General features: G+C 47.7%; 56 protein-coding genes (1 of these 56 only partly in view). 29 read left to right on the plus strand and 27 right to left on the minus strand.

Annotation, left to right across the window (positions count from 1 at the left end; genetic code table 11):
* From F4X88_11310 to F4X88_11325, 4 genes are all read left to right on the plus strand, one after another.
* Positions 1 to 37: the 3' end of a glycosyltransferase family 4 protein gene (locus F4X88_11310; protein ID MYA56877.1), read on the plus strand. Its footprint begins 1,253 nt before the window's first position; only the last 37 of its 1,290 coding nucleotides appear in the window; its start codon lies off the left edge, out of view; it ends in the stop codon at positions 35 to 37.
* 64 nt (positions 38 to 101) lie between these two features.
* Positions 102 to 578, plus strand: a complete 477-nt coding sequence (locus tag F4X88_11315) for a hypothetical protein (GenBank protein MYA56878.1) — start codon at positions 102 to 104, stop codon at positions 576 to 578.
* 163 nt (positions 579 to 741) lie between these two features.
* Positions 742 to 1,356 (plus strand): RNA polymerase sigma factor, encoded by a 615-nt coding sequence (locus F4X88_11320; protein MYA56879.1) that lies wholly within the window; start codon positions 742 to 744, stop codon positions 1,354 to 1,356.
* Positions 1,357 to 1,390: 34 nt separating this feature from the next.
* Complete coding sequence (locus F4X88_11325) at positions 1,391 to 2,800, plus strand: DUF4097 domain-containing protein (protein MYA56880.1); 1,410 nt, start codon at positions 1,391 to 1,393, stop codon at positions 2,798 to 2,800.
* 164 nt (positions 2,801 to 2,964) lie between these two features.
* Here the strand turns inward: F4X88_11325 and F4X88_11330 are convergent, their stop codons facing one another.
* From F4X88_11330 to F4X88_11345, 4 genes are all read right to left on the minus strand, one after another.
* Positions 2,965 to 4,098, minus strand: coding sequence for a DUF2806 domain-containing protein (locus F4X88_11330; protein MYA56881.1), 1,134 nt, complete (start codon positions 4,096 to 4,098; stop codon positions 2,965 to 2,967).
* Between the two features lie 67 nt (positions 4,099 to 4,165).
* Positions 4,166 to 6,019: a site-specific DNA-methyltransferase gene (locus tag F4X88_11335; protein ID MYA56882.1), complete on the minus strand. Its 1,854-nt coding sequence runs from the start codon at positions 6,017 to 6,019 to the stop codon at positions 4,166 to 4,168.
* Positions 6,020 to 6,031: 12 nt separating this feature from the next.
* Positions 6,032 to 6,736 carry a hypothetical protein gene (locus F4X88_11340; protein MYA56883.1) on the minus strand — a complete coding sequence of 235 codons (705 nt, stop codon included), beginning with the start codon at positions 6,734 to 6,736 and terminating at the stop codon, positions 6,032 to 6,034.
* The gene (locus F4X88_11345) at positions 6,723 to 7,448 is read right to left on the minus strand and encodes a hypothetical protein (GenBank protein ID MYA56884.1); all 726 of its coding nucleotides are present in this window, start codon (positions 7,446 to 7,448) and stop codon (positions 6,723 to 6,725) included. Before F4X88_11345 ends, F4X88_11340 begins: the two co-directional genes overlap by 14 nt.
* A 487-nt stretch (positions 7,449 to 7,935) precedes the next feature.
* Here F4X88_11345 and F4X88_11350 point away from each other — a divergent pair, with 487 nt between their 5' ends.
* Positions 7,936 to 8,763, plus strand: a complete 828-nt coding sequence (locus F4X88_11350; GenBank protein MYA56885.1) for an IS982 family transposase — start codon at positions 7,936 to 7,938, stop codon at positions 8,761 to 8,763.
* Here F4X88_11350 and F4X88_11355 read toward each other — a convergent pair.
* The 6 genes from F4X88_11355 to F4X88_11380 form a co-directional block, all read right to left on the minus strand.
* A complete protein-coding gene (locus F4X88_11355) occupies positions 8,601 to 9,962 on the minus strand; it encodes a tetratricopeptide repeat protein (GenBank protein MYA56886.1) in 1,362 nt (453 codons plus the stop codon). The genes F4X88_11350 and F4X88_11355 overlap by 163 nt on opposite strands.
* Entirely contained in the window at positions 9,959 to 10,300 is a 342-nt protein-coding gene (locus F4X88_11360; GenBank protein ID MYA56887.1) for a transcriptional regulator, read from the minus strand. Before F4X88_11360 ends, F4X88_11355 begins: the two co-directional genes overlap by 4 nt.
* A gap of 5 nt (positions 10,301 to 10,305) precedes the next feature.
* The gene (locus tag F4X88_11365; GenBank protein MYA56888.1) at positions 10,306 to 10,641 is read right to left on the minus strand and encodes a type II toxin-antitoxin system RelE/ParE family toxin; all 336 of its coding nucleotides are present in this window, start codon (positions 10,639 to 10,641) and stop codon (positions 10,306 to 10,308) included.
* A gap of 86 nt (positions 10,642 to 10,727) precedes the next feature.
* Positions 10,728 to 13,385, minus strand: a complete 2,658-nt coding sequence (locus F4X88_11370) for a restriction endonuclease subunit R (protein MYA56889.1) — start codon at positions 13,383 to 13,385, stop codon at positions 10,728 to 10,730.
* A gap of 58 nt (positions 13,386 to 13,443) precedes the next feature.
* Positions 13,444 to 14,388, minus strand: coding sequence for a hypothetical protein (locus tag F4X88_11375; GenBank protein MYA56890.1), 945 nt, complete (start codon positions 14,386 to 14,388; stop codon positions 13,444 to 13,446).
* Between the two features lie 95 nt (positions 14,389 to 14,483).
* Positions 14,484 to 15,074: a Uma2 family endonuclease gene (locus F4X88_11380; protein ID MYA56891.1), complete on the minus strand. Its 591-nt coding sequence runs from the start codon at positions 15,072 to 15,074 to the stop codon at positions 14,484 to 14,486.
* 134 nt (positions 15,075 to 15,208) lie between these two features.
* Here F4X88_11380 and F4X88_11385 point away from each other — a divergent pair, with 134 nt between their 5' ends.
* The 5 genes from F4X88_11385 to F4X88_11405 all read left to right on the plus strand — a co-directional run bounded on the left by F4X88_11385 (position 15,209) and on the right by F4X88_11405 (position 21,157).
* The gene (locus F4X88_11385; GenBank protein MYA56892.1) at positions 15,209 to 15,931 is read left to right on the plus strand and encodes a hypothetical protein; all 723 of its coding nucleotides are present in this window, start codon (positions 15,209 to 15,211) and stop codon (positions 15,929 to 15,931) included.
* Positions 15,932 to 16,044: 113 nt separating this feature from the next.
* The gene (locus tag F4X88_11390) at positions 16,045 to 17,397 is read left to right on the plus strand and encodes a sugar ABC transporter substrate-binding protein (GenBank protein MYA56893.1); all 1,353 of its coding nucleotides are present in this window, start codon (positions 16,045 to 16,047) and stop codon (positions 17,395 to 17,397) included.
* 127 nt (positions 17,398 to 17,524) lie between these two features.
* The gene (locus tag F4X88_11395; protein ID MYA56894.1) at positions 17,525 to 18,448 is read left to right on the plus strand and encodes a sugar ABC transporter permease; all 924 of its coding nucleotides are present in this window, start codon (positions 17,525 to 17,527) and stop codon (positions 18,446 to 18,448) included.
* Between the two features lie 179 nt (positions 18,449 to 18,627).
* Positions 18,628 to 19,665: a carbohydrate ABC transporter permease gene (locus F4X88_11400; GenBank protein ID MYA56895.1), complete on the plus strand. Its 1,038-nt coding sequence runs from the start codon at positions 18,628 to 18,630 to the stop codon at positions 19,663 to 19,665.
* An 85-nt stretch (positions 19,666 to 19,750) separates the two neighbouring features.
* Positions 19,751 to 21,157, plus strand: a complete 1,407-nt coding sequence (locus tag F4X88_11405) for a phytanoyl-CoA dioxygenase (protein ID MYA56896.1) — start codon at positions 19,751 to 19,753, stop codon at positions 21,155 to 21,157.
* Between the two features lie 81 nt (positions 21,158 to 21,238).
* On the opposite strand, the gene F4X88_11410 is transcribed toward F4X88_11405, so the two are convergent.
* The 3 genes from F4X88_11410 to F4X88_11420 form a co-directional block, all read right to left on the minus strand.
* Positions 21,239 to 22,495 carry a c-type cytochrome gene (locus tag F4X88_11410; GenBank protein MYA56897.1) on the minus strand — a complete coding sequence of 419 codons (1,257 nt, stop codon included), beginning with the start codon at positions 22,493 to 22,495 and terminating at the stop codon, positions 21,239 to 21,241.
* Between the two features lie 221 nt (positions 22,496 to 22,716).
* Positions 22,717 to 23,250, minus strand: a complete 534-nt coding sequence (locus F4X88_11415) for a phosphatase PAP2 family protein (protein ID MYA56898.1) — start codon at positions 23,248 to 23,250, stop codon at positions 22,717 to 22,719.
* 41 nt (positions 23,251 to 23,291) lie between these two features.
* Complete coding sequence (locus F4X88_11420) at positions 23,292 to 24,107, minus strand: polysaccharide deacetylase family protein (GenBank protein ID MYA56899.1); 816 nt, start codon at positions 24,105 to 24,107, stop codon at positions 23,292 to 23,294.
* Positions 24,108 to 24,251: 144 nt separating this feature from the next.
* On the opposite strand from F4X88_11420, the gene F4X88_11425 reads away from it, so the two are divergent.
* Genes F4X88_11425 through F4X88_11440 form a run of 4 tightly spaced genes read left to right on the plus strand, consistent with a single transcriptional unit; the run spans position 24,252 to position 28,586 of the window.
* Entirely contained in the window at positions 24,252 to 25,241 is a 990-nt protein-coding gene (locus tag F4X88_11425) for an aldo/keto reductase (protein ID MYA56900.1), read from the plus strand.
* Complete coding sequence (locus F4X88_11430) at positions 25,222 to 26,910, plus strand: CRTAC1 family protein (protein ID MYA56901.1); 1,689 nt, start codon at positions 25,222 to 25,224, stop codon at positions 26,908 to 26,910. Before F4X88_11425 ends, F4X88_11430 begins: the two co-directional genes overlap by 20 nt.
* Positions 26,907 to 27,710, plus strand: a complete 804-nt coding sequence (locus tag F4X88_11435) for a tetratricopeptide repeat protein (GenBank protein MYA56902.1) — start codon at positions 26,907 to 26,909, stop codon at positions 27,708 to 27,710. Before F4X88_11430 ends, F4X88_11435 begins: the two co-directional genes overlap by 4 nt.
* Before the next feature lie 48 nt (positions 27,711 to 27,758).
* Positions 27,759 to 28,586 (plus strand): LamG domain-containing protein, encoded by an 828-nt coding sequence (locus F4X88_11440; GenBank protein MYA56903.1) that lies wholly within the window; start codon positions 27,759 to 27,761, stop codon positions 28,584 to 28,586.
* A 42-nt stretch (positions 28,587 to 28,628) separates the two neighbouring features.
* Here F4X88_11440 and F4X88_11445 read toward each other — a convergent pair whose 3' ends face one another.
* The 4 genes from F4X88_11445 to F4X88_11460 form a co-directional block, all read right to left on the minus strand.
* A complete protein-coding gene (locus tag F4X88_11445) occupies positions 28,629 to 29,411 on the minus strand; it encodes a phytanoyl-CoA dioxygenase family protein (protein ID MYA56904.1) in 783 nt (260 codons plus the stop codon).
* Between the two features lie 99 nt (positions 29,412 to 29,510).
* The gene (locus F4X88_11450; protein MYA56905.1) at positions 29,511 to 30,626 is read right to left on the minus strand and encodes a transcriptional regulator; all 1,116 of its coding nucleotides are present in this window, start codon (positions 30,624 to 30,626) and stop codon (positions 29,511 to 29,513) included.
* A 368-nt stretch (positions 30,627 to 30,994) separates the two neighbouring features.
* The gene (locus F4X88_11455; GenBank protein MYA56906.1) at positions 30,995 to 31,273 is read right to left on the minus strand and encodes a hypothetical protein; all 279 of its coding nucleotides are present in this window, start codon (positions 31,271 to 31,273) and stop codon (positions 30,995 to 30,997) included.
* An 8-nt stretch (positions 31,274 to 31,281) separates the two neighbouring features.
* Positions 31,282 to 31,521, minus strand: coding sequence for a hypothetical protein (locus F4X88_11460; protein ID MYA56907.1), 240 nt, complete (start codon positions 31,519 to 31,521; stop codon positions 31,282 to 31,284).
* 417 nt (positions 31,522 to 31,938) lie between these two features.
* Here F4X88_11460 and F4X88_11465 point away from each other — a divergent pair, with 417 nt between their 5' ends.
* The 12 genes from F4X88_11465 to F4X88_11520 all read left to right on the plus strand — a co-directional run bounded on the left by F4X88_11465 (position 31,939) and on the right by F4X88_11520 (position 44,861).
* Entirely contained in the window at positions 31,939 to 32,205 is a 267-nt protein-coding gene (locus tag F4X88_11465) for a transposase (GenBank protein MYA56908.1), read from the plus strand.
* 415 nt (positions 32,206 to 32,620) lie between these two features.
* The gene (locus tag F4X88_11470; protein ID MYA56909.1) at positions 32,621 to 34,126 is read left to right on the plus strand and encodes a hypothetical protein; all 1,506 of its coding nucleotides are present in this window, start codon (positions 32,621 to 32,623) and stop codon (positions 34,124 to 34,126) included.
* A gap of 142 nt (positions 34,127 to 34,268) precedes the next feature.
* Entirely contained in the window at positions 34,269 to 35,237 is a 969-nt protein-coding gene (locus tag F4X88_11475; protein ID MYA56910.1) for an ROK family protein, read from the plus strand.
* Between the two features lie 30 nt (positions 35,238 to 35,267).
* On the plus strand, positions 35,268 to 35,831 hold the full coding sequence (locus F4X88_11480; protein ID MYA56911.1) for an SIS domain-containing protein: 564 nt from the start codon (positions 35,268 to 35,270) through the stop codon (positions 35,829 to 35,831).
* 152 nt (positions 35,832 to 35,983) lie between these two features.
* Positions 35,984 to 37,507: a hypothetical protein gene (locus F4X88_11485; protein MYA56912.1), complete on the plus strand. Its 1,524-nt coding sequence runs from the start codon at positions 35,984 to 35,986 to the stop codon at positions 37,505 to 37,507.
* A gap of 46 nt (positions 37,508 to 37,553) precedes the next feature.
* Positions 37,554 to 38,039 (plus strand): hypothetical protein, encoded by a 486-nt coding sequence (locus F4X88_11490; protein MYA56913.1) that lies wholly within the window; start codon positions 37,554 to 37,556, stop codon positions 38,037 to 38,039.
* Between the two features lie 9 nt (positions 38,040 to 38,048).
* Positions 38,049 to 38,954: a flotillin-like protein FloA gene (gene floA / locus F4X88_11495; protein ID MYA56914.1), complete on the plus strand. Its 906-nt coding sequence runs from the start codon at positions 38,049 to 38,051 to the stop codon at positions 38,952 to 38,954.
* 2 nt (positions 38,955 to 38,956) lie between these two features.
* Positions 38,957 to 39,988: a flotillin-like protein FloA gene (gene floA / locus F4X88_11500; GenBank protein ID MYA56915.1), complete on the plus strand. Its 1,032-nt coding sequence runs from the start codon at positions 38,957 to 38,959 to the stop codon at positions 39,986 to 39,988.
* A gap of 202 nt (positions 39,989 to 40,190) precedes the next feature.
* Positions 40,191 to 40,661 (plus strand): hypothetical protein, encoded by a 471-nt coding sequence (locus F4X88_11505; protein ID MYA56916.1) that lies wholly within the window; start codon positions 40,191 to 40,193, stop codon positions 40,659 to 40,661.
* Positions 40,662 to 40,735: 74 nt separating this feature from the next.
* A complete protein-coding gene (locus tag F4X88_11510) occupies positions 40,736 to 42,913 on the plus strand; it encodes an N-acetylmuramoyl-L-alanine amidase (protein ID MYA56917.1) in 2,178 nt (725 codons plus the stop codon).
* Positions 42,914 to 42,965: 52 nt separating this feature from the next.
* Positions 42,966 to 44,015: a dipeptide epimerase gene (locus F4X88_11515; GenBank protein MYA56918.1), complete on the plus strand. Its 1,050-nt coding sequence runs from the start codon at positions 42,966 to 42,968 to the stop codon at positions 44,013 to 44,015.
* A 132-nt stretch (positions 44,016 to 44,147) separates the two neighbouring features.
* Entirely contained in the window at positions 44,148 to 44,861 is a 714-nt protein-coding gene (locus tag F4X88_11520; protein ID MYA56919.1) for an SDR family oxidoreductase, read from the plus strand.
* 3 nt (positions 44,862 to 44,864) lie between these two features.
* Here the strand turns inward: F4X88_11520 and F4X88_11525 are convergent, their stop codons facing one another.
* The 8 genes from F4X88_11525 to F4X88_11560 all read right to left on the minus strand — a co-directional run bounded on the left by F4X88_11525 (position 44,865) and on the right by F4X88_11560 (position 52,552).
* Entirely contained in the window at positions 44,865 to 46,262 is a 1,398-nt protein-coding gene (locus F4X88_11525) for a sulfatase-like hydrolase/transferase (GenBank protein MYA56920.1), read from the minus strand.
* A 2-nt stretch (positions 46,263 to 46,264) separates the two neighbouring features.
* Positions 46,265 to 47,107 (minus strand): sugar phosphate isomerase/epimerase, encoded by an 843-nt coding sequence (locus F4X88_11530; GenBank protein MYA56921.1) that lies wholly within the window; start codon positions 47,105 to 47,107, stop codon positions 46,265 to 46,267.
* A 356-nt stretch (positions 47,108 to 47,463) separates the two neighbouring features.
* Positions 47,464 to 48,153 (minus strand): hypothetical protein, encoded by a 690-nt coding sequence (locus tag F4X88_11535; protein ID MYA56922.1) that lies wholly within the window; start codon positions 48,151 to 48,153, stop codon positions 47,464 to 47,466.
* Between the two features lie 4 nt (positions 48,154 to 48,157).
* On the minus strand, positions 48,158 to 48,973 hold the full coding sequence (locus tag F4X88_11540) for a hypothetical protein (protein MYA56923.1): 816 nt from the start codon (positions 48,971 to 48,973) through the stop codon (positions 48,158 to 48,160).
* 3 nt (positions 48,974 to 48,976) lie between these two features.
* Positions 48,977 to 49,627, minus strand: a complete 651-nt coding sequence (locus F4X88_11545) for a hypothetical protein (GenBank protein MYA56924.1) — start codon at positions 49,625 to 49,627, stop codon at positions 48,977 to 48,979.
* An 8-nt stretch (positions 49,628 to 49,635) separates the two neighbouring features.
* On the minus strand, positions 49,636 to 50,811 hold the full coding sequence (locus F4X88_11550; protein MYA56925.1) for a fibronectin type III domain-containing protein: 1,176 nt from the start codon (positions 50,809 to 50,811) through the stop codon (positions 49,636 to 49,638).
* A gap of 125 nt (positions 50,812 to 50,936) precedes the next feature.
* Positions 50,937 to 52,025 carry a 3-dehydroquinate synthase gene (locus tag F4X88_11555; protein ID MYA56926.1) on the minus strand — a complete coding sequence of 363 codons (1,089 nt, stop codon included), beginning with the start codon at positions 52,023 to 52,025 and terminating at the stop codon, positions 50,937 to 50,939.
* On the minus strand, positions 52,022 to 52,552 hold the full coding sequence (locus F4X88_11560) for a shikimate kinase (protein MYA56927.1): 531 nt from the start codon (positions 52,550 to 52,552) through the stop codon (positions 52,022 to 52,024). The genes F4X88_11555 and F4X88_11560 overlap by 4 nt, the downstream gene beginning before the upstream one ends.
* A gap of 240 nt (positions 52,553 to 52,792) precedes the next feature.
* On the opposite strand from F4X88_11560, the gene F4X88_11565 reads away from it, so the two are divergent.
* From F4X88_11565 to F4X88_11575, 3 genes are read left to right on the plus strand one after another with little or no spacing between them, the layout of a single operon-like run.
* On the plus strand, positions 52,793 to 53,389 hold the full coding sequence (locus F4X88_11565) for a GNAT family N-acetyltransferase (protein MYA56928.1): 597 nt from the start codon (positions 52,793 to 52,795) through the stop codon (positions 53,387 to 53,389).
* A gap of 7 nt (positions 53,390 to 53,396) precedes the next feature.
* Positions 53,397 to 53,924, plus strand: coding sequence for a GNAT family N-acetyltransferase (locus F4X88_11570; GenBank protein MYA56929.1), 528 nt, complete (start codon positions 53,397 to 53,399; stop codon positions 53,922 to 53,924).
* Positions 53,925 to 53,941: 17 nt separating this feature from the next.
* Positions 53,942 to 55,636 carry a hypothetical protein gene (locus tag F4X88_11575; GenBank protein MYA56930.1) on the plus strand — a complete coding sequence of 565 codons (1,695 nt, stop codon included), beginning with the start codon at positions 53,942 to 53,944 and terminating at the stop codon, positions 55,634 to 55,636.
* 23 nt (positions 55,637 to 55,659) lie between these two features.
* On the opposite strand, the gene F4X88_11580 is transcribed toward F4X88_11575, so the two are convergent.
* Together F4X88_11580 and F4X88_11585 are read right to left on the minus strand one after the other, a co-directional pair.
* Positions 55,660 to 56,310: a nucleoside monophosphate kinase gene (locus F4X88_11580; protein ID MYA56931.1), complete on the minus strand. Its 651-nt coding sequence runs from the start codon at positions 56,308 to 56,310 to the stop codon at positions 55,660 to 55,662.
* A gap of 79 nt (positions 56,311 to 56,389) precedes the next feature.
* Entirely contained in the window at positions 56,390 to 57,451 is a 1,062-nt protein-coding gene (locus F4X88_11585; GenBank protein ID MYA56932.1) for a TIM barrel protein, read from the minus strand.
* Positions 57,452 to 57,671: the final 220 nt, after the last annotated feature.

Below are 57,671 nucleotides of genomic sequence, written 5' to 3' on the forward strand. Positions count from 1 at the left end.
AGAACAACTTTTGAAGGTATTTGAAAAGTATACTTAATGTTTCAAGTGTTGGCGCGCTTTGGAAGTTGCTCTTGCCACAACAATTAAGAAGGAAGTGGATTATGGCTAAAACATGGCTCATTTTTGTTTTCATGACTGTCTCATCCTGGGGACTTTACGGTGTTTTTCTACATCAAGGACAAGTCTCTATGGCGGATCCCGTGCATGGACGCTACAAAGCGTTCCTCTTTGTGGGCCTCGCGTATCTTTTAGCAGCCGTTATCGGTTCCGCGCTGATGCTCATCCTTAACGGATCTAATTGGCAATTCACAAGTTCGGGTGTCACCTGGTCGTTTGTCGCTGGACTTGTCGGTGCTATTGGCGCATTTGGCGTGCTACTCGCTTTCGGCGCAGGGGGTCGCCCTGCGGTTGTAATGTCGATCGTCTTTGCGGGGGCACCCATCGTAAACGCCATTGTTGCGACACTCTCACATCCACCGGCAGGTGGATGGGGGTCAGTCCGATGGCAGTTTATTGCAGGTATCCTGCTCGCTGCACTCGGTGGCTGTTTGGTGATGCTCTATAGACCCACCTCATAAGATATATAGAAACAGAACCGCTGGACCTCTGACATCCCCACGTCTCGGAAAGGCGGTTAACCCTCTTTCCCTTCCGATCGCTCTGTCCGTTTTACGGAAAAACGCACTTTTGACTATCCTTTTTTACTCAGATGTATCTAATAGGTAAAGAGGGAGAGTTTTCATGTCGATAGGCGAAGCGTGCGGACCCGTGTCACACAATCAAGAATTAACGGATGCGAATGATGCCGAGTTAGTCGTCGCTGCACTTGCGGGGAATACACAGGCGTTTGACGTCTTGATCACCCGCTACCGGCGAGCCATGCTGGCAATCGCGCAACAGATCGTGCGCAATCCTACCGATGCAGAGGATGTCGTGCAAGACGCGTTTTTGAGGGCTTTTGAAGCACTCCCACAACTCTCGGATCTGAACCGTTTTGGGGCATGGCTTCACTCAATCACCCGCAATCGTGCCCTGCGCTACTATAAGAGTGCAGGACGTTACCAACCCCAAGAAGATATGGAACCCTATTTAAACAGGGGTGGAGATACATCGGCTGAAGATCCCGCGCAGATTGTGGAACGTGAATTGACACAGCAAGCAATCAGAGACGCGATTCAGGAACTACCAGATGACTTCCGAGTGGTTATTGAACTCTATTATTGGGCAGAGATGCCCCAAAAACGGATGGCTGAATTCCTCTCCGTGCCACTGACAACCGTGAAGTGGCGACTCCATAAAGCAAAGGAACTCCTCAAAACGATTTTGGAAAGACAGGGTTACCGTGCGGATATGTAATGGCGCGGTGCTCAGGAGGCGATAGTCAAAAATCATGGAACAACACAGACCACAAGAGATCAAGGGGCTTTTTCACATGTTGGAACACACCGCAAAGATCGCAGAGGACGCTGCGTTAACGGGAGCGTTCAGTGGTGGTGAAACGCGGTGCATCTCCCAATTCAATAACATCCTCAAACGTCTCAGGGACATCAACGCGATCCCCGATGGACTTTTTGAGGAACTGGAAGCAGATGCTTCTTTTAGCCACATTGGCATAGCGTGTCATCAACTTGCCGCCTACCTCAACGAAGAATTGGACACGACTGCGGATTTCCAAGGCTGGTTCTCCAGTTTCTTCGGCAAACGTTTCATGGAAAATCTAACAGAGGAGTTGTCGGACAAACCCTTCGGCGACCTCATTCGCAAAGCCGTCCCAGATTTCTTAACCGAGACGACGTTAGAAGACCTTGTCGAAGTCTTCCCCGTTGCTCCCGGTGGAAAACTAACGATCGATGCTGATTTCGGAGCAATTGACGTGCAGAGCACAGACACCGATAATGTTTCTGTCCGCGTTCGACGTGCCGCACAGTTGAAAGAAGATCGGCGTGCGGGGGAAATCCTCAAGAATTTTGATGTCCAGATGACACATGCAGCCGTAGATGTTAAAATTGAGGCAAAATTCAGGGGTCCCGTAAAGCAGTGGAAAAAGGCGAAAAAACGCTTGGATGTCCAATTTGAAATCGTCGTTCCGCGAAATTACAGGCTTGATTTGAAGACCGCGGACGAGGGAATTTCCGTTGTGGATATAGTCGGAGATGTAAGCACCCACACAGCCGGGGCAGGACTCCATTTACAAAATATTACCGGACATATCGATGGAACGACTTCCGGTGGAAACATAGATCTCAAGGCGTTTGAGGGCGACGCGACACTTCGAACGAGTGGCGGGAATATTGCGCTTGACGGCGGCACTGGCGATGTCAAAGCCAAAACGTCGGGTGGCAACATCCAGATGACTGATGTCAGGGGTGCTGTCAATGGGGAAACCTCCGGCGGCACTGTTACGCTCCGCGGATGTAAAGGCGGCGCAGACGTGAAAACTGCTGGTGGGAGTATAGAGGTAGAAAACGACGGACCCGTCCTTGCGAAAACGAGTGGCGGTTCTATCCGCTGTCTGCTCCAAGAGGCAGTTTCCAGTCAGAACTTGCTGCTGGATCTGGAAACAATCGGTGGGAGTATCAATGTTTCGCTCGTCCCGGATATTGCTGCGACGGTCGAGGCACGGGTGCTTGGCGGTTCAGTCACCACAGAATTCCCGGTAGCTGCAGAGACGACAGGGACTGTCAAACCCGATCAGTTGCGGGGAACTATCAACGGTGGCGGTTCACTTTTGAAACTTTTCTCCGTCGGTGGGAACGTCATACTCAGGAAGACAGAGAGTCACACACCAACAGCAGTATAGTGTTTTAAAAATAGGACTTACGCCCGTTTTTCTTTTGTAGCATAGGCTGTTAGCCTGTGCCCTGAGGTGCGGTTAATGCGATATAAACTTTTAGAAATGGTATAACAGAGCGTGCTACGGTCAAAACCGCGTAATTCCTAAAAACTTTGAAAGCAACACGAGCGTTAATGTTTAGGTTTCCAGTGCTTATCCTTGGTTAATTCAACTTCAACTAATTCCAATTGCTTCTCCGCAAAGAACTCTTTTAAGTCCTCGGAAAGTTGTTTGATAGGTTGTTGAAATTCGACGATGTTAATCAATTCTTGTCCTATTGAAGACAGTTGGAGCCCGGGCATGTGGAAATTCCAGTCCGGGGTCAGACTGCTTTGACGAGATCTAAGGAAATAGTAGTTATTAGTATATAAAAAGGGAGCAACTGACGTTTCATTTAAAGAAGGTATAAGTGGTAAAGTTTCTACAAAAACCTCGGCGATGTTTAAGGTAACTCCACCCATATAATTTATATTCACCCCAGGATTCGCTGGTAGCAACGAATATTCCTGTAGCCTTTCTAAATTTGGTATAGAAATTCCGTAATTTTCTAAAAACCTATTCGTTCTTCCTACATCAAAACTTGGAAAAATTGACTGATAAATAAAGCCAGAGCCAGCGGGAGCGTCAAATGAAATGCAACCAGAACAGAAAGTTCTAAATATTGATGCAGTCTCTGAATCTATTTGACCTAATAGTTTGATGGCACGTATTGAAAAGGTACCAGGTCTTTTAATCTCACCTGCCAGTATGCGAGCAAAACGTTCTTGCATTTCTTCCGAACTTTTCTGGCAAGCTTCATTTTCAAAGTCATTGAGCCAGTCATCTTGGATGGTCTTTTCCGAATCCCCCTCGACATTTTCAGTTATTGAACTATCATATTCCGTTTTCTTCAAGTGACCTACGGTCATAGACAAGATTTTTTCAAGGTTAAACTGTTCTCTCAGTATCTTTTCCGCAAATCTATTACCGGCTCTCTGTGGAAATTCCGGATCAACTTTCATTTGTTGGATAATTTGGTTTGTAACTTCTGTCTGAATTCTAATACGTCCCTCCGATTCTGATCGTTTTTCGGCAGATCTTCGTTCAAGATATCCAACGGGCACATCCATTAAAGCAGAACACAATCGATCAATAACTTTAAACATGTTACGACTAATTGGAGCAGGGATAGTTGAATCTGATACAAGATCACGGACAACGTCTATAGCAGAATTAGTTTCATCTGCAATAGTTGGCGGAGGATTCTTTTCGATTTCGTCAGACATTATCAAATCCTTTCGGTTATTTTATACTCACTAATTTTCTAATCTGGTTCAGTCGAGAAACTTAATGCTACTCCACAACAACCGTCTCCTCACCAAGCATATCAATAATCTTCACCGCAACGCGGGCATCAGGACGCGGGAGCGATACGGTGTATTCTCCCTCAACAAAATCTTCCTTTTTCTTTGGAACGTCGCTCTCGACTATTTTGAAATGCTCCCCCGTGTAATCGGTATCAATCAGGACACAATCAATCTGTGCGCGGAAGTCGTCGATTTGTTCGTCAAAAATGGTGCGGTCAATATCCATCCGTGCTAAAATGGTTGGACTCATGTACTCTGCGATGGTAATTTTAACACTATCTCCCTTTCTCTCAAAATTAATCTCTGCTGATGCAGGTTCAAAAGTAGTGACTCCTTCACTACCGATGTCGCGCACAAAGATTTTGTTTACTGCGCGCCGTCTGTTTTCCTCCTTGAGTTCCGCCTGAATCCCGCTATTGATACCGTAACAAAATACAGTGATGTTACGCGACTCATCTGGCCGCTTCTCAAGTTCGTCTTTAATTGTCTGAATGTCTAATGGCGTGAGCGGTTTCGTTAGGTCAATGATTTTGACGAGTGTTCCGTCCAAGGTGCCATTAAAAAACGCCTCTTGCCTATCAGTTTGCACGCCATATTTTTTCATGACAATATCCCTTCGCTCCAAATCGGTACTTGCATCGTAGTTATTGACGCGATAGTGTGCCATGCCGCGCTGCATATTTGGTAGCGTCTGTAGTCTTTTTATTGTTGTCTGGATCGCCCCTTTGTTAATATCTGCAGCAATCCAACGTCTGCCGAGTTTTTCTGCTACGGCAGCAGTGGTGCCACTTCCGACAAAACAGTCAAGGACGATAGAATTTTTATTGCTTGATGCTTCGATGATACGCACAAGGAGTGCTTCGGGCTTTTGAGTTGGGTAATGAAGATATTCGTTCGGATTAACACCTAACCCAGGAATATCATCCCATATATTATCAGCAACTGTTTTCTCAAGAACTTTATCACCAACAGTTTCGCGGTGATACTTGATCCTTATTTTGCCTGCCGTTACCGACACCTTGCCATCCTTAATCAAAAGTTTCCCACCGCGTGTGACAAAAATGCGTCCTTCTTTATAAAGTTTAATAATGCTCTCGTCAGAGTATGTCCCTGGGTCGGAAGTTGCGAAGAAATCTTTATCATCTTTTTTGAATTTTCGCTTGGCTTCTTCCAACGAGAGGGTAATAACTTTTTCGATTTTATTCCAAATTGCGTTGTCCTTGTCTTTTGCATAGAGATAAATATAATCCGAACTAAATGGCATAAACTCGGCATGTGTTTTCATTCCTCGGACAATTTGTCGACGCCATGTCACCAAGTTAAGAAAATTGCTTTTCCCAAAAATCTCGTCCATTGCAAGGCGGAGATAACTATTCATTCGCCAGTCACAATGCACGTAGATTGACCCATTATCAGTCAACAATTCCCGCATCAAAATCAACCGTTCATACATGAATTGGAGATAGTTGTCATTTGCCCAGATATCGGTGTATTGCGTCTGTTCAATCACAGAATGTCCCTCAGCCTTCAAATCTTCTTTCTTACCACGTAGTTTCACTTTCCGCACGTAGTCTGCACCACTTGCAAACGGAGGATCAATATAAATGAGGTCAATCTTGCCACGGAAACCTTGCACAAGCAGCGTGGAGAGAATCTCTTTATTGTCGCCGTGAAAAAGGAGGTTGGGACCGTCTTTAAATTTGTCATAAGTCGGTTCTTGCTCTGGGTTCTCCACGTCATAAGTATCCACCAATTGTGCAGGATAATTGCTTATTGTGTCAATTGGACGTTTGCCGACCCAGTGAAGCATAGGTCTGCCTTTAACTGGTTTTATTTTCATTGTGTGTTCTTCCTATGTTGTAGGCTGGAGTGCCATTTTTTCAACTGTTCGGCCAAGTATTCTTAAGTTTAGAGATTTTTGTTGCACAAAACTATCCCAAGATGTATAGCATCGAATAGATGCTTTTTTAGGTTTTGGAGCGTCTTCCGTGTTTTTCAGTCTCCGGATTAAAAGTTCCATTGTTTTTTGTATTTTCTCCGCAGTAGGATATTTGGAGAAGGGAGGAATTGTATTTGCATCAATAAATCCTTGATGGATATTGTCTGAGCTTCGTTTTAAATTACTCTTCCAAAATCTCCTTTCACGATTAGTTGCAGTCAATCGCCCACATGTAAAATCGTATCCCCAACGTGCAAAATCTTCTTTTAACTTTGCAAATAAATTATCTGAGATAATAAAAAAATCAAGATCCGACTTGTTATCAATAAAAGGGGCACCGAGTTTACAAGGGTCAAAAGATTTGCCTAACTGCGCACTTCCCACCAAACCAATTTCTTTTGCTTTAACCTCTAAACGATCTGCAACCCAACAACGAATAGAATCATATATGGCCGGACAAATAGAAAAAACAGATGGTATTCCTTCAGATAACCAGAGTCTTGCAATCGTCTCTTGGGCTTCTTTACCACCTTCAAGTGCTACTTGAAGCAACAATGCTGGATCGGGATAGTGGACAAACAGCTTTCGGAGTGATGCTTCAATTTCAAAAGGTTTCATTTTGAATCTCCCCATAAGATTTTAGACTTTCACTCATAGTATTGGCTAGTGTTATTAAATGACGACCTCTACGCTGAATTTTCTCTAAATGTTCAGACCCACATTCTCCAGGTTCTGGATATTTTAATCGAGCAACGAGCTTAGCAGCCTCAAAAACATTAATCGATTTTGGATTAATTCTCAGTCTTGTGCAAGCCTGCCTAAAATTGTTCATTCCCCAACCATAATAAGCAATCCATAAATAAAGAATTGGCAATCGATCTTTCGGAATATATCGCGTCAAACGGACAGCAAAAAAAATCTCAATAAATTTTCGCCTCCACGTTTTTTCATAACGACCTGTGACTGCTCTGACAAACTGCATAGCGATTGTTGACCCCCCCTGCCTTACTCCACAGAAAACAGTTTTCCAAAGTGCTCTACAAAGAGCAAACAGATCAACACCAAGATGTTCATAAAAGCGATGATCTTCGCCGACAATGAGCAGCTTACACATTTGTGGTGTTGGGATCGGGAAATCAGTTTGAGCGATTTCTAACTCCAACTTTTCGACTGAGTCACATAGTTGTTCCCATTGGATTTTAATCGGTACTTGCATCAGAATTTCCCATATATATGGTGAATGTACTACCATCGGAAATTTGGGCCACCATCTAAACCAAGATTGTGGTATAATAACAATCCCTCCAATGGCCAAACGCAGAAGATTCACTTCCGATTATCCTACAAGTGTCCAACCAGAAACGCCCTCACTCGGCATTAGGCTATTTAGCCCCTGTCGGATGTGAGTCACAACACTTGTCTTAACTGGACGGATTTTTTGGTCTAAATAAGGGTTGGCACTCCAGACTCATTCTTGTTTCTGTTCAAAGTCTGCAATACTTTGATAGCTGTTCTGAAGTAGAGCGATAATATCAACCCCCATGTTTTTGGCAGCATTCCAGTCAGATTTGGCTTTTTCAAGTTCTCCTATATTTAACCACGCCATACCCCGAAAACTATATAACCCAAGTTGCTAGTAGTGCATCAAGATTGAGTTTATGATAAGTAGGTCGGGTAGAGCGTCAGCGAAACCCGACATCTTCAGGAGACCCCACTCTTAAACTCAAAGTTGAAAGACTACTAGTTAGTAATGAGTTGTAAATCCATGGGACATCCTTTATAGTGTTTTTATCCTAAAAAACCAAAAGGAGCACCCCATGGACCTAACTATTGTAGCAGTTTATACGATTTGTGACGACCTTTTAATCTCACTCGGACATCAAGACGACCCTCGCGCAAAAATGTCGGATGCTGAAGTCATGACGACCGCCCTCATCGCCGCGAGATACTTTGGGGGTAATCAACAAACGGCTTGTGCCGCCTTGAAAACACTCGGATATATCCCGAATATGTTGGGACATTCCCGCTTCAACCGGCGACTTCATCAGGTATCAGAACACTTTCAAACGCTTTTTCAAGTCCTCGCTGAGGGGTTCAAAGCCGAGAACTCAGAGAATATCTACAGTATTGATACGTTTCCTGTAGCAGTGTGCGACAATATCCGTATTTCTCGTTCACACCTGTATCAAGGGCCCGATTGGCATGGCAGGATCGCAAGCAAACGCCGCTACTTCTATGGGTTAAAAGCGCATCTGATGGTCACCGAGACCGGTAAAATCGTTGAAGCGTTTTTCACCCCAGGACGCTGTTCGGATGTGCTTGGCTTACGGTGTTATGCCTTTGATTTACCCCAAGGGTCTGTTGTATACGCAGATAAAGCGTATTGTAACTATGGTATTGAAGATGCTTTAGCAGCCTCCGGGATTTCACTAAAACCTATTCGTAAGAAGAATGCTAAACGTCAGTATCCGCCTCATGAAGTTTATCTGCAACACTTCCACAGAAAGCGCGTGGAGGTGACCAACAGTCTCATTGAGCAACTCTTCCCGAAGTCGATCCATGCGGTGACGGCTGTCGGTTTTGAGTTGAAAGTCTTCTTGTTTATCATCGCTACAAGCATTAGACAACTCTTTGGAGAAGAATAGCAACTTGGGTTAGTATAGTCTGCGATTGCTTTGTCATACTCACCAAGCGCAGCATAAGCCTCGCCGCGAATAGTATATACCTCGTCCTCCATAGTATAGACTTCGTTACGAACTGAATACAATTTTATTGCTTTGTTGCAGTTTTTGATGGCACGTTTGTAATTGCCTTTCCTGGAATAAGTCGCCCCACGGTTCACGTAGGCAACGGGATAATTAGGTTTAAGCCTTATCGCCTTATTCAAATCTACGACCGCTTTGTCACATTCACCAATCATATTGTAAACTCCACCACGAGTAGTGTAAGCCTCAGCATAATCTGGCATCAGTTTTATTGCCTTGCTACATTCTTTGAGGGCGCGTCTATAATCACCCTTACTGCCATAAACTTCCCCAAGATTCAGGTAGGCAATGGCAGAATTTGGATATAGTTCAATCGCTTTGTTATATTCTTTGATGGCGCGCTCATTTTCGTTTTTTCCGTCATAAGCAGCACCTCGGTTGTTATAGGCAAGTGAAAAATTTGGTTCGAGATCAATTGCTTTTGTAAAGTCTTTTATTGCTTTGTCGTGTTCACCTTGCATGTGGAAGGCAGCCCCTCGATTGTTATACGCACCAACATGGCGTGGATTGAGTTCAAGCGCCTGTGAGTAGAATTCTATCGCTTTGTTGATTTGATCCAGCATCAGTATGAAGTTACCCTGTTGGAACACCCACTCAGTAAGTTGATCGCTCTGAGTATTCTCAGATGATAGGCCTTCCCGAGTCTTTATTTTTTCAATAACTTTCCATATACCTTCTACCACATTTTGCCAACCTTCGCTCTTATCATCCCATTTGCTAAGAGACTTACCTTTGTGAGGAAGCACTTCAAAACGACTAATTTGATGACGTAGCCAATCGCAATGTTCAAGGAGAATCGGGATAACCTTTATTTTTTGGTTCAATGCCTCTACTAATTCCCTGTTGCAGTTTTTAGAGGCGAGACTGGCAGCGGAGACGAGGTAGATAAGCAAATCCGAATCAGCAACTTTTTCGAGAATATTTTCCTGAAGTGCTTCGTCGCCTGGGGTAAGTCGACAATCATCCCAAGTTACTAACTCGTTTTGCTGCTCCATTACAGCGAGACGTTCTCGTAATTCGTCTTTTTGTTTTGCATCCTTGTGTGAATAGGTAATGAATCCTTTTAGTGGTTTGTTCACGATTGTTTCTCCATAACACCGTGCTTTGAATGGGCGGAATCTTTTAATGTGGAAAGAATGTCCAGTACTTTATCCAATTGCGGTGGGGGCTCGGTATTAAGGAGATAGGTGAGCGTCTGCGGACTGAGATTTGTCCATGCAACCAGTTCTTCAACTCCGCCTTGCGCTTCTGCAATATCTTTCAGGCAGAGCAATAATAATTCAATATTACCATCCTTATCAAAGTCTTGGAGGGCAGTTTCCAAGTAACCTTTTGCAAATTCCGGTTGTACCAAGTCTTTAAGGAGGTAGTCTTTAAACCTTATTGTGCAATGTCGAAGCTTAATCTCTGTGTTCATTGTGATTACTCCTTCATGTGTCCTAAGAAGTCGTTCCAATAGTTTTGTGCTCTGTCAATATCCCGCTGTTGTGTGCCTTTCGTACCCCCACAAAGCAAGATAATGTCATTTTGAAAAAGTCCGAAATAGACGCGATATCCAGGACCATAACGGATTCTCAATTCATATAAACCTGAACTTAATCGCTTGAAGTCGCCAAAGTTCCCTATTCGCAAACGTGTAATTCTATTGGATATAGCTATCCGTGCATTTTGATCTCTAATCCGCGTGTACCATTGCTGATATGAATCGCGGCCACTTGGTGTTGTGTAGGTGAGTATTTCTCTGGGACGAATTTGCATGTTTATAAGTGTAATGAAATTTTTAGCAATTTTTAACCTTTTTCCATCCACACAGCGTGAGAACCACCACTTATACCGAACTCACACTAAATTATTTCACTATCGTTCTGCAAAGATTCGTTCCCATAAATCCATTCTCGGATAGTCTGCATTTCGTCTAAATTCTCTTGAAGGAAAGCATCCCTCGTATAAATGACCTTATATTCAAAATGAGCCTCTGGCTGCAAATTTTTCAAACGTTCCACTGCCTTCTCTTTTGCTACGACGATAGGGTCGCCGCGTTCACTTTCAGACTTAATCTCAACGATGTAGAATTCCCCTGTGTTCTTGACGATAACAAAATCCGGAAAATAACGGTGATAATTGTTATCAGTGCCTTTGTATTCAAAGTGGAAATCGGTCTTCTTTGTATTCGTCAAACTTCCTGTAAACAGGAAGACTTTGACATCTGCAACCGACTGATTCAGCGTTGCTAAAATCGTTTTAAAGAAATTCTGTTCAGGTCCGCTATCAAAGTCGTAGGGCATATAATGAAAACTTACACCGTGGCTATCGTCTAAGTCCTCTTTACTGAGTAGCAGGTCAGCTTTGCTTTTGCGCAGACGCACCTTGTGAACGTAGCAGTCCTCAGTATCATCTTTCTCAAAAAGTAGATTGCCATCGTCATCGTGGATACGAATCAGCGCGAGGTGTTCTGCAATCTGTTCCTCAATCACTTGGTAATTTTGCTGCTGGTCTTCCACTTGTTTGCACAGCGAATCGAAGTGTTTATACGGAACTTGACCCTCTGGATAGAGACTTTTGAGGCTTTTTAACGTCTCCATAACAGAGAGATGATAGTTTGTCGCAAGCCGTCTCGCCAGTGTGTAGCAGTCCGTTGTCCGATTCGTTATCTCAACTTCGTCCTGCGTTCCTAACGCTGTTAGCGGAGAGGCTCCCCGCTGCGTAAAGTCGGGGGTCAGAATGCTGCGAAAAGCAGCCAGAGTCTCCCCTACATCTGTAGGTTTGTGCAGCTGAATCTCTTTAGGTGCATTTTCCAATGGGACAACCCGGCGCACCAACTGCATAATTTTTAATTTCGGCAAATCAGGCTTACGAATGCGGAGTGCAAATTCTTCCGTTTCCGCGTCTTGTTTACGCAGTTCACCAAGTGTCGTACCAAAGTTTGCCTGTAATTCTTTATCTAAAATCGTACTGTTTTTCGTATCCAAAAAGATTTTGGCAGTGTGCGTGTTGCCTTTCACTTGACGGAGACATCGGGTTGAGGCTTGCAAAATAAAATTACTGCTCGTTGTCTGCTCCTTAATCAGCGCGCAAGCGAATAGACTGGGGCAGTTCCAGCCCTCTGTCCCTTTGCCAATAAGTAGAATAATACGTTTCTGACTGTCAGAATTATTCAGCCGCTTGAATTCATCAATCTCCTGCGGACTTGATTTTTGGGTATTGACGAGTATCTGAGTGGTACTCTCTCTCCTTTGGGTAAGTGCGTTTTGAATGTACTGATGGGAGGTATCCAAATGTTCTTGCGTTTTGAAGTAAAAGGCGATTTTCGCTTTCGCCCCACCGGGCAATGATATATCACCGTAGTGGTCAAAAAAATCATCTATAACGCTACGGATTACGTCTGCATCAGGCATCATTCCAATAGGGTACTGAACAATGCCGTTGTGAAGACTTTTGAGGATGTTGTCCTTAATTCCTTCACCGAGACTATACCACGCCACAACTTCTCTGAGCATCTGCCGTTTGGCGTAAGGCGTGCCAGTGGTATTGATAACAGCAACGAGAGGCGTTTTCTCATGTATGTAGTTAACCGTTTCCCGCACCCGTTTAAGTTCCGCGTCTATTTTGTTTCCGTAAGTGTGATGTGCCTCGTCTGAGAAGACCCCTAAACTTGGCAGACTCGTGATTTTTTGTAGTCGGAGGTTTGCCTCTAATTCTGCCTGCTCCTTCTTCTCTTCAAACTCTAATTCTGTCTGATTACTTCGCTTTTTGAGATTTGCCCGAAGCGCGATTTTCTCAGTGTTCGTGACAATAACGTTGTAAGTACTACCGGCTTGAACCTGAATTTCTTTTGCTCCGGTCTGTGGATAGGTGATTTTGAGATTGGCGAGAAAATCACGATGTAGACTGGCAGGCAAAACCTGATCAAAAGGGATGTCACTGATTTCACGGAGGCTTTCAATAATCGTTGTACCGGGCGCAAAGACGAGGGCATTTTTCATGAAATTGCCCTCTGGATAGCGAAGTGCCATCGCGAATTCAGTTGCAATAATGGCACCAATAAGAACCGTCTTGCCTGTGCCCATCGCAAGCGCGAAGATATAACTTGGATAAGGAAGTGTTACAGCTTCATAAACAGGGTCAATTCCTTTCAGTTTAACAAATTCTGGGGTGTGTTCCACTAAATTAATAACTGCATCAACATTTGTAATGTATATCAGATCGTTTGGAGTGAGTGGGATTCCGAAGGCTTCGCAGAAATCGCGTATATCGCCGGTGTCGTAATAGTGTTTATAGATGTCTACGATATGTGGGGTTTTCAACACTAATCGCAGGAACCAATAGAGTTCTAATGATTGGAATTGCGGTTCGCGAAGGTATTTGAGGTGAACACGATCATCTGCTTCTCCTTCAAACTGATAGCGTAGTATTTCTCCGATGAGTGGGTAATCTTGGCAGGGATATCCATCTTTACGCCAGTTCAATGTATCATCACGTAGTTTTTCAAAAAGGTGTTGCATTAAACATATTCCCTAAATGTTTTGCTGAGGCAGCGAATGCTCACAGTCCAATGAAAATTCATACATCATTATACTTTTCGTCTATTTCCTGGGCAATTACTTTCAAGGTTTCTACTTGCCGTTGTGTAAAGTCTGCGAAGATGTAGGTATCGTCCGCATGGATGTGAGTTTCATCCGGGGCGCAAAAGCATGCCTTGATGTGTTGCAAGGCATAATCAAGATTTTTGTATATGTCCTCTATATTGTCATCCGGTTCATCTCGTTCTCTCAATCCAGCCTTAAAGGTCTCAACGGATTTTAATATCTGATCAACATAATAACCAACAAGTTGAGCATGGGCCGAATCTGCGGACAAAATAGCCTCAAATATTTTTGTAAATGGATATGTTGTATGCTGGAAGGCATCAGCTAATTTTTTATCTGCAAATTTTTTTCTATGTTCCACTTCTTCTTCCTTTAAAGTTTCAATTACGTTATTCAAAACATCTTCAAAAACTCCTTTTTGCGTTGCAATTAAATCAGGAACACTTATATCCACATGCTTGGAATTAAGTGCTTTACCTCCTGATTTTGCTGGATAGAGTGTCATTAGATGAAACTCTTGAGCACTAAGAGTTACGCGGGTAATGAAGTTAAATGCTTTTTTGTTACCTCTATTTGTAGGATGTCCAGCAGCGTCAATGCGAATATGCCGGATTTTTTCTAATGCAGTATCCTTGGTGTACGGAATTTTAAGAGCTTCATGTAGATTTTTTACGGCTTCTTGCTGCACATAGAGAGCCTGCAAAGCACCATAGATACGCAAATAATTTCTGCCTTTGTCAGAACTATCAGTGTCTAATTTTAGAAAACTTTCTAACGCTTCTTCTGTGTCCCCAATAGTATCCATACAACTGCAAAGCATGTACCACAAGGTGGAATCTCGAATTAAGAGATTTTGCTTGCGGGAACTATTGATTAAATCTCGAATTTTACTAATTCGTTCGTTAAGAGGATATTTCATAATTATACACTTCCTACTGTGTTGTCAAAATTGCAAATGTGGCACTTTGTAAGTATCCGTTTGTGCTGTTTAGCATCGCAGGATTTTCCAAAACCTTAATCACGGAACGTGACGCGTTCGTAGATCTCCTGCAAGGGCAATTCGCACTCGATAGAAGGAAATAGTAGCATCTCATCAGGTCCTTCAAAATCGGTAAAGATCCACTGCCTTTCTTGGCGACGGTAGTGTTCAACACGAACCTGGTCTTGCGCCACAAGGACATATTCCTGCAACGAGGTGAGTTGGCGATAGTGCGCGAATTTTTCACCGCGATCATACACTTCGGTGGAGGGTGAAAGCACTTCTATAACGACAATCGGGTTCAAGAGCATGTCAAAAACATCGTCTTCAAAACGAGGTTCTGCACAGACAACCCCCACATCAGGATAAAAGTAGGATTTTGTTGTCGGAATGCTGATACGCATTTCGTTGGCGAAAACAGCACACTCAGTACCCATCAAGCTGGTATGCAACCTTGCAGAAATGTTCATTGTTATCAGATTATGCGCGAAACTTGCTCCAGACATAGGAATAATCTCTCCATTCATGTATTCGCTTCTGACGGTTTCCGCATCAGGTATCGCCTTGCGTTCTAAAATAATGTATTCTTCTGGTGTGAGGTATGTTTGGGCTTCTCGCGTCGCCATGATGTCCCTCCAAGAATTTTTAGTATGTCTATTATAGCGTAGTTAAGGGGGAAAGTCAAGATCTCTTGACAGGTAAATCACAACTGGGATAAAATGAGTTTACTGACTCACATACCACACCGAGAGGAAAATTAATGAAGTGCCTGGATTATGGACTTTCTTTTATTAACTCTGTTGGCAACGGGAATGCCCCCCGCTTTTGGGTCGAATCTCGATGCCGCATCATAGATGACACAGATGGAAGTTTCAGCGATTATTACCAATGTGGTTCCTGTAAGAGCGAACACACCTTTGCGGAGAAAAATCTCTTCATCAATCCAAACTATGACTTCCTCCCTGTTTTTGGTGAAGCGCATATAGCGGTATTCAGAAGGCATGCTTACTGCAACGATAGCTACGTCGAGTATAGACCTGCGCAGGAGTATTGGGGAGGTGCCCTGTTTGACGTTCAAGAGGCATCGCCGGTTCGGGTCCTCGATAGCAACGCAGCCATCTTTGAGGCGACACGAAAATGTCTACCCATCGTAACGCACACAGAAATATGGGACACCCATACACACCAGCGGGCAATTATCGAGTGTCCCGTTAAAACAATGAACATAGATGAAAACGCAGGCATCTACCAAGTTGATACAGGCATTGTTCTCTTTCCAGATCTGTCAAAGCGATACGATCGGCAGATTGAGATGTTCAGCCTTGCCTACGTTGCTTTTAACGCACCGGACTTCGCTGACTTCGTTATCGAACGCCCCACCCCCATCATTGAAAATGGTGTGGAAGTTACCCAAGTTTATCACTATTCCGAAATTCGGAGTTTAGCAGCAAAGAATACCGTGTTCTGCATCGGTGAACTTTAACAGACACTCCCATTCAGATAATTTCTCTTGAAAAAATTTTAGGATCCGTTTATAATGCGGGATTATGGCACCGAACCGTGTATCAATTTCAACAGGTGCCGATAACAACTCGCATGATCTTTCTACGGAGGACAAAAAACATGAAAAGTGTTCGCATAAGTCTTGTTTTCGTGCTAATACTTGCACTTGCGTTCGTGAGTACCGCGAAAGCGGATAACCACCAATCCCAATCCTTAACCATTGTCTGGGCAGAATGGGATCCCGCTAATTACTTGCAGGAGCTCTCGAAAGACTTTACCGCCGAAACCGGCATTGCTGTCGATGTGATCCAGATCCCGTGGCCCAATTTCCAAGATAAGGTCTTCACGGCTTTTGTCGGAAAAAGCGACCTTTACGACATTGTGATTGGCGACAGCCAATGGCTCGGTCGGAACTCTCAGGGCAAGAATTATATCAATCTAACGGATTGGATTAATGAGAACATAGATGTCGATTCTATCTATGGACCCGCGATGACAGCCTTTGCTGAGTATCCAAAAGGGAGCGGAACCTACTGGGCATTACCTGCGGAGGTAGATGCCGCTGGATATGTCTATCGGAAAGACTTATTTGAAGATCCAAACGAAATGAAGGCATTCCAAGAGAAGTATGGCTACGCACTCGCGCCACCGAAAACCTACGACCACCTCCGCGATATCGCCGAATTTTTCACGCGTCCAGATAAAGACCTCTACGGTATTGCCACATGGTATAGCAAGGAATATGACGGCATTACGATGGGGTTCCAACAGGTGATGTGGAGCTTTGGGGGTGCTTATGGCGACGCAGACACCCATAAAGTCGCCGGGCACATTAACACAGAGGACACCGTTAAAGCCCTTGAATTTTACACAGATCTGCTCCAGTTTTCACCGCCTGATGCCCCGAACTACTATTGGTCAGAGACGCTCGGTGCCTATAATGCAGGGAAGGTCGCAATGGCGATGAACTACTTCGCCTTTTTCCCCGGGGTCTTAAACCCAGAATCGAATAAAATTTCTCACGACAAGAGCGGTTTCTTTATCGCCCCGGCGGGTCCGAAAGGACATTATATCAGCATCGGTGGACAGGGCATGTCGATTTCCTCTTATTCCAAAAACAAGGATCTTGCCAAGCAATACATGAAATGGTTTATGCAGAAACCTGTGCAAGAGAAATGGGCAGCCCTCGGTGGGTTCACGCCACACAAAGAGGTGTTACAGTCGGATATCTTTAAGACAGCGACTCCTTTTAACGAAGCTTTCGCCGCGAGTTTCCCGTATCTACGCGATTTCTGGGCAGTGCCGGAATACGCAGAACTCTTAGAAGTCTGCCAGACGAATTGGAGTGAAGCCATCTCCAAAATCAAGTCTGCCAAGGAAGCATTGGACACCATCGCGCGGAAACATGAGGAAATCTTTGAGGACGCAGGCTACTACGACGAGTAGAGATCGGAAGATTGGAAGATTGGAAGATTGGAAGATTGGAAATTATCCGATCCTTCTACCCTTCCACTCTTCCCTCCAAATCCTTCCACCCTTCCATCCTATATCCTTCATAAGTTTCGCAATAAATATGCTTACCAACCACCCACACCAAACATCGCGCGGGATGAGTGATTACCAGTTGAAGATGGCATTTATCATGCCCACCATGATCTTGCTCATCTTGATGAACATTTTTCCGCTGCTGTGGTCGCTGTATCTGAGTTTCCATCGCTACAAAGCCTCCATGCCCGCAGCCCCAAGATTTATCGGTGTCCGTAATTATTCACGCCTCCTCGCCGATCCAGAGATATGGGGTTACTTTCAAACCACCGCCTATTTCGTGATCCTTGCAGTCGCAGCGCAATTCTTCATCGGATTCGGGTTGGCACTGCTCCTGAATCGGGACTTCCGGTATAAAGGCTTCGTCACAACGTTGTTGCTGCTACCGATGATGCTATCGCCTGTGGTCGTTGGACTCTTTTGGCGGTTTATCCTCTCTTCAGATAACGCCGGTTTGCTGAACTTTTTTCTCAGTCCCTTTTTAAACTCGCCTATCGGCTGGACGACCCATCCGAAGGTCGCGATGTTAGCCGTTGTGATTGTGGATACATGGATGTGGTCGCCATTTATGATGCTGATCGCCTTGGCAGGACTCAGCGCAGTGCCGAAATTTCTTTACGAAGCTGCGGATGTCGATAGAGCCTCCGCTTGGTTCAAGTTCCGATGGATTACCCTGCCGTTAGTCTCTCCACTCTTACTGATTTCCCTGCTGTTCAGGACGATGGATGCTTTCAAGATGTTCGACATCGTCTATGTACTCACGCGTGAGGGCGGACCTGGGACCGCCACAGAGACTGTGTCCATGAATCTTTATAAACTCGCCTTCCGCAACTACAACACCGGTAAAGCGTGCGCGATGGCGTATATTCTACTCATCATTATCGTTGCCCTGAGCAATATTTACGTGAAATACCTGAATCGCGTCAAGGGAGAGGAGGCACAGGAGACATAATGCGGCATCGGAAAAACTTTGTCCACTACCTTATATTGGCACTCATCGCTGTGGCTGTGCTTGTCTACATCACCCCGATTTACTGGATTTTGGCGACATCGCTAAAGACCCTGTCTGATATTACCACAAAACTTCCGAAGTTCGTTTTTGACATATCGTTAGAGAACTATCAGAAGTTGATGCCGTCAGAAGGGGTCCCAGGGGTAACGTATCTATTTTTAGGAGAGGTAGTCGTCGGATTATTGTTGTTCGGTTTCTTCTCTCTTTTCAATGTGAGGTTACCCCGTGCCTTGTCCCTCCGAAATCTCGGCTTCATCTGGAACAGTCTTTTCATTTTAACGTGTCTCTATAGTTTTCTGACGCTGCCACCACTGCGGAGTCGGCTCCAAACGGATGCCCGTTTTAACTTTCTGCTACTCATCGTTTGCACAATTATAGCCTATCCCTTGATTGTTCCGTGGAGAAAGACTGGGGGATTGACATCGCAAACTGCCAAAAAACAGCGACTCACCCTCGTCTTACCAAGTGTTTTCGGAACGATAGCGATTTGCGTCGCACTGGCAAACGGTGGGTCGAAGTATTTTTATCAGCTGCTCAATAGCATCATCATCGGTGGCGGTAGCACGATTCTTGCTGTAGGACTCGGAACACTTGCGGCTTACGCCTTCTCCCGATTCGACATCGCAGGCAAGGACGATCTGCTTTTCTTTATCCTCAGCACCCGCATGCTCCCCCCTGTCGTGGTTGTGATTCCGATCTATCTGATGTACAGTGCGCTCGGGTTGCGGGATACACACTTCGGACTGATTCTGCTCTATACCACTTTCAATGTTTCGTTTGCGGTGTGGCTCATGAAGGGATTTATTGACGAAATTCCAAAGGAGTATGAGGACGCAGCACTCGTTGATGGCTACTCACGGTTCCAAACTTTCCTAAAGGTCATTTTACCGCAATCCGTCACAGGCATTGCCGCGACTGCCGTGTTCTGTCTCATTACGGCGTGGAACGAGTTCGCGTTTGCCTTGGTTCTGACAGAGGTCGGCGGTAGAGCTGTGACCGCCCCCCCTTCAATTACGAGTGCGACGGGTTCCACGGGTATGGATTGGGGAAAAATCGCCGCCGGGACCTTTGTTTTTCTCCTACCCGTTGCCGTTTTTACCTTCCTGATGCGGAGTCATCTCCTGCGTGGCGTCACTTTCGGCGCAGTGAAGAAATGATTTCACACTTTTTGATTGACACCCCGAGACATATATGATTTACTAATTCTAAAGCAGCAGACTGTAAACTCCTGAGGAACATAATATGAACAACCAAGCACTCCAACTCACCGATAAAGAGATGCGGGATTTCATTATCAACGGGTACGTCAAGGTAAAAGTCGATGTGCCGCCGAGTTTTCACGAGAACGTTTACCAGCAACTCGATGCAATGTTTGAAGGCACAGGCAATTTGGGCAACAATGTCCTACCCCTCATCCCTGAAATTCAAGAGGTTTTCGATCAGCCCATCGTTCACGGCGCGATGCAAAGCGTGCTCGGTGAAAACTACGCGATGCACTCACACCGATACTGCCATTTCAATCAACAAGGGAGTGAAGGCCAGAATTTTCATAAAGATAGTTACGAAGGGGACGAGCAGATCCGTCGCCACCGATGTCGCTGGACGATGGCGTTCTACTACCCGCAGGATGTCACGGAGGATATGGGACCCACTGCAGTGCTACCGGGTTCGCAGTATTACGAGACGGGTGAAAGTGCGCATGAACAGCCTGACCTCGCCCTCACTGGCGAAGCGGGCACTGTGACAATTGTCCACTACGACTTATGGCACCGCGCGATGCCGAATCGGAGTGACAAGAAACGATATATGTTGAAGTTCCTCTTTATCCGACTCGATGAACCGCAAACCCCTATATGGCAGCATACGACAGACGACTGGCACGCCCTCGGCAACCGGGAAAAATCCGAGCATCCCGAATTATGGGAATCGCTATGGGACTGGTATAACGGAAAACAGAACGGAACGAGCAACGGTGTCTCGCAGACGGAGGTGGATACCCTTATAGGCACTTTGAACAGCACGCATGAGAGAGAACGACTCAACGCAACGTATCGCTTAGGACGGGTGGGTGTGCCTGCTGTGCCTATCTTGAAGCAAGCGTTGTATAGTCGATCCCATACGATTCGTGAATATGCCGGTTATGCTTTAAGCCTCACGGGTGCCCCCGCGGTTCCGACGCTCATTGACGCATTGCAAGCAACAGATGCTTCGGTGCGGGCAAGCGCGGCGTTTGCCTTGGCGGATATGGGAAAAGTCGCACAGGAAGCACTACCCGCATTGACCCATGCTGCACAAGATGACAGTGAATGGGTCAGACGACACGCCACGGAAGGGTTGGGGCTCATCGGGCAACAGGTTTCAGAAGAGATGGATTTGTCCGAGGTGGTAGAGATATTGACGACTCGATTACAGGACAACTATCATTGGGTTCGGGATAACGCCGCCCGTTCCTTGGCGAAATTAGGCACACTCGCTGCCCTCGCAATTCCTACGCTTGTCGCGCAATTGGAAGATGAGAACCGATATGTCCGTTTCCATGCCGCTTTAGCGTTGAAGGAAATTAAGACCCCCGAAGCACAGAACGCGCTCTTTAATCACCTATTCGCTTCGCGGTGGTGCGCCTTGACCACGAACGATACACCTTATTAAGGGACCCATCAGGAAACGCGCGGGCGAGCGTTACCTGTTAACGTTTGTGATACTTTGATGAGATACGCCTGTCCCTGCCTGTTAAGGTGGAGTTCTGTTGAGTAAGTGTTCCGGGGGCAACGCCCCTGTCAACGTTTCCATGAACGCGATTAAATCATTCAGTTCTTGTTCGCTGAGTCCAAGAGGTTCTATCAGCACCGCAGTTGTACCCGGGAACATAGTTGTGAACCCACCATCATTCTTAAATTCAAGGACGTACAGGAGTGTCGGGAATTCACCTGTATGGAAATATGGAGCCGTTTCGGCGACATTTCGGAGTGTCGGTGTCCTGAACGCACCTTGGTCTTCCGGTTTCGGTTCCATAACGTTCAACATTTGCTCAGATTTTGCTGTTGAATCACTATAGATTCCCGCACTGTTAAATATATTATTTAGCAGTTTCGGAATGCCTTGGAAACGTCCTTTATCCTCTTCCAACCCAGACGGCACACCGATGTTATGGAATTCGTTGTCTGTAAACGTGGGTGTATTGTGGCAGTTGACACACCCCCCTTTTCCAACGAATATCTTTAAGCCACGCTTCGCCTCAGGCGAAATCGCCGTTGGGTCGCCTGCGACATACCGATCAAACGGTGCATCCGGCGTAATTAGGAGGCGTTGATAGGCTTCAACCGATTTACCGATATTGGAAAAGAGAGTGTTCACAGCAACCTGATCCGCTTCGGACATGTGATCAAACGCCGGATCTCCCGGTTTACCCTTCCGCGGAAATCGGTTACTGTCTTCGAGTTCAGGGAGCGGACCAAACACTGCTTCATACTCGGCTTTGTAGTGTTGCTGAATAACATGAGCATATTGTAGGCGTGTGCCTGCCATTTCGCCTTCACCTTCAAGTGCAAACAACGCTTGTGCCCACATCGTCTCCGATCTCCCATCCCACAACTGCCATTCATTGTAGGCGGCATTGAGCACCGTCGGTGTATTTCTTGTGCCACGGTCGGTGGCGAATGAAGTCGATTCAATATCCGAAAACGCATAGAAGGGGGAGTGACATGTTGAACAAGCAATTGTGCCATGCTCTGAAAATCGGAAGTCGAAGAAAAACTTCTGTCCGAGTGCTGCAGCCCCTGGATCATCAGCAACGCGATTCGTAGGATTTGGCGGTGGTGCCCCAGGCAGGGGAGATAAACTCACAACGAGTTCCCATTCCTCCGTGCTGAAAAAGTTGGGGGTCTGTGGAGTAGGTTCAATTTGAGTGAGTATGTCACCAGCATTTTCACTACATCCCACGAAAAATAGGATGATACCGCATAACAAAAAAGAAAAAATTGTAAACATATACAAATGATTTACCAAAATTTAAACTCCTTTTTACAACGTGAGTTTGATAAATAGGACTTATGCAGTCCTCAATTAATTCTAAGGTTTACCATAAATCCGTTCAAGGTTACCTGTGCAAGCGTCTGTCTGTGTGGTGAATGGGTGACCTCTGTCGAAGTATCCGGTTGACAAGCATCTTCTGCAGCCCAAAGGGAATCTGCCTATAAAATACTTTCCGCCTACATCATAAAGTACATACCCATCTCTCCGGCAAGTAGTCCAAGGAGCGCGCCGGCGAGCACATCTGTCGGATAGTGGACACCGAGATATACGCGCGACACACCGACCATAGTGCCCCAGCACAGCGTCGGAATCTGTAAAGGTGGGAGCGTGCTCGACAACAGCGTCAGCATCACAAACGCAGAGGCAGTGTGTCCCGACGGAAAACTAAAACGATCGGGTGGACGCACCCGAAACTGAACGTCGACAATCCGCTCGTATGGTCGGTCGCGCTTCATTGCTTGCTTGAGGAAGTGGTAGAGGAGTCTTTCAAGTGGAAATGCAAGTATCGCGGATAGAAGGAGTGGTTTGCTGGTAGCTGATCCGAATGTCAAGTGCACGTATAACACCAGAAACGGATACAGACACCCGTTAGCACTCCAAGAGATGACGCGAAATGAGCAATTCAAAATTTTTTTATCGCCCCAACTAAAGATATGGTAGAACAGCAATCTATCCCATCGAGTCAAATTATTTGTAAATTCTCTTAGCATAGTTTATCAAGGTAAGCAAGTGTGATTAGAAAGCCAACCTACTATACCTCCTTTTCGCCTTTAAGTAAAGCCTTTAATTGTGTAGCGACCTTGCCTTTCACATAGTCAGTGAGGTCTCGGAGGGCAATGACCTTGTAATCGTTTTCGTAGAGATATGCCATATACGCTTCAAATTGCTCTGGTTCTGTGTGGACCCATGGATGCTCAATATCCGGAACCCCATGAAACGTCAGGATCGTTATATTTCCGGCTGTTGCTTGGGTGAGTGCCCACGTGAAGTCATCAAAGTTCCAATTGGGACCAGAGGCGCCTGTCGTTGGAATTAAGAGAGGATGATGCCGGGTTGGATTGTAAGCCGGCCCGCGGTCGCCTTCTCCGCTATAAGGGAACTCTGGAGCAACACCGCGTCGGGCAAAATGAAAGCCGTGTTCAGCGAGCACGTGGACGGCTGCTTCACCGTGGCTATAACCTGGGTAACAAAACGTTGTGGGTTTCGAAATACCGTAAGCCTCACAACGAGCGTCAATGTGCACCAAATCCGCACTGAGTTCCGCAGCGGGTTGCTGCGTGACGTTTCGGTGATGGCGCGTGTGATTCCCAATCTCGAAACCGTCGTCATGTAGACCTTTGACCTCTTCCCACGTCATATAGGCTTCTTTGTTGGTGAGGAAGTTGAGTCCTTCGGTGATATAGAAAGTTGCACCGAAGCCATACCCTTTAAGGATCGGGGCGGCGACTGTCGCCTGTGATTTGCACCCATCGTCGAAGGTTAGCACAACAAGTTTATCGGGGATTGTCTTCTGCAAAATGTTCTCATGCCTCAAATTTCGTATCCGTATGGAACATAAAAAAATCATACTGTGCTGGACTCTTAATTATAGAGGCACAACACTATTTAAATCAAGGAAAAATTTGGCATTCATTGCCGATCAAAAAATGGTTGACAAAAATCCAAGAATGATTTAGAATGTTCATAGGAAACCAATGGAGGTATAACCATGATTGACCGACGTGCATTTCTAAAATCAATGGCAAGTTTGACAACAGGCGTTCTCTTGTCATCTGCGTGTGCAGAGGGTGATGAAGAAGGTATTGTGAGTGATCGCTTAGGTAACCTCCTGCCGACACGGAGGTTTGGACGCACCGGTGAAGCCGTAACGATGCTCGGTGTAGGTGGCTGGCATATCGGGGAGATGAACGAAGCAGAGGCTCAGAAAACGATCGAGATCTCGCTTGAAGGGGGTGTGCGCTTCTTCGATAGTGCTGAATCCTATCAAGCGGGTGGAAGCGAGCGGCGACTCGGTAAACTACTGGTCCCAAAATATCGCGATGATGTGTTTCTGATGACGAAGACGACAGCACCCAACGCCGCGAAAGCGCAGGAACACCTTGAGGGTTCACTGACACGTTTGAATACCGATCGGCTTGACCTCTGGCAGATGCACTCTGTAAAAAACCCTGTAGACGTCGATGATCGGATTGATAACGGTATCCTCGACGTTATGTTGGAAGCGAAAGCGAGTGGCAAAACCCGCTATATTGGGTTCACTGGACATACAAGTCCAGCCGCGCACGAACGCGTCCTCGAACGGACCGATATTTTTGACACCTGTCAATTGGCAATGAATCTCGTCGACGTCAGTTACGAGAGTTTCATTGAGAGAGTCGTGCCGACGCTCATTGAGCGAAATATTGGCGTGATCGGAATGAAAGCGTTAGCGAACGGGGGTTTCTTCGGGGGTTCGCAGCACGGCAGACACGGTCTGAATCCGAAAGTTGTCCCAAATCGCGTCAGTGTCTCCGAAGCCGTGCGTTTCGTTTGGTCGTTGCCCATAAGCACACTCGTTACGGGTCCAGACACTGCGGAACAGATGCAAGAGAAGATTGACATTGCGAAGACCTTTACAGGCATGGACGATGACGAACGTCAGGCGTTGATAGAAAAAGTGGAAGATATGGCAGGCACAACGGTTGAGTTTTACAAAACCTGATGTCCACCTGTGGATCTCTATTTTCTTTACTGTCCTTGTTTCCCTATGTATCGCTGCGGCGGCAGATGTAAAATTTACGGATGTCACTGATGCCGCCGGCATTGAATTCCGACATTTTACTGGGGCAACCGGTGAACGTTATATGCCCGAGACGATGGGAGCAGGCTGCGCTTTTTTGGACTACGATGCGGATGGGTATTTGGACATTCTGCTCGCAAATGGGACGCGTTTGACACCTGCAGGTCCCGTGGATACCCCGAAACTCTACCGAAACGCCGGGAACGGACAGTTCGTTGACATTACTGAGGCAGCGGGACTCAACGTGCCGATGTATGGTATGGGCATAACCGCTGCCGATTATGATAACGATGCCGACCTCGATATCTACTTTACCAACGTAGGTAAAAATCGACTCTTTCGTAATAATGGTGACAACACTTTCACAGATGTCACCGAATTCGCCAAAGTAGGCGATATGGGTTGGTCAACAAGTGCAGCCTTCTTCGATGCCGACAAAGACGGTTGGGTGGATCTGTTTGTTTGTAACTATGTTGAATGGACCCCTGAAACCGATGTTCCGTGCACGGTAAATCCGTCTGGCGCGAAACAATACAGGACCTACTGCACGCCTACCGTCTATCCGGGTCAATCCTGTCGTTTCTATCGCAACCAAGGCAGTGGCACGTTCACCGATATGACATCAGCGGCAGGATTGTATAATCCCATAGGGAAATCCCTCGGTGTAACCCTTTTGGATTACAATCATGACGGATGGATTGACCTCGCGGTGGCGAACGATACTGCGCCTAATTTTTTGTATCGCAATAACGGGGACGGCACATTTACCGACGAAGCCGTGGTGATGGGAGTCGCTTTCAGTGAGACAGGTAAAGCGCGGGGCAGTATGGGGATTGACGCAGCGGATGTCTATAACACTGGCGGCACTGCAATCGTTATCGGTAATTTTAGCAACGAGAAGACGGGATTTTACTATGCAGAATCGGGCGCGGCTTACTTTACCGATAGAACAGATAGCGTCGGAATTGGGAAGCCAAGTTACCGGTCTTTGACGTTTGGGATCCTGTTTTTCGATTGCGATCTGGATGGCGCGCTCGACCTGTTTTGCGTTAATGGACATATTGAGCCGGAGGTGCTGCATTATCAACAGCATATCCCTTATGCCCAACCCCCTTCACTCTTCCGAAATCAGAAAGACGGAACGTTTCGAGACATCGGTAAGGCTGCTGGGCTTGATCGTATAGGCGTCGGACGCGGTTGTGCGTATGGCGATTACGATAACGATGGGGATGTGGACCTTCTTGTCACCAATAACGGCGTTACCAAAGATTACGGCACTGTATGGCTCCTGCGTAACGACAGTGAACCTTCATCCAATTATCTCCGAGTGAAGGTTATGGGGACCCGTAGCAATCGCGACGGCATCGGGACAAGCGTCCGGTTAACGCTGGGGGATAGCATCCAGCAGCAAATCGTTCGGACCGGCGGTAGTTACTGTTCCCAAAGTGAAATGACCTTGACCTTCGGATTGGAGAAAAACGAAAGGGTTACACATCTTGAAATCCGATGGCCCTCTGGTGAGATAGACCAGTACGTAGAACTTGCGGCAAACCAACTGATAGAGATAGTCGAAAATGGGTCAAAAAAATGAAACGATTGATGTATGGATGCCTCTTTCTGGCAATTTTGGGGTTAACGATCGGATGTCAAGACAACGACCAAATCTCGAGTGAAAAAAAGGCTGCATCCGCGACATCCAAAAAATCATCGGTTTCCCCCTCTGCACAGGACTACAATAACAGAGGGACGGCTTACCAACGTGCCGGGAGACTGCAAGCGGCAGCGGCGGCTTACCGACAGGCTATTGAAATAAAACCGACGCTTATTGAGGCACACCATAACCTCGGCACAGTGTATGTAATGCAGGGGAAACTCGATGCGGCGATTGCCGCGTATAAGCGCGTTCTTCAGTTACGACCGGACATGGCGGAGGCTTATGTCGATTTGGGCAGAACCTACGGACTCGCAGGACGGCTGGATGCGGCGATTGCTGAGTACCAGAAAGCACTCACGCGTGATGCTACGCTCGTCTATGCACATTATGGGATCGGTCTCGCTTACAGACACAAAGGCATGTTCCCTGAAGCCATTTTCGCCCTTGAACAGGCGATAACCCGGCAGCCTGACTTCGTCGAGGCACTGATGCAGCTGGGTTTCGTCTATCGAGAAACAGAACAACTCAGTCGTGCCGTGGAAACCTTCACCACGGTTATTCACATCTATCCGACAAACGCTAAAGCGTATCATGAACTCGGTGTCTGCCATACAAAAGCGGACGCGTATCCAGAAGCCATTCAGGCTTTTGAAAGAGCCTTACAACTGAATCCAGATACTGTTGAAACGCAAAATCTTTTGCGGGTTGCCCAGGCGCGTATGGCGCGTCAAAGGTAGTCACAAACGATTATGTAAGAGAATCTATGAATTCCAAAGGAGGAAAAAATGCGTCAGGTTATACTTTTTACGATCTTGATAGCACTGTTTGCTGTGCCAACTCTTCTTGTGAATGCCGCGGATATTGAAGATGGACTTTGGATGTATCTACCGCTGAACGAAGGCACAGGTGAAACGGTCGCCGACCACGGCCCCCACGCCTTCGATACAGAATTGAGTAAGAGTGCCCCAAAATCGGTCGATGCCAAGCACAACGATATCGGAAAAGCGTTGGAATTTGATGGCAAGGCAACCTACGTCAAGATCGACATGGCAGGTCAGAACGAGGACATCGATTCACATTTTGAGGATAAGGAGGGCATTACGATCTGCGCGTGGGTGAAACCGCTAAAGGTTGGGACGGATGGCCACGGTCAAACCCGTCAACCTATCGTGATGAAAGGTGCTGGTGGGCAGTGGGAGTTCGCCCTCTATGTCTATGACGACTTCGGCGCAGGCATGTCTGTCTGGACCTGCCCGGGTTCCGGGGTTTCAGAGCCACACACCGCAGGCACCGCACCACAAGGCAAGTGGATCCACCAATGTGGCACATTTCTCTTGAAGGAGGGTGTCCGCGTTTACGTAGACGGGGCCAAAGCCGCAGTCGCGGAAGCAGGTGATAACGGCAATGGTCCCTGTGAAGCCGGTAATCGTCCTGTGTTCATTGCCCATCGTGAAGACGGACAGTGGTTAAATGCAGTCATTGCCGAAGTCTTTATGTGGAATCGGGTGATTAGTGTTGAGGAGATGAATCTTGCTATGAAAACAATCGGGGGATTGGCGGTTCAACCGGGCGGTAAACTGTCAACCACCTGGGGCAACATAAAACGTCGTTGACGGTTTTGAAAGGGGCGGTTTGAAAACCGCCCCTTCTTTTTTTTAAGCCATTATTTGCTCGGAAGTTGGATTCGCTTTGAACCCGCCCGCCATAATGTTGTTGTAAGGTTCTTCTGGATCGCGTCCGACGGGTCGCATCTCCGGCTTGTGGTATCCGAATCGGACGGCTTTCCGCCACTGCTCTGTCCGATTGACCTCAGACCAGTGGATTAGGCAATAACTGAAGAAAATGACATCCCCAGCCTTTGCCGGAATCGGGATCGAGTCAATGAAATCTGGGTGGAATTTATCAGTCGGCAGATGCGGTGCTGTGCCTTCACCTGTGATGTGTTCCCGGGGGCCTTCCTTATGGCTGCCGGGGACAACCCGCAAGGCACCACTCTCAAAGGGTGCATCATCGAGATGGACGAGGCAATCCACGAAGTCGAGTCCATCGTGTGGATAGAAGGGATAGTCCTGGTGCATCGGGAAGGGTGTTCCTTTTTCCGGTGGCTTCGCGTGTAGCACGGTATGGTGCCATTGAATGGTATCGCCGATGAGGGATTGCACCGCGCCCGTCAAGCGTTCGTGGAAGATCACCCGTCCCCATGCGGAGGAGTAGAAATGGGGATTGTGCATAAAGACAGCTTTCGTCGTCTGCTGGTCCTCGTCCTTGAGGTAGCGTGTGCGCCACGGTCCGGGCCACCCGATTGTCTCTTGCCCCCAATTGTTGATAATCCGCACCATTTCAGATGCCAATTCCTTCGTCTCCGCGGGTGCGAAGAGTTGGTCTACCTTGAGATACCCGTTCTCATGGTAAAATTCGACCTGTTCTTGCGTTAGCATTTTTAGACTCCTTATCGCTATTGAACGTTTCGCGTGCGTGTCAGAAACTGTGAGTTGCCCTCAATTTTACTCTAAAACCGTATATTTTGTCAATTTGCTTTATACTTCTGCTTGCCATGGGGGTTTCGCGGCAAAAATTGTCAGCCGCAATTCTTCGTCAAACATTTCATATACAGGTGTCCTGCCACTCAGTGCTTCGCTTTCGTTCAAAATGATACCGACCCCTTCCCCTCGGCGTTCCAAAAAGAGCCGACGCACCACCTGCCTGCTCATATCATCGTCCAATGTAATTTCTGAAAGTAAGCGAGCAAGGAGTTCGTTACGCGTGGCTTGGCTGTAGCGTAAATTGTCCACTGTCACGGTATTCGCCAGTGCCCCTGGAGAGTAAAGTTCCAGTCGGTCAGAAAACATAAACAGGCGAATCTTTGAACCCGTTTTGGAATAATCCCTGTGGACAACCGCGTTCACTACTGCTTCAAACACGGCACGCATGCTGTATTCTGGGAAGTCTATCCTGCCGATGTCCTTCCGTGCGGCGACCGCGTTGTATCTGTAGACAAATCCCATAGCATCTATTATCTGTTGGTCCAAGGGGCACCTAAAGTCCTTTGCATCGATCTGGTCGTTCGCGTCTCTTTCCTTCCCACGATAGAAAACAGCCTGAATGAAACTGTTATAGAGGTAATCATCGGGTTTGTCATGACACATCAGGACTCCCGCGACAGAGACACGGTTCTGCTGGTCTTCTTTGACCAACAAACGTCTTTTCAGCAGCAAATCTTCTACCGCATCCGCTGTCGCGCTTTGCGTGATAAATCGCTCGTAGAGGTCGCTTTTGAGTGTGTCTTTACTCGTATTCGGGACGAATTGTTCATCGAAAGCAATGATACGTGCCTGCGATCGGCTTTGAAATAATCGAGCTAACTGCTCGGTAGGCATCTCTGTTTTACTACTTCCCTGACGAATGAAGTAACCGTTAGAGGTCTTATGAATAAACAGACTTCGCGGCACCTCTATTTTTAACAGATTTTTATCATCAATCCGCAGTTTCACTGTAAAAATGAAAAGCACCGGGTCAATACTGTCTTGGCATATTTCGATGCCTGTTTTTTCCGCCGTATCCAGTTCTTGCTGGTCATAAACAACGGGTACCTCTTCAATGGAGCGTGGCAACTCTGGTAACTGGGGTTTTCTGTTTTGGGGCTCTGTGTTCATGGTTTTCCCTCTTTGCGAAACGCTGCGAAATGCTGCGAATTATAGCGAAATGTATCGTCTTTGGGGATTTCAATTCCAAAACAAAACTTGTCTTAACTTTACGGAATTTTGTCCCTAATAAGCGTTGGCACTTCACCTGAATTATCTCTTGAAGTTTCCCCTTTCTTCTCTCCAGAGATTCAACAAAAGACTTTACCTGTTCTATCATTTTCTCCATTATCTTGATAGGGTGAGTAAATCCCAAAGCATTTCTAAAATCAGGACAATCCGACCAAACCAGTCTTTTTCGCCCTTGGCCTTTTTCTTATCTGTTTTCATTGATGGTGATCCTCATCTTTGAGATCAGTCCACATACCTCAATGTTCAGGTCAATTCAAAATTAGATATACACCCGTCCCTATAAGTCCCAGTCCGCCAAGCGTATCTAAAAGAAACGATGAAAAGCCGTTTTTCCTTGAAGAAAACACGGCGTGAATACCAACACACACAGATACGATTCCGAAAAGCCGGTCATGCCATACATTGAAAAGGGATTTACCGGTGAAAACCTCATAAAGCTCAGAACAGAAAAAGCCCATAAAGAAGGGGAAATAAACCTTTCTTGCAATCACTTTCCAGATGGTTTGTCGGAAATTAAAGGGTTTCATCTCAACGCCTACGTTCTGTCGGGTTCTGCAATATCTCCGGTAGATGTCTCTGAATTGACGATATTCGCATATCTTCGGCAGAACCGTTCGATTTGGGTTATCATCTCGCGGAGGGTTGTGTAGTTGAAAAGATGAAGAATCCTGCTGCAGAGCTGATAGATTTTGCACATGAACCCCATGAGAAAAATGAGTGCGACCAACACAAAAACGGAGACGGCAATATCTACGATGAGCTTTAGGTGTGTCATCACAGGATCCCCTTTAATATAGATCGTTAAAAGCAGTCCATTCGTTAATAAAAGCCTGAGACACTACAATACCCGAAACGGGTAAATCCGCAACCAATGATAACACGTTTTCAAGAAATGTTCCAGTCTATTGCGGGTTACTTTATAACTTGACATCCACCACTTTTTTTGGTCAGGACTTACGCAAATTAAGTAAATATCGGACATATAGACGCAAAAAGCGGTAATTTTCGTCCTTTAAACCCCCTAAATCCCCCTTATCAGGGGGACTTTAAGAGGAGATGCGTAAGTCCTATTGGTATAATTATTTTCGCAACAAACGGATCGTGCGAATTGCTCAGCTGCCCGAATTGAGAATTGGTAACACAGTTAGGGGCTCCACACTAACGCTGATATAGCGAACCATAGGAGTGCCCCGTGCGAAAATCTGAAACCCGGTTCTCGGATGCGTTCAGAGAGGCGATCATCTCTGCGGGTGGGGTGGCGGTGATCCCGCCCCGGGACAGTCGCACCGAGCCGCGGCCTTATGACGAGGCTCTCTATAAACGCAGGAACATCATTGAACGCTTTTTTCATCGGTTGAAACAGTATCGGCGTGTCGCAACGCGCTACGATAAGTTCAAGCACAGGTATCTCGGATTCGTCTATTTCGCAGCAATATTGATAACCACTAAGAAAATGTAAACACTACGTAGAAAGCCGGTTTTTTGAACGCAGGTCTGGTAACGTATTCTTTTTGCGGCAGATTGTTTAAACGGAGGGATAAGGAAAAGGGCTTTAAACCCTTACGGGTACTGGGTTTTCTGCCGACAGCTGTTCACCACCAAATGTTACACAGGTGTAACATTTTAACGGGATAATTTATCAATATGTTATATTTATCCCAACAAAACAATCTTTTTACAGTAATCCCAAAAATCCTGAAATTCCCAAAGTGGCTCTAAACCCATACCCTAACTGGGTTTTCAGAGGATCGAATCGAGCACCAATTTTCACATCCCCATGATTGCCAAGAGCCAACCGAAAACAAATTCTTGCATTAATCCGCAACCTATGATAGGATAGTCACATCCCGTATGAAAAGAAAAGGAAGAAAGCAATGAGTCTTTTGGGTATAGATGTTGGAACAACAGGGTGCAAGGTCATCGCCTTTCGCGAAGATGGCACGACGCTCGCACAGGCGTATGGCGAGTATCCGTTGATCCACCCGCAACCCGGCTGGTCGGAACTGGACGCGAACGTCGTCTGGGAAAATATATCCGCTGGTATCCAACAGGTTGCAGCACAAACGAAATCCGATCCAATTGAGGCAATCAGTGTCGCTTCACAGGGTGAAGCGGTAACACCCGTGTCCGCCGATGGACAGATTCTGGCGAACGCCATCACCACTTTCGATGCTCGGACAACCGGCATCTGCGATAGATTGAAACAACACATAACGCCTTTAGAGGTGATGCAAATCACTGGAATGCCGATGAGTGATATTCATACCTTGGCGAAACTCATCTGGATGCAGGAGCAGCAACCCGACCTCTATCGACAGGTATGGAAATTCCTCGGCTTCGAGGATTTCGTCTATTTCAAACTCGGTGTTTCGCCTGTGGTGGACTACTCTCTCGCTGCACGCACGATGGCATTCGATATTATCAACAAGGGTTGGTCAGAAAAAATGCTCGGTTTGGCAGATGTAGACGCGGCACTCTTTCCAGACGCTGCGCCATCAGGCACGCCAATAGGTGAGGTGAGTTCCAAAGTCGCCGATGAACTCGGTTTGCCGCAAGGCGTGGTATGCGTTACGGGTGGACATGACCAACCGTGCGGTGCTTTAGGGGCAGGGATCATTCGGAGCGGTGAGGTGATGGACGCAACCGGCACGGTCGAATGTATCGCACCCGCTTTCACAGAACCCGTCATCAACCAAGACATGATAGATGGGAATTTCGCCTGTTATCCGCACGTTGTCGATGGATTGTATGTCACACTGGGGTTTGTATCCAGTGGTGGCGTTGTGCTTCGGTGGTTTAGAGACACACTCGCGCAAGCAGAGGTCGCACAAGCAGACGCAGAGGGACGCGATGTCTACGATTTACTGATGGAGGCACTCCCTGACGCGCCTGGGACAGCCATGGTGCTGCCCCACTTTACCGGTTCAGGCACGCCGCATCTCGATCTTGAATCGAAGGGAGCAATTGTTGGGTTGACGCTTTCGACGACGAAAGGCGAGCTTATCAAAGGGATTCTGGAGGGTATCAGTTACGAAATTAAACAGAATCTCGCGATGCTTCAAGACGCTGGGGTCGTGATAAACGAAGTGCGTGCCATCGGTGGCGGCGCGAAATCTGAAAAATGGCTCCAACTCAAAGCGGATATGTTTGGGAAAAAGGTGATTGCCTTAGATATATCGGAAGGTGTCTGTCTCGGCACTGCCATCCTTTCCGGCACAGCGATAGGCAAGTATGATTCCATTGAATCGGCGGTCGATGCGTTGGTTACGCCACGCGATGTGTATTATCCACGTGAGGCGTTCACGCAGCGTTACGATGAGAAGTTGAAAGCATACCAACAGATATATCCGGCACTGCGCGCATTGAATTATGAGTTGTAATGTAGGTGTTAATGGTCTGACAATTTACGGAACGTGCTATAAATAGCACTACTACAAGCAGCCCCCTTCGTTTGTAGTAGGGCGATTCATCGCCCGTCAATGACGCAATTTATCTCTTTCTTCAGAGAGGGAAAGCCCGCTTATGAAGGAATATGTTGTCGGCATAGACATTGGTGGGACGAAACTCGCGACGGTTGTCGCTGATAAGACCGGACATATCCTCGGCAAGGTGCGTAAACCGACGCATTCAGAAAAGGGACCGGAATATGCGATCGGTTTGCTGTTTGACATGGTGCGTGAGGTTGTCAATCAAGTCGGCGTGGAACAGACCTCTATTTCAGCGATAGGTGTGAGTTGCGGGGGTCCATTGGATACGAAGACTGGGATTGTCTATTCGCCGCCGAACTTACCCGGCTGGGACGCGCTCCCGCTTAAAGCACTGTTGGAATCCGAATTTCAAGTGCCGGTGATAATTGAGAACGACGCGAATGCGAGTGCGCTCGCAGAGTTCAGGTTCGGGGGTGGACGCGGCTACAGTGCCGTCCTCTATATGACGATGAGCACAGGCATCGGGGGCGGTATTGTTATCGACGGACAGGTTTACCACGGTGCCAATGACAGTGCCGGTGAGGTAGGGCATCAGATACTCCTGCCAAATGGACCCCGGTGTGGCTGTGGAAAACGGGGGTGTCTTGAGGCACTCTGCTCGGGTCCTGCTATCGCACGCCGCGCACAGGCTGCACTACGAAAGCAACGAAAAGGTGGAAAGTCGCCAACCGCACTGCTAACGCTTGCCGATGGACAGATCGAAGCCGTTAAGTCAGAGCATGTCCTCGCAGCGGCGCGCACGGGTGACGCTTTAGCGTTAGAACTCGTTCAGGAAACGGCATATTACATGGGGTGGGGTATCGCAAATCTGGTCAACATCTTGAACCCTGACATCGTTTTACTCGGAACTATCGCGGTTGCCGCTGGCGATCTCTTGCTCGACCCAATTCGAGAGACGGTTTCAAAGTTCGCGATGCCCCGTCCTGCAGAAGCCGTTAATATCGCGCCAGCCGAATTAGGTGATGCCTTGGGGGACCTCGCTGCCGTCGCATTAGTCGTCTGAAAATCATAGAAAGGGAATCAAAAAATCAAAATGGAGAGAATTCAAAATTATATTTCACATCTACAAGGTGTTTTAGAGCGACTCACAGTGGCAGACGTGCGGCGTTCTATAGACGTTATCATGGAGGCATATTACGCCGAAAAGCAGATTTTTGTGATTGGTAACGGTGGCAGTGCCTCTACAGCATCACATATTGCCTGTGACTTAGGAAAAGGCACGAGTGTCCCCGGCAAACCCCGTTTTCGTGTTATAAGTCTAACGGATAACGTCGCAACAATGACGGCGTGGTCAAACGACGTATCTTACGAAGATGTTTTCGTCGAACAACTCAAAAATCTTGTGAATCCGGGTGATGTCGTTATCGGTATCAGTGCGAGCGGCAATTCAGAGAATGTGCTTCGAGCACTGCGACACGCCAAAGAGATTGGGTGTCAAACAATCGGGTGGAGTGGCTTCGGTGGCGGGGCATTGGCAACGATTTGCGATGTGAATGTCATTGTAGACAGTGACCGCTACGGTCCCGTTGAGGATGTCCATTTAATCCTGAACCATATCCTCCATTCATGGATTCAAGAAGAGTTCACATCGGGTTGAATTGCAAATCGTCTTGACGTTTACCGGGGTCTTCAGGTATAATTGAATTGGTTACCAATTATTTTAAAATTCCGCAAGAAACATTTTTCTTTTAACACAAAATAGTAAGCCTGTAACGCAGTAGAAGGCGGATTTAAGAAAGGCAATTCAACATGAAACCCATTTCATTTCTCCGCAAGGTAAAATTAAAAAATGTGTTCCTGTTTATCGGATGTCTTTTCATGACGGGCGGTCTGTCCGCTCAGGACGCCGCGCTGGTTTACGTGATTGACATTCGGAACGAGATCGGGAGCGGACTCGGGACCTATATCAGTGACGGCATCCAAACAGCAGAGGCGGCTGGTGCCGACGCTATTGTTTTCGATGTGGATACACCGGGCGGCAGGGTAGATTCCGCTGTGAATATCATCCGGTCTATCCAGGATACACAAGTTCCAACAATCGCTTTTGTCAATCGACAGGCTATATCTGCGGGAGCGATGATTTCTATCGCTTGTAATCAGATTGTTATGACTTCGGGCGGAACGATTGGGGATTCCGCGCCCGTTAATATTCAAGGACAAGAGGTCGGAGAAAAGGCAATCTCTTATATTCAGGGAACCATTCGTGCGACGGCAGAACGCGAGAACCGAAACCCGGATATTGCTGAAGCGATGGTAGACAAAGAACTCGTCCTCGTAAAACTCACAGACGGTCAGATTATCAAACTCCTCCCCGAAGAATACATTGCGCGTGAAGAAGAAGGCGAGGAGATGGAAATCCTCTGTGCCCAAGGAAAACTGCTCACGTTATCGACGCAACAGGCATTAGAATACGCGTTCGTAGACGCACAAGCCGAAACCCTCACGGAACTATTGGCACAATACGAGATTGTCGAGGTTGATGGGACCAAACTGCCGCTCACAGAAGACGGCATTGCACAACGACAGCAGGATATTGGTATTTCAGAAATTAACCGTCTCAAAACGTTAGCAGGCGCGCGTATTATCGAAGTTGAGGCGACACTCGCCGATAGGATTGTTTTCTTTATCACGAATCCGCTCATCAGTTCGCTTCTCCTTTCATTGGGAATCCTGGGTATCTTTATAGAGATCCGGACACCCGGTTTCGGTATCCCCGGATTCCTCGGTTTACTGTGTGTCGGACTTTTCTTCGGTGGACACATGCTAACGAAAATCGGTGCAGAATGGGCATTTCTACTCTTTCTGATCGGTCTTGGACTTATCGCCGTAGAGGTCTTCGTCATCCCCGGCTTCGGTGTTGCTGGTATTCTCGGCATTACATTGATGTTAGGGAGCGTCTTCTTCGTTTTCGACAAGGCTTATGAGTTCCGGACCGCGGTGATGTGGCTCTCAGTCTCTGTAATCTTGAGTGGCGGACTGGTGATTCTCGCGGCTTTTCTCCTTCCCGAGACGCAGCTGTTTCGGAGGCTTGCTTTGTCAACAGTGATGGATACCCAGATGGGGTATCACTCGTCGAGTTCGGAGGATTTTCAGGCGTATCTCGGACAATCTGGGACCGCCCTAACGCCTTTGCGTCCCTCTGGCACGGCTCGCATCGCTAATAATAGGGTGGATGTCGTCACGGTTGGCGATTTCATCGCACAAGATAGCACCGTCAAAGTCGTAAATGTGGAAGGTCCCAAGGTGTTCGTAGAAGCCGTTGAAGATGATTAATTTTTTGCTGGGTCGATTTGACCGAACCGCAAGGAAAAATTAAAAAATGATGTGGTTTCTCATCTTCCTGATAGGCATTGGAATCCTGTTAGTATTCATTGAGTTACTCATCCTTCCTGGATTTGGAGCAGCAGGGGTGCCGGGGGTTCTGCTTATATTGATAGGTGTTGGGATCGCCTGGTGGAAATTTGGATTCCAGACGACTCTCACTTATACGGGGGCAACGCTGATAGGCGTTATACCACTGGCGATTGTAGGGTTATCTGTCATGCGTGCAACGCCTGCCGGTAAAACCTTTATCTTGGGAAAAACGCAAAATAAGGCAGAGGGTTTTCACGCCCCCCCATCGGAATTGGAAAGTTTAGTTGGGAAGTCGGGTAAGGCATTGACCCCGCTGCGTCCCGCAGGGGCTGCGCTTATCAGTGGAAACCGTGTCGATATTGTCACGCAAGGCGAATTTGTTCCGGCAGAGACCGAAATTGAAGTAATTTTTGTAGAAGGCAGTCGTGTGGTCGTTCGTAGTTTACAGTAGGAGGCAGATATGGTGGATCTATTTACAGGGGGAATTGCCCTTGTTGTCCTAATTTTTGTTATCGTGTTCTTTTGGTTCGTCCCCATTGGATTGTGGATTGCCGCTGTTGCAGCGGGTGTCCCGCTCCGAATTTTTGACTTGATCGGGATGCGCCTCAGACGCGTGAACCCCAATGTTATTGTGAAGGGATTAATCAGTGCACACAAGGCTGGATTGAAAGTCGTGACGGCTGAATTAGAGGCGCATTACCTTGCGGGCGGTAACGTCCTCAATGTTGTCAGTGCGCTCATCGCCGCAGATAAAGCGAGAATTGCGTTAAATTTTCAACGCTCGGCTGCTATAGACTTGGCTGGACGGGATGTCTTTGAGGCAGTTCAGGTCAGCGTCAATCCACGCGTGATCACGACTCCGAAAATCAGTGCGCTCGCTTTAGATGGCGTTGAATTGATAGCCACCGTGCGTATTACAGTGCGCACGAACATCAATCGGCTGGTTGGCGGTGCGGGTGAAGAAACGATTATCGCGCGTGTCGGTGAAGGGATTATCAGCGCAATCGGTGCCTCTGAAACTTATGAAGATGTGCTTGAAAACCCAGACATTATCTCGAAAACGGTGCTTGACCGTGGCCTCGATGCTGGGACCGCTTTTGAAATCCTTTCCATTGATATCGCTGACGTCAACGTTGGCAAAAATATCGGTGCGGAACTCCAAGCCGAGCAAGCCGAGGCAGACTTGGTCGTCGCACAAGCAAAGGCAGAAGAGCGGCGTGCTATGGCAGTCGCTCGGAAGCAAGAGATGACCGCAGGTGTCCAAGAGATGCGTGCGAAAGTTGTTGAAGCGGAAGCGCAAGTCCCGCGTTCCTTGGCAAATGCGTTCCGTGAAGGAAACTTGAACGTTAATACGGAGGAATCGTAAACATGGCACCAACAATGGTAGCAATTATTGCTGTCCTGCTTATCCTGTTTATCATTATTATTAGTTGGCTGGTTCCGATCGGTCTTTGGATTACTGCCATTGCCGCCGGTGTGAAGGTTGGGATTTTTGATCTCGTTGCGATGCGTTTACGGCGTGTCCCCCCCGCGGCGATTGTAGAACCTCAGATCAACGCAACGAAAGCAGGCTTAAATCTATCGCTGGACGATCTGGAAGCCCATTTCCTTGCTGGCGGGCGCGTTGCGAGTGTCGTATCGGCACTGATTGCCGCGGATAAAGCCAACATAGATCTCGGTTTCGCGCAGGCTGCCGCAATTGATCTTGCGGGTCGAGATGTCTTGCAAGCCGTTCAAGTTAGCGTTACGCCTGAGATTATAGACATTCCCAGTAGAGATGATCCGAGTATCGGTATTACGGCTGTCGCCCGTGACGGTATCCAGTTAATCGTGAAAGCGCGTGTTACGGTGAGAGCCGATATTGACCGACTCGTCGGGGGTGCGACTGAAGATACAATCCGTGCGAGGGTTGGCGAAGGGATTATCACGACGATCGGTTCATCAGGGAGCCACAAGCAAGTCTTGGAAAACCCGGTGCTCATCTCAGAGACGGTGCTCGCAAAGGGCTTAGCTGCGGGAACTGCTTTTGAAATTTTGTCTATCGACATCGCCGATATAAATGTCGGTGAGAATGTCGGCGCGAAATTACAGACCGACCAGGCACAGGCTGAACTCAAGATCGCACGTGCGAAAGCCGAAGAACTTCGCGCACGCGCACAAGCGGAAGAGGAAGAGAATAAAGCGTTGGTCGAAGAGATGACCGTCAAGCTGATTGAGGCAGAAGCGGAGGTACCACTTGCCATCTCGGACACCTTTGATTCCCAGCGGATGAGCGTGATGACGTATTATGAACTCCGTAATATCCTTGCGGATACAGAGATGCGTCAATCCATCGCTTCACCCGGTGGCACGCAAGAGATAGACACAACGCGGTCTGCACACTCACTCGGATTTTCGTAAAAGGGTTATCAGTTGTCAGTCGTCGGGAAGTTTTAAAGTCTCTGTAGAGTTGCGAAGTGTTCTAAAGTTGTCAATACCTTTACGGATTTTAGCACACTTTTTAGAAAAAGCGCGTAGCTTGAAACGAAGTGGAAAGCGGGTATACGGAAAGCAACATTAAAACCCTATGCCCACTCACCGAACCGCAAGGAAAAATTAAAAAATGGAAAGTATCATTCAGATGCTGGCACCGCTGATTATCGTGATCCTGATCTCTATCTTGAGCAATGCGCGTCGACGGAAAGCACAACAACGGGATGCGGAGAGAAAAGGGGGCGAGCGTGCGATGTCGGAGAGCGACGATACACCCCCGCCTTTCATGGAAGACTTTCCGTTTGAGACACAACTGGAGCAGATGATTCTGCAGGAGGACGAAAAAGAGGAGACCTCGCCCGTGGTTGCCGAAGAGCCAGCGCGTCCTGAAGCAGAACAGTCTGGTCCGGTCGTCGAAGAACCGCAACCACAACCGCCGCCAGTGCCTGTGGAATCCCCGACCAGAATTCGGTCCGTCCCCGGGACATCCCTGCTGAACTTATCGCCGCAAACTTTTCGTCAAGGCATTATTCTTTCAGAGATCCTGGGTCGTCCGAAATCACGCCGAACAAGCCAACGGTCAGCCACCAACCGTCAGTGACAAGGAAAAATTAAAAAACCGGAACGCGCACCTCGTAATGAAATGGAGAGTGGATATACGGAAAGGCACCCCAAATGCCAAAACCTGCCTCACTGAACCGCAAGGAAAAATTAAAAATCCTTTTGATTTTTCTGTTGTTTGTGGGTTGTTCTCAACGCCAGACCCCTGTGGAACAGCAGGCTTCATTTCACTTTGAACCTCCCCCTTATACCCGGCATCTCAAAGGTTTCAAAATTTGTTTGGACCCCGGACACGGCGGACAAGCGCACGTCCCAGATTACAAACGGGGTCCCACAGGCGTTCGCGAAGCCGAGGCGAACCTACGGGTCGCACTCTATCTACGCGAGATGTTACAGAAAGTCGGGGCTACCGTCGTCATGACGCGCGTTGACGATTCCTATGTGAGTCTGTCGAGGCGGAGTGAAATTGCCAACGAAAATAGTGCCGATTTTTTCATCTCGCTGCACCATAACGGGATTGATAATCCGAAAGTTAACTATACCTCTACTTGGTATCATGGCGATGCGGATGACTCACGCCAGAGTCTCGACCTTGCTCGGTATGTCCAGCAGGGAGTCTCAGACGCACTCCAATTGCCCACTTCTCCTGCATCGGGACTTTATTCGGATAAATTAATAACGACTTCCGGTTTTGGGGTCCTGCGACTGACAGAATGTCCAGCAGTGTTATGTGAGGCATCTTTTCTCTCGAACCCAGAAGAAGAAGTAAGATTGCAAAAGGACGACTATCTGAGAAGGGAAGCCTACGGCTACTTTCTTGGGATTGCCCGTTATGTTGAAGGCGGGTTTCCGAAAGGTGTTCTGGTCGATCCGCAACACGCCTCCGTCATCCAAACGAAAACGCCGCGCCTCCAGATTCAGGTGATGGACGGACTCCATGAGCGGGGGGCGTGGATGCTCAAACGTCAACAGGTCTTCACGGACTCCATCCGTGTCAAGATTGATAATGTGGATGTCCCCTATTCCTACGACCGCGGGACAGATCTGATTACTGTCTCCCTTGATAAACCCTTATCGAACGGTGTGCATCTTGTCCAGACTGACTTAGTGAACTATTATGGGAATCACAGTCTCCCCGCGCCGCAATGGTTTAAGGTGGCACCGCCTGCTGCGGTATTGGACCTCACGGCGTGGACAGATACCCTCCCTGCTGAGGGAAAAAGTTACGTCGGTATCTCTGTAACTACACGGGACAATGAGGGAATGCCAATTGCTGACGACGAACCGATCTACGCACAAACATCAAACGGGACGCTCGCAGCGGATCATCGACTCTCAAAGGACGGTTCAGCACAGTTTTATCTATACGCGCCCGATGCGCCGGGCACAGCAACGGTGGAAGTCTCATATCAACAGACCCGTCAGTCGTTGACGATTCACTTCGCGAACATTGATGGCGCGATTGTGCAAGGACAGGTTTCTGATGCAGACTCCGGAAAACCGATCCAAGATGTAGAATTACGAACCGATTCAGGATTGACGACGACTACAGATGCCGAGGGACACTTTTTTATTCTAACAGGTTCCGAATCAAAGGATTTTGGCGAAACGACGCTTTACATTTCCGTAGGGGTTGGGGCACCCAACCCCTACTATCCCAACAAACACAGGATTCACATCCGACCGAATCAAGCAACAATTGTTGATGTCGGACTTCACCCGATTGCAGAAGGGGCGTTTGCTTCGACCGTCATCGTTCTCGATTCAAAAACGGATACGCCTGAGACCCAAGAACTTCTCACAACGTTGGAAAAGATGTTGAAACTCGCTGGGGCAAAGGTTTATAATATTTATACTGCTAAGTCAAAAATGCCTGTGCAAAAACGGATAGAGAAGGTTAACGCCATCAAGGAGAGCGGATACTATTTGCAAATTAATCACGCGGAATGGGATAAGGAACAACCCATTGTGGTAGCGGCACACTACCGAGGCAATCAGGGGACAGAGACGTTTCTAAAGCGGATACTTGAACAGTTCAACAGGAGTCTCTATGAGACCCCGATTGTTACCCTTCAAGACAGAACAACCCCTGAAATTCAGCAGACGAACAAAATGGCGATGACACTTGAAATCAAATCCTTGAATCATCCGAATGCTTCCACCGTTTCGGAAGTGCATGCGATCTTTTTCGGGGCATGGGCTTTCCTGAAGAGTGATGGAGAAATTCCGATAGAAAGACAAAAGCGGTTTATGGCATACTTAAAAGAGAGGCAAGCGTCTTCTTCTAATTAGATGAAAGCGCGTAGCCCGTAATGAAATGGAGGGCGGATATACGGAGAGGCGCATGACATACCGAACCCACTTTACCGAACCGCAAGGTATAATTAAAACTAACATCACAGATTTACAACTCCAGCATCCGTTCAAGATTGCGCGTCGTGCGACAGACGCGTTCCGACAAGTGATTTCTGTAGAGATTGATGGTGGCATCGGTGAAGCGGCACCCGCTCGGTTGTATGGTGAAACCGTTCAGACGGTGCGTGTCGCGTTGGAAATTATCGCACCGTCACTTCCCAAAGACCTCGATGCGATTCACGATGTGATGGAGACGGTTGAAGCAAGGCTTGGCGGCAATTACGCAGCAAAGTCCGCCATTGATATGGCACTTCATGATCGACTCGGTAAAAAACTTGGCGTTCCGCTCTATCAACTCTGGGGGCTCAACCCGAATAAGACCCCTTGCACATCGTTTACGATTGGACTGGATGAACCCGAAGTAATGGCAGAGAAGACCCGACATGCTGAAGCGTATCCGATCCTGAAAGTCAAACTCGGTACGCCGCAGGATATTGAGATAATTCAGAAACTCCGCGAGGTCACGGATAAGCCCATCTATGTTGATGCGAATACAGCATGGACACCGAAGGAGGCTGTTCGCAAGATTCGTGAGCTTGCCGGTTATGGTGTTGAATTGATAGAACAACCGACGAAACCGAATGATCTGGCAGGACTCAAGTTTGTCCACGAACACTCTGAACTGCCGATTATCGCCGATGAAAGCGTCAAGCGCGCAAGTGATATTCCGATTCTCGCTGAGTGTGTTGACGGTATCAATATCAAACTCGTCAAATGTGGTGGATTGCTTGAGGCACATCGAATGATAAGTGTTGCCCGCGCCCACGGTTTGCTGGTCATGATTGGTTGCATGATAGAGAGTTCGCTCGGCATCACCGCCGCTGCACACTTGACACCCCTCGTAGACTATGCCGATCTGGACGGTCATCTGCTCATTGCGAACGATCCCTACACGGGTGTAAGTCTTGATAAGGGTAAATTGATACCACCAAACCGCCCTGGCATCGGGATTATTTATAAGCAGGAAAGCAGCTCATAGTTAAAAAATTCCAATTCAAATTTGGTGTCTGCTCCTCTTTTAATTCGTTACAAATTTCCAAAAACGCTGCGATTAACCAAAAACCTGCCTGAAACGAAGTGGAAGGCAGCCCAGGAGGCCACAGTTAAAAAGATGACAAAACAGAACCGCAATGTTCTCATCACCGGCGGCACAGGTATATTAGGGAGTGCCGTCACCAAAGCCTATCTCGCCCAAGGTGACAGTGTTGCTGTCACATATCTATTTGAAGATGAAGTTGACCGCTTCAAAGAATACAATCCTGAGATTAGCGAAGACGTTACTTTCTTGTTCGCGAACGTTACCGAGGAAGCCGAGGTCCAGAAGACCGTTCAGGAATTTTTATCCAAATTCGGTTCACTGGATGTATTGGTGAATATCGTTGGCGGGTTTGTCGGTGGGATCCCCACTGCGGAACTTGAAGAGAATAGATGGGATTTTATGATGAACCTCAACCTCAAATCGGTGTTCCTGTGTTGCAAGACAGTCATACCACACATGACGGAACGCGGTTATGGCAAGATTATCAACGTTTCCGCACGCGCTGGATTGAAAGGTGAGGCGGGATTGAGTGCGTATTGCGTCTCTAAAGGCGGTGTCCGCACCTTGACCGAGTCGTTGGCGGCTGAGGTGATGGATTCGGGGGTAAACGTCAATGCCATTATGCCGAGCGTGATGGACACCCCCGCGAATCGTGAATCCATGCCGGACGAGGAGCACGACCGGTGGGTATCCCCTACCGATGTCGCCAAGGTAATATGTTTCCTGACTTCCGACGATGCTGCCGTCATCAACGGTGCTGCGATCCCTGTTTACGGCAGAGCCTAATTTTTATCGAAACGGCTCTTTAAGTTGCGTCTGCATGAGTCTTTCTAAAATTTGCAGGCGCAACGCCGTTTCAATATCCGCAACTTCAGGTCTACCGACGAGGTTCTGTATCTCATTCGGGTCGTTTTGGACATCAAATAAAAGGTAAACTTCGCCATTAGCATTGAGAGCCGCCTTCCATTCCTTGCTGAGTAACATAATCTCGCCTTCTATCTCGGACATTGCGAAGTCGCGATGTGTCGCTTCAGGTTGCGTCAATACCGGACACAACGATTTCCCGAATTGACGATGCCCTAACTCACCACCTACCAATTCAACAAGCGTAGGACCAATGTCAATCCATTCGACTGGACTCTCACAAATTGTCCCTGTGGGCGGGGTTTGTAACCTTGATGTATCAGGCGTTCGGACGAGTAGCGGGATCCGAACGGCACCGTTGAGGAAGTTGCTCTTATAGATGAGTCCATAGTCTCCGTTCATTTCACCGTGGTCGGAGGTGTGGACAATGATTGTGTTTTCGAGTTCGCCGCGTGCCTCGATTGCGTCAAGAATCTCGCCGATCTGATCATCAATGAGCGTTACGTTGCCGGCGTAATTCGCTCGGAGTCTTCCGACTTCGCCGGGTTCAAACGTCGGGTTCACCCGCTGCATAAGCCTGTCCAAATGTCCTGTGGGACGTTTTTCCGCAAATGGACGCGGGATCGCTGGCGGCATGTCCGTAGGATCGTACATGCTGGCATAAGGTTCAGGCGTATCCCACGGTTCATGCGGTCCCCCGAAACTCACCCAACAACACCAAGGTTCCTCCCGTTCATAGTTCTGGAGGTATTGCTTCGCTTGTTGTCCGACATAGACATCGGCGTAGTCCTCAAGTCCAAGCGTCGAAGCGCGGACGAGATGCGGTTTCGTGCTGAACCGCTCACGATAATCGGCGCGGTACCCCTCCCATACCCCCTTTTCTTCCCACATAGCCGTCATGTGGGACAGCACATTCGCGCTTGCCCGCGGTCCACCGATTTCGTTCACATCGTCCAATCCATAAGCGTTCATTAAACCTTCGTGTTCGCGTAGATCGCCGTTGTGTGGGTGGAGGTGCGTCTTACCGAAAAGACTTGTCCGATAGCCCGCATCACGCACGGCTTGCATCCATGTCGGGGTTTCGGCAGGCATCTGGTGATTCATGTTGTTCCAGACGTGGGTGTTATGCGGATATAAACCTGTTGCCAGACTGAGGCGCGTAGGGATACAGACGGGTGATGTGGTGACACAGTTCGTGAATCGGATACCTTCACTGGCAATCCGATCCAAATGTGGGGTCTGGACCCAATCACCACTGCAACTCATCGCGTCCCAACGCTGTTGGTCTGTCATGAGAAAAAGGATGTTCGGGGTGGTTTCCATCGTTATCCTCGTTCAATTCCGGCTTCTTCAAAAGCGTTCGCCAATGTTTCGTAAGAGAGTGTCGCGGCGGCGAGCGGATCGTAGTCTTCGCGTGCCTGCACCATGAAACTCACCTCAGCAGTAATGAATCCGTCATAACCGTGCGCCTGCATCCGCTTGAGATAATCAACATAATCGAAGGGACCTTCCCCGGGGATGAGGAATTCGTGGTCGGGTGCAGTGCCGCGCTGGTCTTTGACGTGTGTATGCGCTGATACGGGTGCTAACGCTGACACTGTCTCTTCCGTCGGCATACCGATAATATCGAAATGGCTGATGTCGAAGTTAACTTTGAGATACGGTGAATTGACCATTTCGAGGAGTTCAAGCACCTTCGCAGGTGTATCAACGATCGCACCCACATGGGGTTCCATAGCGATGATGACCCCGCGCGATGCCCCGTAATCGACGAGTTCTCCGACGCGTTCTGCGAGGAAATCTTTTTTGATCTCCCATTCTTCCGGCTTTCCACCCGGTGTCGTATTGACGGCGGGCGGTTCGTCCCCTTGTGCGAGTTCAACAGCCAAATCAACACCGCCTTTTAACCGCCACATGTTTTTCGCATGGGCTTCTGGATCTATTTCCAATAGACTGGAATGCGCCGCGATTGCTGGCAGTGCCAAGTTATGCTGTTGGAACAGGGATGCGATCCGTTTCCGTTCTGGGGCATCAAGCACGCTAAGTTCAGTCGTAAAGCGTGGGATAATGGTGAGTTCAACGCCATCGTATCCGAGGCTAGCGAGATGGGCGAGAGCAGTGTCTATGGGAACCGTGGGCATCCCCCATGTACTATATCCGATTTTCATTTTTTAAATTATGGCCTCCTGGGCTGCGCTCCATTACATTACGCGCAGATTTCCGCTTAAACCGCGGCTGGGTTTGGAAGTTTGTACGTTTTTTTCTATGTATCTCCTGAAGACGGCAGCTCGCAACAATACGCAGAAATACCGGATTTAGTCTGGGAATAGGCTCAATCCGTTCCTTGTATTACATTTCCGTAGCACCAGAACGGATGCGCGTGTGGCGTCCGAGGACAACGTGTGGACTTGCGGGACAATGTATTAGATTTCCATTCCTTGTATTACATTGCAAAAACACGCGGGCGGGTATACGGAATGGCACCTTCACCGCACAACCCACCTAACCGAACCGCAAGGTATAATTAAAAGGTGCCGAGCCAGTCGTTTATTAAAAAACCGGCGCGATGAATCAAGAGTGCGACACGTCCCATGACGGTGTTACCGAACGCGGCACCGAATCCTACCATGAGGAAGGCAATCCCAATTTTCGACAGCCATCCGACAGGCCCCTGATGCTCCACAGAGAAAAAGAAATAGATGAGCGTACAAATCAGACCTATGACTATAAGAACCGCTCCGATAATATCGCCAAGGGGTAGCGGCCCGGCATGCATTTGTGCAAAGGGTGTAAGTGTGCCGTGTGTCTGCTCAAAAATATTGGCCCGCAGCATATTCGGAATGGCAATTCCAGAGTTAAAGCCGATGAGGATAGCAATAGGGTAGCGAATTAGCCATGCCTGCCGTGGGGACAACCGAGCAAAAAAGAGCAAACCGATGCCAATCGGAAATATTTTGAATAAACCGCTAAGGGCTTCGCTTGTTTCTGGTGTGGCTTCACCTGCTATTTGGGTCCCCAGTGCCCCCACTGCCTCAGCTAACGGATTCCAGGCTAACGGTATGAATCCTTGATGAATGGTAATGACGATACTATATCCAACTGATATTCCCACGAAGAGATGTTCTGCGAACCGATAGAACGGGTTATCTCGATAGAGGAAACTGTAGATGCAAAGCGTTAAGAGTGCGGCAATCCAGATACCAAAAATTTCCATTAATTTACTCCTCCCGCCTTCGATGCATGAAAAAAGCGATGTTGCCCAGGATAACCAGTCCGATCAGTAAAACATGCACGAAGGACGCTGTATTTAAGCCGACAGTTCCATCCCCAGGGGCGTTTAACAGTTTCTCGTACTCAGTGGCACCCAAATACCCCGGCATCAAACCGATCAATTGTCCGGTTTGCAGGAACGGATACATTTGTGCGATAATCACACCCGTAACGCCTGCAGCAATCTTTAAACCGTATCTTGTATTTGCGTAAACAATCCAGGCTTCTGTCGAACTTCCAGCGGCAAGGTCAAGTAGCAAAGCAATTTGGTCGTAGTTCGTAATATTTTTCATCATCGGGATTTCATTCATTGCCGTTCCACTGTAATCGGTTTCAAAAACACTAGCGATACTGTTCCCCATCCCAAGGATGACCTGCAACGCTCCAGGGCGGTATCCCAAAAAAATGTAATCTTCTCCGTAAACTGCCCCGTTTTCCGCAGCAATCCTTTGCATGAGTCCGTGAGCCAAGGTGGGCATATTCGCATAAAGCGTCACTCCGATAACGTTCACCCCTTTATTAAAACAGTGCCGTAGCACCGCTTTTGCCATTGGTTCTGGTTCGGCTAAAGAGGAAGGCCCGTAATCGAAAGCGATTATAATGGTCTCCCCGGGAGAAAGTTCGTCAATATAGTCATAAAGTTTCTGGGCAGGTTCAGACACCCGCGTGGGTAACCTGATCGGAATAAGCGTTGGGATGATAACGACTACGGCAACCAATATAAAAATTATCCGCCGGTCCATATTCATGAATTTTTCAAGCATTGGCTAATCTCCTCCCCCTAAGTAAGAGCGTTCAATTCCCAAAATAATCCGAATGGATTGCGAGATAACGCCGAGGCTTACACCGAGGATAATACCGCGCCGTGATGCGAGGTTGGGAATATCCAAAATCCATTGGCGTGCTTTTGTGGCACCGTCTTCCCAAGGCAGCCATGACAAAACCGTGTTCCAGACGAGGTCGCCTACCGGCACATTTCCTATCATCACAACCATTGCAGTAACGAGGAGCAAGGTCGCTTCAAAGGTTCGGGCTCGGAATGCGCGATATGCCGCTGAGGCAATAAAGAAAGCAAGTAAGGAGAACATCGTGGCATCCATTGGAACTTGCACATTGTTGTATAACCACTCAAATACAGTGTTTTGCGGTCCGAAGGGAACACCTATCAACACCATAACTGCCATGCCCACGAAAACAACAAAACTGTATTGCCAACGTTCCGTGCGCCGGCGAACCTGCGCAATGTGGGTTTCAATGAGGGTCGCGACCGCTAAAATCAACGCAAAGGGCGTTATTATAAGCCCCCAGTCGATAACCTCTTCATAAAGTTTTTGAGAGACTGAATGTGGGCTAAACTGCGTGAAGATGAGTGCTATACCAAAAAGAAAACAGAGGGCTAAGGGTACCTGTCGTTTCATAAAGCCTCCTAACGTACTCTCTGTAAGAACGATGTAATCCAATTGACACCGGATAATTCCAATATCACCCCAAGCACAATTGCTGCAAAGATAACGACCTTCCCCCAATCTTGCCCTCTGAGACTCCCTAAGAACATAGGATCTTTGGATAGATAAGCTGTTGCAGCGTAGAGTTCTTCACCAATTAAGGTATAATCACACGCTGCGATGAAGAACGGGAGCTGATGTTCAGAATCTGTCCCTGCGATCTGTATTGCGCCGATAGAATTCCCGGTTTCAGCCATGAGGAGCGATTCAGCATAAAACTGACCTTGCAAAAAAACTGCCGCGGGTTTCTCGCGAACCATCATACCGTCTACACCAGCAGCATAAGCGAACTGACTATCGGTAAGAAAGAAAATATTTTCTTCATTGTAAGCATCCGGGCGCCCTTCGTCAAGGTAAGACGTTCTCACCATCTCACGCACGACATTCAGCACAATCGCGTCATTACACGGCACCCGTAGCGGTGTTTCATAGTCGGCTGTCCTCCGCGCAATTTGCCCTAAGATTGTCATACTGGCAATAGTCGCGACATTATCTACACCGCCTAATCCGAGGACATAGAGAATGGAACGTCCCATCTCTGTCGCTCTACCGATGGCTTCATCTACTGCCTCAAGTCCAGGAATGCGACGGACAAATACCTCTTTACCGCTCCTTGCATCATAGATATTCCAAAGAATCGCTGCTGAGAAAAGAAGCATAGCGACAAGTAGCGGGACTTTGCCGGTATGAAACCATTCCCCGGTTCCTTTAGCGGGCGCGGTTTCCTCAGAATCCACTGTTGCCTCAGCGTCACTCACGGCACGCACGATGTAGGCGTAAGCGTTTCCTTTTTCGATGGTGGCATCAACATAGGAGGTTGTTCCAGCAGGCAGGAGTTCGCCAATTTCTTCAAGCCCCCCCCCCGCAATCCGACGTAGAATTTGATACCCGCTGATACCGCTACCCTCTGGTGCGGCATCCCAGCTAATCGTGACGCTGCTGCCGTCGTCGTTGGGTGTGTCAACCGCCGTGACGTTTGACGGTGGCGAAAGTCCTTGGCTGAATGCAAGGCTAACGCATAAAACCAAGCAGATAATTTTAGCACAGCTTGCAAACCAAAACTTGCTGGACTCTGTGCATTGAATTATTTCTTTCATAAATGTTATATTCCTCAATAGTTGTCGGTTATCGGTGACAAGAGGAAACCTTTCTTAAACCAAAACCTCTTCACTGAAAACTGATAACTGAAAGGGTTGCGTAGCAACCCGCACTGATAACCCTATTAAAAACATTGCGAAATAGCTTGTAAAACGTGCTGATCATCAACATCGTCGCGGATAACGACTTCTCCGATACGTGTCGGCAGGATAAGGCGGAGTTTACCGCTCAACGTCTTTTTGTCTAAGTACATTGCATCACATAACGCCTCTGGGATGAGATCGTTTGGAAAAACGATCGGCAATTTCGCACGCTTTAAGAGGGTGCGTTGCCGTTGAAAATCGGTCTCAGCGAACATACCCAAATTGACAGCCAATTGCGCAGCACAATTCAGACCGATAGAAACCGCTTCCCCGTGTCGATACCTGTTGTAATGCGTCAGTGCCTCCAAGGCGTGTCCAAAGGTGTGTCCATAGTTCAGCACCATCCGCAGTCGGCTTTCTTTTTCATCTTTCGCGACAATTTCTGCCTTGTTGACACACGCCTGTGAGATAACCTCAATCAGTGTTGTGTCGTCTAAATTTAAGAGTGCCTCCAGATTTCTTTCAACCCTTTCAAACAGCGGTTCATCGCGGATAACACCCATTTTGATAACTTCGATAAGTCCTGCTCGGATGTCGCGCTGCGGCAAAGTCTTGAGTGTGTCTACATCAATGACCACCAACTTCGGTTGATGAAACGCACCGATGAGGTTTTTCCCTTTTGGGTGATTAATCGCTGTCTTACCACCGACGCTTGCATCGACTTGTGCTTGGAGCGTTGTAGGAATCTGAACGTAAGGAATACCACGCATATACACGGCTGCAGCGAATCCAGCCACATCGCCGATGACTCCCCCACCGAGAGCAATAATCAGGGAACCCCGATCGAGTTGGTGTTCCACCAAACTATCCTGTATCCGGGAGAACTGCGCCAACGATTTGCTCTCCTCGCCACCGGGAACTTCAATCGTGCGGACATCAAATCCGGTATTTTCAAGGCTCTTTAGAACGACAGGCAGATAGCACGTTTTGACATAAGTATCCGAAACGATGAGAACCTTATTAGATTTCATAACCGGTGTGAGCAGTTCTCCGACACTGTTGAGAAGTCCTGTCCCAACAACGATCGGATACCTGTTATCTCCGAGTTCCACGTGTAAGGTTTTCGTCATTTTAGTTTCCTAACGCTCTTTGTGAACACCCGTTTGATGTGAGTGATAATTTCACCGAAGGAGCGTCCCGTCGTGCTTATGGTATGATCGGCTTCCGCATAGTAGGGCTGTCGTTCCGTTAACATCGACTGGATCTGCGCGAGTGGATCAGAGGTTTGGAGTAATGGGCGGTGTGTCTGGTGTCCGACCCGTCTGTAAATTTCTTTCGCCGTTGCTGTTAGGCAGAAGACAATGCCATTTCGCTTTAACGCTATCATATTGGCTTCTTTCAGGACGACACCGCCACCGGTGGAAATAACGTGGTTGTGCAGTTCCGATACCTTACGCACGGCTTTGCTCTCAAGCTCCCGAAAAGCAGGTTCTCCGTCGTCCGAGAAGATGTCGCTGATGCGTCTGCCACTGTCCCGTTCAACAACATCATCTGTATCCACATATCGCATCCGAAGTTGTGAGGAAAGCCGTCTTCCGATAGAAGTTTTTCCTGTGCCCATAAAACCGACAAGCACAATATTGGGTTTTCTTTTCATAGGTCGCTGCACCGGATTCCCACCTTTTAATAGCCATTATAGCACCTTTAAAAAATATTGCAAAGGTTTTGCAACAATTTTTGAGGTATGGTATAATTAGTTTTCAGTTTTCAGTTAAGAGGTTTTTGTTAAACCGAAGCGCGCAGCCCGTAAGCGTAGCGGAGGGCGGATATACGCACAAACAATGTATTTACCAAAACGACCGAACCGAACCGCAAGGTATCATTAAAAAATTAAAAAATGGCACGACAGCTCAGAATGGTGCGTCCCAATTTAGAAGATTTACCTGAACTGCAACTCCCGTCAGGCTACGGCATGCGAACCTATCGTAAGGGAGATGAGCTGCATTGGGCACATATCATTAGCGACTCGTTTGGGGGCAGGAAACGCACTGCCCAAGATACGCGGAACGAGATTACCGACAGAGATGTATTCATTCCTGAGGGACTCTATTTCGCAACACATCAGGATATCCCTGTTGGCACTGCCTGTGCGTGGCGGGAATCTGTAGATGAAAAGGATGTCGGCTATGTCCACATGGTCGGCGTTGTCGCCGAACACACCGGACACAAGCTCGGAAAATGGGTCTCGCTCGCTGTTCTTATCTACTTTCGCGACAACGGATTCAAATGCTCAATGCTGGATACCGATGATTTCCGTATCCCCGCCGTCAAAACCTATCTCAATTTAGGATTCATCCCTGTTTACGTTGAAGAGGGACAGATAGAACGATGGCAGAAGATTTTTGAGAAATTGGGACTGCCCGCTATGTCAGCGCAAATCGAGAATGTTAGAGAAATGCTCCCTGAGGAGCTGTGGGTGAAAGTTTCACGTTAGAAATAGCATGGAAGATCAACTCAAAATGGCTCGGCACAGTTTGGAAAATCTACCGGTACTCCAGTGTCCTGATGGGTATCATATCCGTACCTATCAGCAGGGAGATGAGATACATTGGGCAAGAATAATGGACAGCGCCTTCGTAGACCAAGAAAGAACCGCTCAAGATACCCACACTGACGTTATTAGCCAACCCAATTTCGATCCAGACGGCTTCTGTTTCGTCATTCACAAAGATATTCCTATCGGCACGGCGTGTGCGTGGAAGGAATCCCTTCATGGCAAACCGATTGGCTACATTGATATGCTCGCCGTGCTTCCCGAACACACTGGACATAAACTCGGCAAATGGTTAACAGTGTTTCTCCTACACTATTTCAAAGCGCAGCACGTAACATCTGTAATGTTAGATACAGACGATTTCCGACTTCCCGCAATCAAAAATTATCTCAACCTGGGGTTTGTTCCTGTTTATGTAGGTGAAAATCACCTGTCACGTTGGCGCAGTATCTTTGAAAAACTGGACATTTTTTAATTTTTCCTTTCCTAAAAATGAGAGTACCCCTCGCGGTGAGAAACCATTTCCGTTTGCCGAGTCGTTTTGTTATATCTGCGATTCTCATCAGCGGCTTCGGTTTCCGAGTTATCGGGATAAACATCGGCTTACCTGATTCTCCCGACCCCCGTGAAGTGCTAATCGCCCGAGATGTGCTGAACCTCATCCACTTCACGGCACCCCCTGAAATCTACAACTGGCCCGGGACAGCATGGTTTTACGTTATTGCTGGGATAGGCAAATTACTGTCGCTTGCGGGTTTGCAGCTAACGGAAGCCCGTGTCATCCTACTGGCACGCTGCATCAACGTTCTGTTGTCTATAGCGACACTTTGGTTCACCTATCGTATCGGCATTCACTGCTACAGTAAACGTATAGGTCAGATTGCAGCGGGATTGCTCGCTATTGCGATGTTACACGCTACGAATGAATCGCGTTTTGCACTCGTTGACATCCCCGCGACCTTCTGTGTAACGTTGTTTCTCTATCACGTGGCGCGCGTGCGGTCTTCCTCAGACGCGCCCACGTTTCAAACAGCGGTATGGCTCGGCGTTATCGCAGGCGTTGGTTTCGCAGTCAAATTTACAACCGTCTTTGTAGGTCTCTCCTTGCTGGTCTTCCCAATAAGTGCGGGCTTTTATAAAAAGTTTTCAACAATTATCGGTGTTTCCGTATTAACCTTTACGCTCCTCTGCCCTTATTGGCTCATCGATCTGATTTCACCGGAGTGGAACCTCTTCTTTGAGGACTTTTGGTATGAAGCCACGCATTATCACCGCGGGCACTTCGGTCTCATCGCTGCAGCGGAATCTGGATTGCTACATCGGTTTACCCATCTATGGATGCTCCTGAAATGGGGCATGGGTTTACCGCTTGCGCTCCTTGTCAGTTTAGGGATTTTGTGGGCGCTCGTGCGGCTTAAAAGAGCCGTTGGTGGGTTTCCTATATCAGAAGTCCTCCTGCTAACTTTCGTTATTCCGTATCTACTATTTATCGGGATACATAAGGTTAAATTCGCCCGCCACCTCCTAATACTCTATCCGGCACTCACTGTGCTGGCAGCTGCAGCATTCACACGTATTCCGAGCATCGTGGCAACGCTGTTAGCGCGGGGATGTCGGCGCGAGACCGTGAATCGTCTACGTTCCATTGAAGGGTTTAATACATTTGGGAAATGGTTTGGGACAGTCTTGGGTGGTGTTGTGGCACTTTACTCACTGGTTTATACGCTTTCGTTTGCCTCTATCCTACTGTCTCAACCGACGAAGATCGCAGCATCCGACTGGATAGCCGCGCACATTCCACCAGAGGAATCTGTTGCTGTCGCGCCAGAGATCCTATTCGACTGGCTTCTCCCTGACGTAGACTTTATCGTGACAGATGAAAAGGTGAAATGGGTGCTTATTGTTGTGCCAGATCTTGAAGTGTTCCAAAAATACCAAGCGTCGCCCGACCGCTATCAAGATAAGGATTGGTATCCTCTCAGCGAGATTGAATTCGAGGAGACCCTTGCGTTTTACACGCGGGTCTTAGGAGACGGAAGTCCATATCAACTCTCCAAAACATTCAGATGCCCACCAAAGTTCTTAGGTATCCCCATAATATCCGATAGCGGTGCCCTGTTTCCAATGCGCGCCCTTGCCCATCCAGAACTCCGCGTCTATCGCCGTCTCGATGCAACGGTGCCGTAAGAAATGGGATGTCGCGCGATGGCTTACATGATTGGGGGCTTGAAATAATTCTTTTGGATAGGCACGAGCGTTGACAGGATTTGATGAAGTACATCCGCCGCAGTCGTATCGGCATCAATGATGCGAACGAGGTCTTGAGGATAGTAATCAATCAAGGGTTCGGTTTCTCGTTTGTAAACATCCCAGCGATAGCGAACTACGATTTCTTCAGAATCGTCGATTCGATTTTCTTTGAGTGCGCGCCCGCGGATGCGTCTAAACATCACTTCCCGGTCCTCACAGACCATGTAGATGACCTTAAAAAGTTTAATATAAGGTGCTATGAGACTTGCTTGTGCAATGTTGCGTGGGATGCCATCAAGAATCAACAGATCGCTTTCTGGCGCGTAGACCTGCTCGCGGACTTTTGCCGCCATATAGTCTTGCCAGATTTTGATTGTGATGTGATCTGGGACTAATTTACCGATGCCTGCGTATTGTTGGAAAATCTGTCCGCATTTGGAATTGATATCAAGTTCGCGGAACATATCCCCACTGGAGACGTGGAAAATGCCGGGGATTCCTGCCAGCAATTTCCCTTGTGTTCCCTTACCAACACCAGGGGGACCCACAAGTATCACTGCTTGATAACACAGTCCATCCACCTCGTGTAGAGGGTTCTTATCCGTTGTCATGTCTGTTTTTGTCCTCTGCCGCCTTTCTTCCTCTTCGTTGAGTTAACGAGCCTCACAAAAGCGTTCACACGCGCCCCTATCATACACACTCTGCTCCAAGAAGGTGTTCAAGGATGTAGAAGTCCAGACCTTCATAATCTCGGGCTGCGATAAATTCCTGTTCGACATCTTTGTCAAACGTTCGGACTTTCTCAAGTAGGTTAAGGAAGGTTCTGCGACTGCTCAATAAGTGTTTTGTTGAGATGTCGCGGGGTTGGGTTCGCATTACTTTCACATCTAATCCAATGAATTCACCGTTTCTACCGTATCCGTTCTCCTCCAGGACCCGTACCTGATTAAACGCACGTCGCAAATTAACGGAACCGAACGCCTTATCTTGATCGAATTTTAGCCCATTCTGATCGTTGAGATGGACACTCCAAAGTTTCTGATGACAGAGGGCGTATCCCATCTCATCGGAGGGTTCCAAACCTGCCAGAATGGCGTGCGCGCTTTCGATTAACCCGCCAACGCGCTCTGGTGCGTCGCTCGCGTATGCTAAACCAATAGCGTGTCCGATGGTTGGAATATAAGCGATGTCCATCGGTTCATTCGGTTTGGGTTCTATAAGGATTCGGATTTCTGGATCGTAGTCGAGTAGCGCGTTAATCGCTTCTAAAATTTGACCAACTGCGCCTGCTGCGTCTTTCGTTTCCCGGATGTAGGTGCCTTCTCGGGCAAGCCACAACACGAGATTCCTACACCCGATCTCGTTGGCAATATCCACACACCTTTTTGAACGTTCCAGGGCATAGTGTCTTTCTTTTTCGGAATTAGAGGTGTAAGCCCCATCAAGTGTCTGTGGAGATTCCCACAACCGCGGTGCCACCACCTCTGCCGTCAAACCATGGTCATCAATCTGTTTTTTTACGGCTTTTGTCCGTGCTATCAGTTGTGTATATGTTTTCTCGTCAATATCCGGTACAATATCATCATCGTGAAATTGAATTCCAACAAAACCGAGATCGCGATAAACTCCAACTTTTTCATCGAAACTGAACGGCTCCCGAACAGGGGGGCCAAAAGGGTCTGTTCCCTCATGTATATTCCAGGGTCCGAAAGAGAAACAATATTCTGTTGCTTCTTTAAGGGGTTCGCTCATCATCCTCTCCTATACGCAACGTTTTTTATTCCATTTCGTTACACATATTACCTTCGATCGCTTTGTTTTGGAAACGCTACGGTAGCGATAAAAGATACGAAAAAACTGCTTGACTTTACCAATAAGTATAATGTATTATTTAAAATGTGTCAAGCAATTCTGTAGTCGAGGTTTGCAAACCGATATTGCAAATCAGATATGCTGGATTAAGAAGGAACCT

It is taken from the genome of Candidatus Poribacteria bacterium, assembly GCA_009839745.1.
Classification (GTDB): domain Bacteria; phylum Poribacteria; class WGA-4E; order WGA-4E; family WGA-3G; genus WGA-3G.

What these genes read in the sequence shown, in the direction of transcription:
- F4X88_11350 (MYA56885.1), top strand. Translation starts at nt 7,936, where the DNA reads ATGGACCTAACTATTGTAGCAGTTTATACGATTTGTGACGACCTTTTA.
- F4X88_11330 (MYA56881.1), bottom strand. Translation starts at nt 4,098, where the DNA reads ATGTCTGACGAAATCGAAAAGAATCCTCCGCCAACTATTGCAGATGAA.
- F4X88_11435 (MYA56902.1), top strand. Translation starts at nt 26,907, where the DNA reads ATGAAACGATTGATGTATGGATGCCTCTTTCTGGCAATTTTGGGGTTA.
- F4X88_11570 (MYA56929.1), top strand. Translation starts at nt 53,397, where the DNA reads ATGGAAGATCAACTCAAAATGGCTCGGCACAGTTTGGAAAATCTACCG.
- F4X88_11470 (MYA56909.1), top strand. Translation starts at nt 32,621, where the DNA reads ATGAGTCTTTTGGGTATAGATGTTGGAACAACAGGGTGCAAGGTCATC.
- F4X88_11370 (MYA56889.1), bottom strand. Translation starts at nt 13,385, where the DNA reads ATGCAACACCTTTTTGAAAAACTACGTGATGATACATTGAACTGGCGT.
- F4X88_11475 (MYA56910.1), top strand. Translation starts at nt 34,269, where the DNA reads ATGAAGGAATATGTTGTCGGCATAGACATTGGTGGGACGAAACTCGCG.
- F4X88_11415 (MYA56898.1), bottom strand. Translation starts at nt 23,250, where the DNA reads ATGCTAAGAGAATTTACAAATAATTTGACTCGATGGGATAGATTGCTG.
- floA (MYA56915.1), top strand. Translation starts at nt 38,957, where the DNA reads ATGGCACCAACAATGGTAGCAATTATTGCTGTCCTGCTTATCCTGTTT.
- F4X88_11555 (MYA56926.1), bottom strand. Translation starts at nt 52,025, where the DNA reads ATGACGAAAACCTTACACGTGGAACTCGGAGATAACAGGTATCCGATC.
- F4X88_11390 (MYA56893.1), top strand. Translation starts at nt 16,045, where the DNA reads ATGATCTTTCTACGGAGGACAAAAAACATGAAAAGTGTTCGCATAAGT.
- F4X88_11375 (MYA56890.1), bottom strand. Translation starts at nt 14,388, where the DNA reads ATGAAATATCCTCTTAACGAACGAATTAGTAAAATTCGAGATTTAATC.
- F4X88_11395 (MYA56894.1), top strand. Translation starts at nt 17,525, where the DNA reads ATGCTTACCAACCACCCACACCAAACATCGCGCGGGATGAGTGATTAC.
- F4X88_11530 (MYA56921.1), bottom strand. Translation starts at nt 47,107, where the DNA reads ATGAAAATCGGATATAGTACATGGGGGATGCCCACGGTTCCCATAGAC.
- F4X88_11540 (MYA56923.1), bottom strand. Translation starts at nt 48,973, where the DNA reads ATGCTTGAAAAATTCATGAATATGGACCGGCGGATAATTTTTATATTG.
- F4X88_11360 (MYA56887.1), bottom strand. Translation starts at nt 10,300, where the DNA reads ATGAACACAGAGATTAAGCTTCGACATTGCACAATAAGGTTTAAAGAC.
- F4X88_11525 (MYA56920.1), bottom strand. Translation starts at nt 46,262, where the DNA reads ATGGAAACCACCCCGAACATCCTTTTTCTCATGACAGACCAACAGCGT.
- F4X88_11505 (MYA56916.1), top strand. Translation starts at nt 40,191, where the DNA reads ATGGAAAGTATCATTCAGATGCTGGCACCGCTGATTATCGTGATCCTG.
- F4X88_11520 (MYA56919.1), top strand. Translation starts at nt 44,148, where the DNA reads ATGACAAAACAGAACCGCAATGTTCTCATCACCGGCGGCACAGGTATA.
- F4X88_11575 (MYA56930.1), top strand. Translation starts at nt 53,942, where the DNA reads ATGAGAGTACCCCTCGCGGTGAGAAACCATTTCCGTTTGCCGAGTCGT.
- F4X88_11325 (MYA56880.1), top strand. Translation starts at nt 1,391, where the DNA reads ATGGAACAACACAGACCACAAGAGATCAAGGGGCTTTTTCACATGTTG.
- F4X88_11400 (MYA56895.1), top strand. Translation starts at nt 18,628, where the DNA reads ATGCCGTCAGAAGGGGTCCCAGGGGTAACGTATCTATTTTTAGGAGAG.
- F4X88_11510 (MYA56917.1), top strand. Translation starts at nt 40,736, where the DNA reads ATGCCAAAACCTGCCTCACTGAACCGCAAGGAAAAATTAAAAATCCTT.
- F4X88_11485 (MYA56912.1), top strand. Translation starts at nt 35,984, where the DNA reads ATGAAACCCATTTCATTTCTCCGCAAGGTAAAATTAAAAAATGTGTTC.
- F4X88_11385 (MYA56892.1), top strand. Translation starts at nt 15,209, where the DNA reads ATGAAGTGCCTGGATTATGGACTTTCTTTTATTAACTCTGTTGGCAAC.
- F4X88_11405 (MYA56896.1), top strand. Translation starts at nt 19,751, where the DNA reads ATGAACAACCAAGCACTCCAACTCACCGATAAAGAGATGCGGGATTTC.
- F4X88_11585 (MYA56932.1), bottom strand. Translation starts at nt 57,451, where the DNA reads ATGAGCGAACCCCTTAAAGAAGCAACAGAATATTGTTTCTCTTTCGGA.
- F4X88_11335 (MYA56882.1), bottom strand. Translation starts at nt 6,019, where the DNA reads ATGAAAATAAAACCAGTTAAAGGCAGACCTATGCTTCACTGGGTCGGC.
- F4X88_11420 (MYA56899.1), bottom strand. Translation starts at nt 24,107, where the DNA reads ATGATTTTTTTATGTTCCATACGGATACGAAATTTGAGGCATGAGAAC.
- F4X88_11315 (MYA56878.1), top strand. Translation starts at nt 102, where the DNA reads ATGGCTAAAACATGGCTCATTTTTGTTTTCATGACTGTCTCATCCTGG.
- F4X88_11535 (MYA56922.1), bottom strand. Translation starts at nt 48,153, where the DNA reads ATGGAAATTTTTGGTATCTGGATTGCCGCACTCTTAACGCTTTGCATC.
- floA (MYA56914.1), top strand. Translation starts at nt 38,049, where the DNA reads ATGGTGGATCTATTTACAGGGGGAATTGCCCTTGTTGTCCTAATTTTT.
- F4X88_11380 (MYA56891.1), bottom strand. Translation starts at nt 15,074, where the DNA reads ATGGCGACGCGAGAAGCCCAAACATACCTCACACCAGAAGAATACATT.
- F4X88_11320 (MYA56879.1), top strand. Translation starts at nt 742, where the DNA reads ATGTCGATAGGCGAAGCGTGCGGACCCGTGTCACACAATCAAGAATTA.
- F4X88_11545 (MYA56924.1), bottom strand. Translation starts at nt 49,627, where the DNA reads ATGAAACGACAGGTACCCTTAGCCCTCTGTTTTCTTTTTGGTATAGCA.
- F4X88_11440 (MYA56903.1), top strand. Translation starts at nt 27,759, where the DNA reads ATGCGTCAGGTTATACTTTTTACGATCTTGATAGCACTGTTTGCTGTG.
- F4X88_11565 (MYA56928.1), top strand. Translation starts at nt 52,793, where the DNA reads ATGGCACGACAGCTCAGAATGGTGCGTCCCAATTTAGAAGATTTACCT.
- F4X88_11365 (MYA56888.1), bottom strand. Translation starts at nt 10,641, where the DNA reads ATGCAAATTCGTCCCAGAGAAATACTCACCTACACAACACCAAGTGGC.
- F4X88_11450 (MYA56905.1), bottom strand. Translation starts at nt 30,626, where the DNA reads ATGAACACAGAGCCCCAAAACAGAAAACCCCAGTTACCAGAGTTGCCA.
- F4X88_11550 (MYA56925.1), bottom strand. Translation starts at nt 50,811, where the DNA reads ATGAAAGAAATAATTCAATGCACAGAGTCCAGCAAGTTTTGGTTTGCA.
- F4X88_11490 (MYA56913.1), top strand. Translation starts at nt 37,554, where the DNA reads ATGATGTGGTTTCTCATCTTCCTGATAGGCATTGGAATCCTGTTAGTA.
- F4X88_11560 (MYA56927.1), bottom strand. Translation starts at nt 52,552, where the DNA reads ATGAAAAGAAAACCCAATATTGTGCTTGTCGGTTTTATGGGCACAGGA.
- F4X88_11455 (MYA56906.1), bottom strand. Translation starts at nt 31,273, where the DNA reads ATGAAACCCTTTAATTTCCGACAAACCATCTGGAAAGTGATTGCAAGA.
- F4X88_11340 (MYA56883.1), bottom strand. Translation starts at nt 6,736, where the DNA reads ATGAAACCTTTTGAAATTGAAGCATCACTCCGAAAGCTGTTTGTCCAC.
- F4X88_11580 (MYA56931.1), bottom strand. Translation starts at nt 56,310, where the DNA reads ATGACAACGGATAAGAACCCTCTACACGAGGTGGATGGACTGTGTTAT.
- F4X88_11410 (MYA56897.1), bottom strand. Translation starts at nt 22,495, where the DNA reads ATGTTTACAATTTTTTCTTTTTTGTTATGCGGTATCATCCTATTTTTC.
- F4X88_11480 (MYA56911.1), top strand. Translation starts at nt 35,268, where the DNA reads ATGGAGAGAATTCAAAATTATATTTCACATCTACAAGGTGTTTTAGAG.
- F4X88_11445 (MYA56904.1), bottom strand. Translation starts at nt 29,411, where the DNA reads ATGCTAACGCAAGAACAGGTCGAATTTTACCATGAGAACGGGTATCTC.
- F4X88_11460 (MYA56907.1), bottom strand. Translation starts at nt 31,521, where the DNA reads ATGACACACCTAAAGCTCATCGTAGATATTGCCGTCTCCGTTTTTGTG.
- F4X88_11515 (MYA56918.1), top strand. Translation starts at nt 42,966, where the DNA reads ATGACATACCGAACCCACTTTACCGAACCGCAAGGTATAATTAAAACT.